We start from the raw sequence: 56,686 nt of genomic DNA, 5'->3' as shown, positions 1-56,686 counted from the left end.
GTTTGAGAAGTTATAAAAGTGACGCTCAATCACCGAGGAGAGGCGAAGATGTTTTTGATGTCTATTCCTTGTCTGAACGAACAGGTCTGAATGGCATACCTTATCGGGAATGGTGATGTCTTATTTTTCATCGAAAAAAATCAAAAATCAGGGTTTTACTTTGATTGAGTTAATGGTTGTTTTTGCAATCGTTGCCTTGTTGTCCAGCATCGCTGTTCCGAAGTATTTCACGAGTCTTCAAAAATCACGTGAATCGGTGCTCCGATATGACTTATCGGTCATGCGTGAATCGATTGACAAGTATTTCAGTGACAACGGTTCATATCCGGAATCTCTTCAGCAACTTGTGGAAAAAAAATATTTGAAAAATATTCCGAAAGATCCCATTGCCCAGGCCAATGATTTGTGGATCATTCTCCCCCCGGTGGATGGTTTGCCGGGATCGGTTTACGACATCAAAAGCGGTGCTCAGGGGCAAGCGACCGATGGGTCCAATTTTGCCGATTGGTGAAGCTTTGGCTGCGAAAAAAGCTAATACAACTCAAGAAGGTGGGTTCACTTATCTTGGCATGCTTGCGTTGCTCATGGTCCTGTTGCTTTGGTCCGGGGCGGCCATGGAGGTGTCACAGACCATGCTGCGCCGCGACAAGGAAGCGGAATTGTTGTTCATCGGCAACCAATATCGCTTGGCCATCACCAGTTTTTATCTGTCGATGGGACGATTTCCGACCACATTGGAAGAACTGCTGAACAGCACCCCCAAGGCGGATCAACCTCGGCGCTTTTTACGCCGCATCTACAGAGATCCAATGACAGGTAAAGCCGATTGGGGCTTTGTGCGAAATCCTTCCGGTGGCATTCAAGGTATTTACAGTTTGTCGACCTTGACACCCATCAAACAATCTAAATTTGAAACCATTGATTCCGCTTTTACTGGATCTTTGAAATATTCGGACTGGAAATTCGTGATTTCTGGTGCGCCTGTCATAACACGTTGATTCAAGGAAAAATGGTATGTTGAAATTTCGTTCACCTGCCCATGTGGTGACCGTGGTCGCCCTCATTGCAGGCTTGGGCTTAGGCGTCGGTGGTGCCCAGTTATGGGGTAAAAACTCGACCGATCATGCTGCTGGATTGGGATCGAAGAATAATAAAAAGATCATGTATTACAGAAACCCCATGGGCTTGGCCGATACATCGCCAAAACCCATGAAAGATGCCATGGGTATGGATTACATACCGGTTTATGAGGGTGAGGATGTCAACGGCCTGATCATTGACGCGGCAAAAGCTCAAAAAGCGGGTGTGCGCATTGAGCCCATCATCCGGCGGCATGTTGAAAAGAGTGTTCAGTTGCAAGGGCGGGTCGAAGCGGATGAACGCCGACAGTATGTGGTTTCGCCCAAATTTGATGGATGGGTAGAAAAAGTCCATGTGGCGACAACAGGCCAATATGTCAAACGTGGCACCCCTTTGTTCGAGGTGTTCAGCCCGGACTTGATTTCTGCGCAAAAAGAATATCTGGTGGCTTCTAACTATGCCAGCAAGAAAGGCGATGATCTTGAGCTGGGTCTGTTCAGCTTGCTGCCCCAGTCCGACATTGCGCTGCAGGGTGCCATCAAGAGTTATGAAACCGGCAAGTCAGAATTTTCGGGTGTGATCGAGGCTCAGTGGCAAATCCGCAAAGCCCTGGAGGAGTATGCCAAACGCATTCGATTGCCCAAAGGCAGTCAATCGATTGCAGACAACGCCTTGGAGGCGCAAGCCAATATGCGTCGCATTGCCGATGCTGCGTTGATGCGTTTGCATAATTTTGATATGCCTGAGTCACGCATCAAAGCGCTGCAGCAGCATCAAGAGCCTTTTCGCTTGATGAATTATCTTTCGCCAGTTTCGGGCATCGTGACCGAGAAAAAAGCTGTTCAGGGCATTCGTTTTCGAGCGGGTGATGTGCTGTATCAGGTGACAGATATTTCTTCGGTCTGGGTATTGGCGGAAGTATTTGAAAATGATGTGGGGAGTGTTCGCATGGGGCAGGATGTGAATGTTTCCATCAATGCTTATCCGGCAAAAGTCCTGAAAGGCAAGATCAATTATGTTTATCCGACTTTGAATCCACAAACCCGGTCGGTTCAAGTTCGAATCGAAATGCCCAATGCCGATGGTTTGCTCAAGCCCGGCATGTTTGCCAAAGTCGAGTTGAAAACAAGCTCCTCCACATCGGGGGCCAAAGTGCTCGCCATTCCCAACTCGGCCGTGTTGGACAGTGGCCAGCGGCAACATGTTTTTGTTCGGGATGCGCAAGGTCGCTTGGTCGCGCGTGAGGTCCGACTGGGCATGCGCGGCAATGATTTTGTCGAGGTCCTCGGTGGCCTGCAGGAAGGGGAGGCGATCGTTGTCTCGGGCAATTTCCTGATCGACTCAGAGAGCAATTTGAAGTCAGCCTTGAAGGGCTATGGTGCGGCGGCCCAGAAAGTGGTGAGTCACCACGCCGATGGCGTCCTGGACTCCCGAGATGCGGAATCAGGCAGTGTGGTGGTGACCCATGACCCGGTTGCCAGTTTGAATTGGCCAAAAATGACCATGGAATTCATCCCCGCGCACTCCGGCATGTTTGCCAACATCAAGCCTGGAACGCCCATGACCTTTGAGTTCGTAGAGCGCAGTCCGGGCGAGTGGGTCATCACCAAAATTGATTTGAAAGGCAAGTCCGATGCTGACCGCACTCATTGATGGGTCTGTAAGGCACCGCGCGGTCATTTTGTTGTCCGCGTTTTTCATCAGCGTGGCTGGCGTTTGGGCATTGCTGAAGACGCCGATTGACGCGCTGCCCGATTTGTCCGACGTGCAAGTGGTGGTGGTCACCGACTACGCGGGGCAAGCCCCCCATGTGGTCGAGAACCAAGTCACATACCCCCTGACGACGGCGCTCTTGAGCGTTCCCAAGTCCAGGGTGGTGCGAGGTTTTTCATATTTTGGCGTTTCCTTTGTGTATGTGATTTTTGAGGAAGGCACGGACATTTACTGGGCGCGTTCGCGAGTACTTGAATCTTTGAAAGCCCTCAACGATGGTTTGCCATCCAGTGTCAGCCCCAAGCTGGGGCCCGACGCCAGTGGTGCGGGCTGGGTTTACCAATACGCTGTCGTGGGCTTGAATCAGAGTTTGGCCGAGCTTCGATCGCTGCAAGACTGGTTGTTGCGCCCGCAGTTGACCCGTGCCCAAGGCATTGCCGAGATCGCCAGCGTTGGCGGCTTTGTGCAGCAATACCAGGTGGTGGCGGACCCGATCAAATTGCGTGCCTACAACCTGTCGTTGACCAGCATCACGAACGCCATCCGCAACTCGAACACCGATGTGGGTGGCCGTGCCATCGAACTGTCGGAAACCGAATACATGGTTCGGGGGCGTGGATACCTGCGTGGCGCTGAAGACCTTGAAAACATCGTGATCAAGACCAACGCAGGGACCGCCGTGGTGCTTCGTGACGTTGCTCAAATTGCGTTGGGGCCTGATGAACGCCGTGGCATTGCGGAACTCAATGGTGAAGGTGAAGTTGTCTCGGGGATTGCGGTGGCACGCCATGGACAAAATGCCTTGACAGTGATTGACAACGTCAAACAGAAATTGGCTGAAGTCCAGACGGCACTGCCTTCGGGGGTCAGCATTCAGGCTGTTTACGATCGCTCGGACCTGATCCATCGCGCCATCAGCACGCTCAGATCCACCTTGATTGAAGAGGCCTTGATCGTCGCTGCAGTCTGTGCGGTGTTCCTGCTGCATGTGCGCTCTGCGCTGGTGGTCATTGTGATGTTGCCTGTCAGCGTGCTGATGGCCTTCATCGGCATGCACTTGCTGGGCATGAACTCCAACATCATGAGCTTGGGTGGGCTGGCCATTGCGGTGGGCACCATGGTGGATGCGGCGATGGTCATGATCGAAAACGCGCACAAGCACCTGGAAGGCTTGCCCGCTCAGCACGATGCAAAGGACAGGTTCAAGGCCATCGTCAAGGCCTGCAAAGAGGTGGGGCCTGCGCTCTTTGTGTCCCTGCTGATCATTGTGATTTCATTTCTACCGGTCTTTGCATTGGAAGACCAAGAGGGCCGCTTGTTCTCTCCATTGGCTTGGACCAAGACATTGGCCATGGCCAGCAGCGCTTTGCTGTCGGTCACCTTGGTGCCGGTCTTGATGTTGGCGTTTATCCGGGGACGCATTCGCCCGGAAGGGGCCAACCCCACTCAAAAGTTTTTGGTGCGCCTCTACCAGCCCATGATTGCACGGGTTTTGCAGCACCGGGGCACAACGGTAGGCTTGGCCGTCTTGGTGACCCTGGCTTCCATTTGGCCTGCAAGCCACATCGGCAGCGAGTTCATGCCCACCCTCAATGAGGGCACCTTGTTCTATATGCCCACAGGGCAACCGGCCATGTCGGTGACGACGGCCGCCGAACTCCTGCAGGTACAAAACAAGATCATCAAGAGTTTCCCGGAAGTGGCCTCGGTTTTCGGCAAATCCGGACGCGCGCAAACGGCCACAGACCCTGCGCCCATCGAAATGTTTGAGACGGTGATCAACCTCAAACCTGAACGCGAGTGGCGCTCGGGTGTCAGTCTGGACAGCCTGGTGGCCGAGTTGGACAAGGCCTTGCAGTTTCCGGGGGTTGCCAATTCCTGGACCATGCCCATCAAGGCGCGCATTGACATGTTGTCCACCGGCATCCGTTCGCCTGTGGGCATCAAAGTGTTTGGCAAGGACCTCGATCAAATCGAAGAAGTGGCCAAAGCCATTGAGGGAGACCTGAAAAAGATACCCGGAACCTCATCGGCCTACGCAGAACGGGTCACGGGTGGCTGGTACCTCGACATCGAGCCCGACAGGTCGAAGATGGCCCGCTACGGTGTGCTCATGAACGATCTCAAGGAGGTCATCGCTTCGGCGCTTGGCGGCGAAGTGTTGACCACCATGGTTGATGGACGCCAGCGCATCGGTGTGGCTGTGCGCTACCCGCGCGACATGCGCGACGATCCTCAGAAAATCATGGCCAATGTGCTGGTGCCCACCGCAGCCGATGGCGCTGGAAACGCCAGCATGGTCCCGATTGGAGAGATGGCCACGCTCCACATCAAAAAGGGCGCATCCAGCATCCGCACCGAGAACTCTTTGCTGGTGGCCTATGTGTATGTGGACGTGCAGGGACGTGACATCGGCTCCTATGTTGCAGAGGCTCAAAAGGCCGTGGCAGCCCACGTTCAGATGCCAGAAGGCGTCTTTCTGGCCTGGAGTGGTCAATACGAATACATGGAGCGGGCCAACGAGCGACTGCGCGTGGTCATCCCCGTCACCTTGCTCATCATTGGCATGCTGCTGTACCTGTATTTCAGAAACTGGCGACAGACGCTCATCGTGCTGCTCTCGCTGCCCTTCGCCTTGGTGGGGGGCTTCTGGTTCATGTGGGCCATGGGCTATCACATGAGTGTGGCGGCGGCCATCGGCTTCGTTGCATTGGCTGGCGTGGCAGCAGAAACCGGCATCGTCATGCTGATCTATCTGGACCAAGCTTGGCAAAACAAACTGACAGCGCTGAACGGACAAGCACCGCGGATGACCGACCTGGCCTCGGCCATTGTGGACGGAGCTGTTGGGCGCGTGCGGCCCAAGATGATGACCGTTGTGGCCGTGATCGCAGGCCTGATGCCCATCCTCTGGAGCACGGGCGCCGGGTCGGACGTGATGCGCCGCATCGCCGCGCCCATGGTTGGCGGCATGCTGTCCTCGGCCATCCTGACTTTGCTGGTGATCCCGGCGGTCTATGCGCTGGTCATGGCGCGCAAAGACTGCACGTCTGACAAATAAGCCCTGCGGCAAGCCCTTCGGGGGCTTGCGGGCGGGGCCACTTTATTCGCAGATGTCGCGCTGGATTTTGGTGACCACGGATTTCCCGTTTTCCTCGACCGCCAGGAACTGGATGCGTTCGCCGATCATCAGGTCTTTCAAAATCTTGGGTGATTTGACCGTGTAGACCATCGTCATGCGGGGCATGAAGCCACGTATCTCATCATGGCGAATGGAAATCTTATCCTGGGCCAAATCAATCTTGCGAACCTCGCCGCCCACCAGTTTGGTGGCATCGTAGCTGCCGCTTTTGATGTGGTCGGCATGTGATGAGGACCGCGCAACGGGCGCTGCTTGCCCCGCGCGCGCAGGCACCGGCTGGTTCTTGTCCTTAGGAGCCACATCCGGCGCGGTCTTTTGGGACCACGATGGATGAGCCATGAACAGCAGCAAAAGCGCGGTGAAAATCCGGTTTTTCATCAGTAAGTGCATCGGCATCGGCATCGACAGCGTCTGGCCCATGGCACCAACCGGTTTTGCTGGCTTCGATGGGGGATGGTCTAGAGAGAATGCTTTATTTAAGAATCACTGGGCGTTAAATATTGAAAAGCGCCGATTCGGAATATTACTAACTTTGAATTCTTCAAGCACAATCAACTGATTGAGTCCTGTAAATGCAAGCCCGTAGGATGAGCCGGGACTTAATTTTGTGGGATTTCCCATTGGCGCTTCGCAAGACAAGGCTGGAAAGGAAACCGTGCATGAGGGGGCAGTATCCCAAATGCGCACACGGTCGGTAAGGCTGGGTGTGGCAGGCGTATCGAGCACGGCCACCCTAGTGCCTGATGCGTAGGTGTACGTAGCGAGTGCCCATGGAAAATGCAATTCGTGCGATGTTGTCGCGGTGGGGCTGGCTTGGCCTAGCACAATATCCGCTTGTGGGCTGTTGCTCAGCGATAGGAGGTCTTTTGTGGTCCACATTAACAGGCGATCGTTGTAAGTGTCAGCCACTACCAAGTGTTCGCCATCGTAAGCTACATCCATTGGATGGTTCAATGTTGCGGCAGTGAGATCAGCATCCGGCACAGGCACTTGACCATAGTCAATGGCTAATGGGCATGGACTTCTGTCACCCAACACTACTGAAGGTGTATCAGAATTGCTGGTGGGGATACCGTCGTAGATCAAAATCCGATTATTGCCAGAGTCGGCGATAACCAAGTTGCCACCAATAACTTTGATGCTTTCGGGTTGATAGATGTATGAATATGAGCAACTTTCATTCGTATAAAGCGCTGAAGTTTTATCCAAAATCACACTGGGCGTGGTGTCTTGTGTTGACGGCGTTGTGTTCCAAATCAGCACGCGATTGTTGGTGAAGTCAGACACAATCATTTTTTCCCCGGCGAAAGCAACACTCTGAATCCCGCCCCCGCCAAAAGGATTTGTAATTCCAATATTTTTGATGTCTGCATCGCTGAGTGTTTTCTTAGACGAGGGTACGCTATTGAAAACATTAATGCTGTTGTATGTTGGCAAATACAACTTGCCTCCAGGGCCTATGGCAGGGTTGCCGGCCATGCTACTAAGGCCAGTGATTTCTGCCGTGGGAACTTGGTCTTTAAAACTTTTGAGCGTCTCAGTCGCACCGATATTCGTACCTCCGCCACCCCCGCCGCCCCCGCAGCCCACCAACAAGCTCAGCGCCAGCGACAACAACACACCGCAGGGAAATTTGTACTTTGAATTCATGATCTTTAGCGCGACTATGGTTTTTGATGTTGATGACAATTTTATTGATTATGCAATTGTTTCTGTAGGCAGCAGGGGATTGTTCTTTTTTCCAAGAAGGTCTCTGGTCACGCTATTCTTCAGGGCTTCGCCGTCCACTTTCGCCTGAATGACCCCCACCCCGATCCCGCCCGGCTTCATTGCCTTGCACAGCCACCGCTCCGAGGTGCTGGCCGAGACCTTGTCGGCCTGGCTGGCGCGCCAGCCCTTGGCGCCGCTGGAGCCCGAGGTGGTGCTGGTGCAAAGCAACGGCATGGCCGAGTGGATCAAGATGGCGCTGGCCCAACAAGGCGGCGTCTGCGCAGCCACCCGGGTGGAGCTGCCCTCGCGCTTTTTGTGGCGCACCTACCGGCAGGTGCTGGGTGCGCAGAATGTGCCGCCCGATTCGCCGCTCGACAAGCTGCCCATGACTTGGCGCTTGATGGCCTTGTTGCCCGCGTGTGTGGCCGATGCCGTGTTTGCACCGGTGGCCGGATTTTTGCGGGGCGACGAGCCCGACCGCCTGCTGCAACTGGCCAGCCGCCTGGCCGACTTGTTTGACCAGTACCAAATTTACCGCCCGGATTGGCTTCAAGACTGGGCCGCCGGGCGGGATGTGCTGCGCAAGGCTTCAGGTCAAGACGATTTGCCCGCTGACCAGCTGTGGCAGGCCGAGCTGTGGCGCCGCGTGCTGGCCACCCTGACCGAATCTGAGCGGCATGCCACGCGGCCGGCTTTGCATGTGCGGGCCTTGGCCCGGCTGCAGTCTGGCGAGGCCTTGGACAGCCCGGTGGCGCGGCGCGTGTCGGTGTTTGGCATGAGCCACATGCCTGGCCAGCTGCTGGAGATGCTGGCCGCCTTGGCGGCGCACAGCCAAGTGCTGCTGGCCGTGCCCAACCCGTGCCAATACCACTGGGGCGACATCATCGATGGGCGCGATGCCCTGAAGGCCGAACGCAGGCGGCACGCCTACCGGGGCGGCCAGGTGCTGTCGGACACCCCTTATGAGCAGATGCACCTGCACGCCCCCGCCTTGCTCGCCGCTTGGGGGCGGCAGGGGCGCGACTTCATCCGCCAGCTCGACGCGTTTGACGATGTGCAGGCGGCATTGGCCCAGACGCAGTGGCCGCGCTTGGACTTCTTTGACGATGCGCCCGGCAGCGATGCCACGCGCTTGCTCACGCAATTGCAAAACCGCATCCGCGACCTGCAGTCCGCCCAAGACCCGGTGGCCTCGCCCGTGCAGGGCGAGGACGCCTCGGTGGTCTTCAAGGTGGCGCACAGCCCGGTGCGCGAACTCGAAGTGCTGCACGACCAGTTGCTGCAATGGTTCCACCAGATGCCCGAGGTCTCGCCGCGCGACGTGGTGGTGATGGTGCCCGACATCGAGGTGATGGCCCCGGCGATCCGCGCCGTGTTTGGCCAATACAAGCGCGGCGATGCGCGTTTCATCCCGTTTGACATTGCCGACCTGGGCGCACAGGCCAGCAGTCCGCTCATCCATGCGGTGGAGTGGTTGCTGGCCTTGCCCCAGCAGCGTGGCCGCATGAGCGAGCTGGTCGAGCTGCTGGAAGTGCCCGCGCTGGCGGCCCGCTTTGGCGTCAAGCCTGAACAATTGCCCACGCTGATCCGCTGGATGGCGGGCTCGGGCATCCGCTGGGGCTTGTCGGCCACGCACCGCACGGGCTTGGGCCTGGCCGCCTGCGGCGAAGACAACTCGGCCCTGTTTGGCGTGCAGCGCATGCTGATGGGCTATGCCTGCGGCGCAGACCCCATGCCGCCTGGCGCAGCGGGCATGGACCCGTACCCGGAAGTGGGTGGCCTGGACGCCGAGCTGGCCGGTGCCTTGGCGCACCTGCTGCAAGCGCTGATGGACTGGTGGCAAGCCTGCACCACACCCGCTAGCCCGGCACAGTGGGCCGAGCGCGCACGCGCCCTGCTGGCGGCCTTGTTCAAGCCGCAAGGCGATGCCGACCGCAACGCCTTGTCGGCGCTGGAACAGGCTTTGAATGATTGGGTTTTGGCGGCCGAACAAGCCGGTTTTGCCGAGGCGGTGCCTTTGGCCGTGGCCCGATCGGCCTGGCTGGAGGCCTTGAAAGTGCCCAAGCTGGAGCAGCGCTTTCGGGCCGGGGGCGTGACCTTTTGCACCCTCATGCCCATGCGGGCGATTCCCTTCCAGATGGTGTGCCTGCTGGGCATGAACGACGGCGACTACCCGCGCCGCAGCCCACGCACCGATTTCGATTTGCTGGGCCTGCCGGGCATGGCCCGCCCGGGTGACCGCTCGCGCCGCGACGACGACCGCCAGCTCATGCTCGAAGCGCTGCTGTCGGCCCGCCGTGTGTTGTATGTGAGCTGGAGCGGCCGAAGCGTGCGCGACAACAGCGAACAACCGCCCTCTGTGCTGGTGTCGCAGCTGCGCGACGAGATCGATGCGCTGTGGGGTGCGGGCACTGCAGAGCGCCTGACCACGGTGCACCCGCTGCAGCCCTTCAGCCGGGCTTATTTTGAAGAAGGCAGCGGCTTGCGGACCTATGCCAAAGAGTGGCGGGCGGCGCAGACTGGATCGCCACGCTTCGCTCGCGATGACGAAGCCGAAGCCGAAGCCGAAAGTCTGTCATCGCGAGGAGCGCAGCGACGTGGCGATCCAGTCTTGCTGCCCCCCCTGCAGTCCGCCACCGGCACGCCCGTCATCAGCTTGGCCCACTTGGCCCGCTTTCTGCGCAGACCAGTGGGCGCGTTTTTCCGTGAGCGACTGCAAGTGCATCTGGAAGATGAACGCAGTGAACTGCACGACGAAGAGCTGTTCGGGCTGGCCGGGCTCGACCTGTACCAGTTGCTCGACCACGAGCTGGCACATCTGCCCGCCGACCTGATACTTGATGAGCTGCCCGCGCACGCTCAGCGCGTGGTGCAGCGCCTGCGCCAAGCCGGGGCCTTGCCGCTGGCCGGTGTGGGCGTGCTCGAAGCCCAAAAGCTCAGCCACAACTTGCAAATCCTGTTGGGCACCGCCTTGCAAGAGCGCCAGGCCTACCCCGAAGTGGCCGAGCGCCTCTTGGTCGATCTGCCGCAGGCGCAGGCCACACCACACGTTCCACCACACGTCCATTTGCAAGACGCACTCAGCGGCCTCTTGTTGGGCGAGGGCGGGGCGCTGTCGCTCACCTTGCGCGCCAGCAAGCTGGCCAACTTGCTGCCCAAAACGCCACAGGCCTACCCCGACAAACTGATCGACATCTGGTTGCTCTCTTTGGCGGCTGCCGCCATGCACCAGCCCTTGCCCTGTGTGGTGGTGGGGCGCAACGCTGTGCTGCGCGTGCCCCCGCAAGACCCTGAGCAGGCCCGTGCCCAGCTGCAGGTTTTGCTGGACATCTGGGTCGAAGGCATGCGCTGGCCCTTGCCTTTGCCGCCCGGCTTGGCGCTGCAATGGCTCAAAGACAAGGACAACCGCAACGCGCTGGCCGATGCCTACGAGGGCAGCGACTTCAAACGCGGTGCCCTGGGCGAAGACCCGGCGCTGGCGCGCACCTACCCTACGCTGCAGTCCTTGCTGGACACGGGCGCGTTTGAGCGCCTGGCCGATGCGGTCTATGCCCCCTTGCAAGCCTGGGCCGCAGACATCACGATCGAGCCCTTGCCCGATGCCGACAGGGGCGATGATCCCGAGGAGCAGGCATGAGCAGCGCACACGCCTTGAATGCCAGCAACTTTCCGCTGCGCGGCAGCCACCTGATCGAAGCGAGCGCGGGCACCGGCAAGACCTGGACGATTGCCGCTTTGTATGTGCGCCTGGTGCTGGGCCACGGCACTCAGGCAACAGAGGGCGAAGACGGCTCAGAAGCTGGCACCGCCCCCGTGCGCCCCATGCTGCCGCAAGACGTGCTGGTGATGACCTTCACCCGCGCCGCCACGCGCGAGCTGTCCGACCGCATCCGCGCCCGCCTGACCGAGGCGGCGCAGGTGTTTCGCGGCATCGCACAGACGGACGATGCTTTTCTGACTGAACTGAAAAACGAATACCCCGAAGGCCCGCAGCGCGAGCAGGCGGCGTATCGGCTGGCGCTGGCCGCGCAGGCCATGGACGATGCGGCGGTCTACACCATCGACGCCTGGTGCCAGCGCATGCTGCGCGAGCATGCTTTTGACAGCGGCAACCTGTTTGAAGAAAACCTGGTGGGCGACGAAGCCGCCTTGCGCATGGACGCGGTGCAGGACTATTGGCGCCAGCAGCTGTACCCCATGCCCCCCAGCTTGGTGGCGCAGGTGCAGGGCATCTGGCGCGATGTGGACACGCTCGAAGCCGACATGCGCGCCCTGATGGGCGTGCCGCTGGCCGAGGCCGAGCCGGGCACGCTGGGCCAGGTGCTGTCGGCCGCGCTCAACGCCCGCCAAACGCAGCTGCAAGCGCTCAAAAAAGGCTGGGCCGATCGGGCCGACAACTTGCTGGGCTGGATCGAGGCGCAATTGGCGCACCACAAGTCCAGCTGGGACGGTCGCAAGCTCACGTACAAAAAATGCGCCGAATGGCTGGGCGTGCTCAAGGCCTGGTCGCAAGGCCCGGACGATGCGCAGGCCCTGCAAGCCGGCATGAAAACCGGCTGGGACCGCTTCACGCCCGAAGGGCTGATGGCTTGCCGCAAGCCCGGCGAAGCCCCTGTGGATTGGCCGCCCGAAAGCCAGGCCTATGCCGATTTGCAAGCCGCCTTGCTGGCCTTGCCCGACCCGGCGCAGGCCTCCCGCCTGCACGCCCGCACGCATGTGCAGCAGCGCATGGCTGAGCTCAAGCGCCGCAGCGGCTTGTTTGGTTTTGCCGACATGCTGCAGCGCCTGGATGTGGCGCTGGCCGACCCGCAAGCGGGCGAGCGCCTGGCCCAGCGCCTGCGCGAGCAGTTTCCGGTGGCCCTGATCGACGAGTTTCAGGACACCTCGCCGCTGCAGTTCCGCATCTTTGACCGCATCTACTGCACGGCGGACAACCGGCAAGACATTGCGCTGCTCTTGATCGGTGACCCCAAGCAGTCGATTTATGGCTTTCGCGGCGCCGACATCCAGAACTATCTGGCCGCACGCCGCGCCACCGCAGGTCGCCACCATGTGCTGGGCACCAATTTCCGGTCCACCGTGGCGGTGGTCGATGTGGTCAACCGCTGGTTCAACATCCCGCAAGACGCCTTCGGTTACCGCCATGGCGATGAAGACCCCTTGCCCTTCCAAAGCGTGGACGCCAAGGGCCGAGCCGAAGTGCTGACCGGCAGCACCGGCCCCATTCCGGCCATGACGGTGGTGCACGACGACACGCTGCGCAGCCAGCGCGATGCGCGTGCGCATTTGTCGGCCTTGTGCGCCGAGCAGATCGTGGCCTGGCTCAGTGACCCACAGGCGCGCTTTGCCGATCCGCAAAAAGGCGACACCGCGCTCAAGCCCAAAGACATTGCGGTGCTGGTGCGCACCGGTGTGGAAGCCGCCGCCGTGCGCGATGCGCTGCGCTGGCGCGGCGTGGCCTCGGTGTATTTGTCGGACCGCGACTCGGTGTTGGCCAGCGACGAAGCGCAAGACCTGTGCCTGTGGCTGCGCGGCGTGGCCGAGCCGCAAGACATGCGCCGCGTGCGCGCCGCCTTGGGCACGCGCACTGTGGGTTTGTCTTTGGTCGAGCTGCATGACCTGGCCACCCAAGACGAGCTGCTGGACCAGCGTGCCGAGCAGATGCGCGAACTGCGCCAGACCTGGCAAAACCAGGGCGTGCTGGCCATGCTGCGCCAGTCGCTGCATGTCTTGCAGCTGGCCGGGCGCTGGCGCGGGCAGGCCGATGGTGAACGCCGCCTGACCAATGTCTTGCACCTGGCCGAACTGCTGCAAACCGCCAGCCACCAGCTGGACGGCGAACAGGCCCTGATCCGCTGGCTGAGCCAGCAGATCGACGAAGCGCTGGACGGCAGCGCAGCTGAGAACGAAGAACAGACCGTGCGCCTGGAAAGCGATGAAGACCTGGTCAAAGTCATCACCATCCACAAGAGCAAGGGCCTGGAATACCCGCTGGTGTGCCTGCCCTTTGCGCACAGCCACCGCGTGGTCAGCGCCGACAAGGCCGCTGTGCTGCAAGTCAATGACGCGCAGGGCGAACGCCACTGGACGCTGGCGTTTGACAAGCAAGACGCGAAAGGCGCGGACCTGGACCGCCTGCGCGAAGACCTGCGGCTGTGGTACGTGGCCTTGACCCGTGCGCGGCACGCCCTGTGGGTGGGCTGGAGCGCGGTCAAGCGTGGCAACGGCAAGGCCTGCGTCAACCACGACAGCGCGCCTGGCCACTTGCTGGGCGGCGGCCAGCCACTGGAAGCCGCGCAATGGCTGCAACCACTGCAGGCGCTGCAGACCGCAGCGCTTGGCGAGGCGCTGCCTGTGCAGTTGACGCTGGCCCCAAGCGATGTGCCCTTGACCCGCTGGCAGCGGCCTGCCCAGCACGCGGCCTTGCAAGAGGCTTTGCACAGCACGGCCCGCATCGACAAGAGCTGGACGATCGCCAGCTTTTCGCGCTTGACGCGGGACCTGTCTTCGCAACCCGTGTTGCAGGCGGCTTTGCACATGGCCACCCCGCGCCCGGCCGATGACGAGCCGCTGGTGGACGAGGTGTCGCTGCCGACCGTACCCTCAGCCTCCGCATCAGCCGCCTTGGCACCTTGGCACAGCTTTGCCCGAGGCCCCAGCGCGGGCAACTTCTTGCACGACCAGTTGGAGTGGCTGGCGGCGGACCACTTCGCCTTGCAGCCCGGCACGCCGCAGGCCGAACGCCTGGCCAGGCGCTGCGAGCGGGCGGGCTACAAGGCGCAGGCCGCTGACGTGGTGCAGTGGCTCTCGCGTGTGGTGGCCCAGCCATTGCGCGGCCCCGATGCGCCTTTGAATGCCCTGGGCACCTTGCTGCCCGAGATGGAGTTTTGGTTGCCCGCTGCGCGCTTGCACGCCAAAGAGGTGGACGCTTTGTGCCGCCAGCATTTGCTGCCCGGCGTGAGTCGCCCGCAGCTGCCCGACGCACAGCTGCACGGCATGCTGATGGGTTTTGCCGATCTGGTGTTCGAACACGCGGGGCGCTATTGGGTGCTGGACTACAAGTCCAACCACCTGGGCGAGGGCGATGCCGCCTACACCGCGCCCGCGCTGGATGCGGCGATGGCGCACCACCGCTACGAGGTGCAAGCCGCGCTGTACATGCTGGCGCTGCACCGCTTGCTGCGGGCCCGTTTGGGCGAGGCCTACGACCCGGCAACGCAGTTGGGCGGCGCGGTGTATTTGTTTTTGCGCGGCATCGATGGACCGGCCGCAGGCTGCTGCACCTTGCCTGCGCCAGTGGCTTTGCTCGATGCGCTGGACGCCATGATGACCCCCGAGGAGGCCGCATGAGCGTGCGCAAAAATCCCCGCGCCCTGGTGGTGCCTGCGGCGCAGATGGACTGGCTGAACGAGCAGCCCGCCGCCATGCTGAGCGCCGCGCAAGCCTTGCAGTGGCTGCACGCGTGGGCCGATCAGGGCCTGCTGCGCCGCATCGACAGCGCGCTGCCTGAGCAATTGCACCGCCTCGACCCACAAGCGCCAGCGGCCTTGCTGGTGGCCGCCGCCGTGCTGGCGCAGATGGAAGGGCGGGGCCACACTTGCTTGTCGGTCGCCGCTTTGTGCGATGTGCCTGTGGCCTTGCTGGGTTGGCCTGCCGCCTGGGTGGACGGGCCCCTGGGCCTGAACGCCTTGTGGGCGAGCATGCCCCGAGATGTGCCTGGCTGGCGTGAGCAGCTGCAAGCCAGCTGCCTGCGTGACGCCGATGCCTCCGATGCGGGCCAGCCCCTGGTGCTCGGCGGCACAGCCGATGCGCCGCTTTTGTACCTGCGCCGTTATGCGGGCTACGAGCAGCGGGTGGGGCAGGGCTTGCTGCAGCGTGCCGGTGAACCGCTGCCGGTGCCGCAACAGGCAGCGCGTGTGTGGCTGGACCGGTTTTTCGCGCCCAGGCCAGATGTGGACTGGCAGAAGATGGCTTGCGCTGTGGCCCTGCGGGCCCGTTTGTCGGTCATCACCGGCGGGCCGGGCACGGGCAAGACCTACACCGCTGCGCGCTTGTTGGCCTTGTTGCTGGCGCTGCACGACACGGGCAGCCCCTTGCGCGTGGCCCTGGCCGCACCCACCGGCAAAGCCGCAGCGCGATTGAAACAATCCATCGACAAAGCCTTGCAGGACTTGCCTGTGCCCGCCGACGCCGGGCTGGACCTCAAAGCGTTGGTCGAGCGCATGGGGCCAGCGCGCACCTTGCATTCGCTCTTGGGTGCGCGGCCCGATTCGAGGCAGTTCCGCCACCATGCGGCACACCCGCTCGATGTGGATGTGCTCATCGTGGACGAAGCCTCGATGGTGCATTTGGAAATGATGGACGCCTTGCTGCAAGCCTTGCCGCCGCATGCGCGGCTGGTGCTGCTGGGCGACAAGGACCAGCTGGCCTCGGTGGAGGCCGGTGCCGTGCTGGGCGATCTGTGCCGCGACGCGGCGCAAGGCCACTACAGCGCCGAAACGGTGCAGTTTGTTCAGGCCGTAGCCGGGCAGACGCTGGAGGCGGCGTATCTGGCCGCTGGCACTTCAGCGCCGCCTTTGGCCCAGCAAACCGTCATGCTGCGCGAGAGCCGCCGCTTTGGCGGACCCATCGGGCAACTGGCTTGGGCCGTGAATGGCGGCGATGCCACGGCGGCATCTGCCGCCTTGCAGTCGGCCGATGCCGGGCCGCTTGCGCAGCCGCTGTGGGCGCAGCAGGCCAGCAGCCCGCAGGCGGTTTGTGATTTGGCGCGTGGTGCATCGGGCAAGCCCTCGTATGCCGAATACTTGGCCTGCATCGCCGCCGGGCCGGTGGCCGGTGCGCACGACGCCTGGGTCCAATCGGTCTTGCTGGCCTTTGACCGCTTTCGCATTTTGTGCGCGGTGCGCCAAGGCGAGTGGGGCACCGAAGGCCTGAATGCATCTGTGCAAAAAGCGCTGGCCGACCAAGGCTGGCTTAAAGCCCAGGGCGAGTGGTTTGCCGGGCGGCCGGTCATGGTCACGCGCAACGACGCGCAGCTGGGGGTGTTCAACGGCGACGTGGGCGTGGCCTTGCCCAACGCGCAAGGCGCGCTCAAGGTCTGGTTCCTCGATGGCGATCAGCTGCGATCGGTCAGCGTGACACGCTTGGCCCATGTGGAAACCGCTTTTGCCATGACGGTGCACAAAAGCCAGGGCTCGGAGTTTTGGCACACGGCGCTGGTGTTGCCACCGGGCGGTGCCGACGTGTTGTCACGCGAGTTGGTCTACACCGGCATCACCCGGGCACGCGAACAGTTCAGCCTGATCGAGGCCCAAGCGGGCTTGCTGGAAGCGGCCATTGCCCGGCCCAGCGTGCGCGCCAGTGGCTTGCGGCAGTGGTTCATGTAGGAGCCGCACCCTGTGCGCGATTTTCAATGCGACATCCCAGCGCGCACAGGGCGCTGCTCCCACAACAATCCTTCGCGCACAGGGTGCGCTCCTGCAGGTGATTCAGTAGCCGTAACCTTCGCAGGCACCCGCATTGGGGCGGCCTTTGCATTCGCGCGCCAGGCGCTTGTCGCGTTCGGCCCGGGTTTCGGCGGGGCCTCGGTCGATGGCTTGCCTGGGGGCTTTTTTGCGGGACACGCCGGTGGATGCAGCGGACGCCGTGGACGGGGCCAGGCTGCAGGCGAGGAGGGCGGACAGCAATCCGATGAGCAGCGCTGCGCGGTGGTGTTTCATGGGGTCTCCCTGACGTGTTGTTGTGCTGCCCATGATAGGCAGCTGATCAAATTTCGCAAGCCATGCGCGGCGGTGGCGCTGGCAGAAGTTAGGATGAAGGCATGAACAACATTGCCCCACCTTTCATGCGCCAGACCGTGCTCGATCTGGAAGAGTCCCGCATCCGGGAAGTGGCCAACGCGGGCATGGGCCGCCCCGATGTGTTGGCTTTTTGGTTTGGCGAGTCCGACGAGGTCACGCCCGACATCGTGCGTCAGGCCGCCATCGATTCCATGCAAGGCGGCGAGACTTTCTATTCGCACAACCTGGGCCTGCCCGAGTTGCGCCAAGCGGTGGCCGACTACATGACGGCCCTGCACGGCCACATTGGCGTGGACCGCATCGCCATCACCTCGGGTGGCGTCAACGCGCTGATGTTGACCGCGCAAGCCCTGATCGACGCGGGCGACGAGGTGGTCGCCGTCACGCCGGTGTGGCCCAACCTCACGGCACAAGCGCTGGTCATGGGGGCGCATTTGAAGTGCGTCTCGCTGCGCCCCGTGGCTGGCCAGTGGCAGCTGGACATGGCCGCGCTCAAAGCGGCCATCACGCCCGCCACCCGAATGCTGATTGTCAACTCGCCCAACAACCCCACGGGCTGGACATTGAGCCGCGCCGAACAAGCCGAGATCCTGGCGCATTGCCGCAGCACCGGTACCTGGGTGCTGGCCGACGAGGTGTACGAGCGCCTGTATTACGACACCGACACGGCCAACGGCTGCGCGCCGTCGTTTCTGGACGTGGCCGAGCCAGATGACCGCCTGGTGGTGGTCCACAGCTTTTCCAAGAGCTTCTTGATGACCGGCTGGCGCCTGGGCTGGCTGGTGATGCCGCCCGCCATGACCCCCCACATGGGCAAGCTGATCGAGTTCAACACCTCGTGTGCCTCGGTCTTCACCCAGCGTGCGGGTGTGGTGGCTTTGCAAAATACCGCTGCCATCACGCCCCGCGTGGTGGCGCACCTCAAAGCCTGCCGCGACACCTTGGTCCCCTTGCTGCAAGCCGTGCCAGGCGTGCAAGTGGCCCCAGCCAAAGGCGGCATGTACGCGTTTTTCAGACTCGAAGGCCACCCCGACTCGGTGGCCACCGCCAAGCGCTTGGTGGCCGAAGCCGGTTTGGGCCTGGCCCCCGGCGAAGCCTTTGCCTCTGAGGCCGCAGGCTGGCTGCGCTGGTGCTTTGCCTCGAAAGATTTGGTGCGTCTTGCGCAAGGCGTGGAACGCTTGCGGGCTTGGTCGCTCCAGAATGGACGGGGCTCTGAGCCCGTCGATTCAACCATTTGAAAAGCAGCTATGCCCATTGCCAAAGCAGATTACATCGAAGGCCTGGCCAAAGGTTTGTCCGTTTTGGAAGCCTTTGATACCGAGCGGCAGCGCTTGAACGCCACGCTGGCCGCCCAGCGCACCGGCATCACCCGTGCTTCGGCGCGGCGGCATTTGCTCACGCTGGCAGAACTGGGTTATCTGGAGACCGACGGCAGCCATTACTGGTTGTCTGCCCGGGTGTTGCGCTTTGCGGGCAGCTACATGGCCACCTCGCGCTTGCCACGTGCCTTGCAGCCCACGCTCAACCGGCTGGCGGTGCAAACGCAGGCCTCATTTTCGGCGGTGGTGCTGGACGGGGATGAGTGCGTGATCGTGGCACGCAGCGCTGGCGTGGCCGAGCCTGTGCGTCATCTGGCCTATGGTTTGCACTTGGGCGCACGTTTGCCGGCGCATGCCACGTCCACTGGGCAGGTGTTGTTGGCCAATTTGCCCGAGTCGGACTTCAACGACTGGCTCAAGGATCGTGTTCTGGCGCGCATCACGCCGCAGACCGCTGTGGGCATGGCGGCCTTTCAATCCATCATCGCTCAGGTGCGCGCACAAGATCACGCGCTGTCACGCGATGCCCATGAGCTGGGCATCCATGCCCTGGCCGTTCCCTTGCGCAACATGCAGGGGCGCACATTGGCGGCGCTCAATGTGGTGAGCACGCCAGAGCAGTTGACCGAAGCCGCTGTGCAGCGCAAGTGGTTGCCTTTGCTGCTGGAGGCAGCGCGAGAACTGAGGCCATTGCTTTGATCTTTAAATGATTGATTCATCATTCATAATGAGTACTTTTAAATCAACTTTTGATTTGAGGTGTTCATGCGCGCTTATGGGACTGTTTGCTGCTGGGTGGTGCTGGCGCTGGCTGGATGTGGTGGTGGAGGCGGAGGCGGCACAGCCGAGGTGAAGCCAGAGAAAACTTCCACCGAGTTGGCTCAAATCTGTTCAGTGGACAATATTTTGTCGGGTGATGCGTCCACAGCGACCCAAAAAGGCACATTGGCCGACGAGCGAAACTGGGTCAAAGCTTACCTGCAAGAGCGTTATTTTTGGTACAAAGACATCCCGGCGGTGAATGCCAGCGATGCCCAGTTCAACCTGAGTAATGGGTCAGCTTGGCAGAATTTTGCAAATTCGCTGAGCAATTATTTCTATGCCCAGTTGACCCCCAAGCGCACAGCTTCCGGGGCGGCCGTCGATAAATTCAGCTTCGTCCAGGGTACGTATTCTTGGAATCAGTTTTCACAAGGAGCGGAGTTAGGGTACGGGTGGTTGCTCAGTGAGCAAGGCAGCGGGTCTGCACGCCGCATTTGGATCTCTCATGTTTTCCCCATCAACCAAGCCGGATTTGCAGCGCAAACAGGCCTCAAACGGGGAGATGAAATCGTGGGTGTTGATGGTTATGCGGTGAATGTGACTGCCAACGCAACATCGGTTGATCGTGTGCTGACCCCTGCTGTTGCAGGCACACACAGTTTTCTGGTCAAGCGCCAGGGCCAAACAAACACAGAAACAGTTTTCTTGACGGCCAGCACCACTGTTTTGCCACAGGCAGAGCACAAGGTGGTGACCGATTCGCAGGGGGTGAAGTGGGGCTACCTGCTTTTTAATGCGCATGTGGAATCAGCCCAAGCCCCATTGCTGGCCGCCTTGAGCGATTTCAAGACGCAGAAAGTCGATCAACTGGTGGTGGACTTGCGCTACAACGGTGGGGGCTACTTGGCTTTGGCCAGTGCTGTGGCTTATGGCGTGGCGGGACCTGTTCGCACGCAAGGCAAAACCTTTGAAACGGTGCGTCACAGTGACAAGCGGACTTCGGAAGATGAAAGTTTGCCTTTTTACAGCGCGGACATGGATGGCAAAGCCATCGAGTCTTTGAGCTTGTCCCGTATCTATGTTCTCACCACGGATCAAACCTGTTCAGCCAGCGAGTCCATCATCAATGGCTTGCGTGGCGTGGATGTGGAGGTTGTGCAAATTGGTGGCACCACTTGTGGCAAGCCTTATGGGTTTGTGCCTCAGGACAATTGCGGCATCACCTATGCTGCCATGGAGTTTGAGGGCGTGAACAACAAAGGTCAGGGCGGGTATGCCGATGGCTTTGTGCCTCAGTGCGCTGCGTCAGATGACTTGTTGCATGCACTTGGGGACCCCGGTGAAGCCATGTTTGCTACGGCCATTTCACGCCATCGCGGTTTGGCTTGTCCATCGGTCGCTGCATCGCTGGCGCTGGGCAGCACGGGTTTAAGCGGACTGGGGACCGGCGCGCGAAAACTGATCCGCCCTGAATGGCAAAGAGGCAAAATTGTGACGCCATACCGCCCTGGCGCTTGAGCCCGATTCCTGTCAGTTGAACGCTTGATGTGGCCAGTTCAGCCAGGGTGCTTGTTTTTCACTCTGGCAAATGCGTCAAATGCTTGTGCACTGGTCTTGGCGGGCGTGTAGCCAAAGCGGGTCTTGAGCGCTGTGTTCAGCAGCACCGGCCGGTAGCGCAAAAAGTCGAGTTGTTCGGGGCCGTAGCGGCTAAGCCCCAAGCGGCTGCCCAGCCACAAAGCGGTTTTCAGGAGCCACGCGGGCAAGACGCGGGTGCGCTTGTTCAGGCGCTTGGCAATCGCGAAGATCGTCAGGGCACCGTCACCAGCCAGGTTGAAGCAGCCGTTTGCGGCTTGGCCGCTGAGCGCATGCACGATGGCGCCGGTGACGTCTTCGTCCCAGATGAACACAAAGGGGCTGTCACTGCCTGCAATGGCCAAGAGGCGGGGTTTTTCAAACAAGGCGGTGATTTGGTTGTCGACCCGCTCGCCCAAGATGGTGCCAATGCGCAGCACGGTTTGCTGCAGCTCGGGGTGGCTTTGGCGGTATTGCGCCAGCATCTCTTCGACCAGCCTTTTGTGGTGCGCGTAGGCAAAGCTTTCGTTGCCGCGCAGGGGCATGTCTTCGGTGAGCCAGTCGGGGTTGTCAGCGTGGTAGCCATAGGCTGCGCCGCTGGAAGACACCACGATGTGCGCTACGCCTTGCTGCACGCAGGCTTGCAGCACATTGCGTGTGCCGCCCACATCGACCGAATATTCAAATGCGCGGTTCGAGTCTTTGCCGGGTGTGACGATGGAGGCCAGGTGCACCACGGTGTCGATGCGGTGCGTGGCGAGGGTGCCAGCCAGCGCCGGGTCGCGCACGTCTTGGGTGACGTAGTTGATGTTGGGCAGGCGCTGGGCTTGTGGCACTTCGCGCACGTCGACGGCGATGAGGACTTCGCCCTGGCCGCGTTCAGCCAAAGCGCGCACCAAGCCTTGGCCCAAAAAGCCCGAGGCGCCGGTGATCAGGATCCGGCGGGCCTGTGGGGCGTTCAAACTTGCTTGGCGGCCGGGCCGCCGCTTGTCAGGGGTTGACGGGCCCACCAACCGGCCAGCAGCAAGCCCGCAATGATGTCCCAAAAGCCCCACACGCCGGCCACCACGGCCATGCCACCCAAGCCGTCAAAGAAGCTGAAGATCAACACCAGCCCCAGGCCTGCGTTGCGGATGCCCACTTCGATGGAGACGGCGCGGCAGTCGTAGTCACTCAGGCGGGCCATGCGCGCAATCGACCAACCGGTGCCAAAGGCCAGCGCATCGTGCAGCACCACGGCCAGCAGCACCAGGCCGACATAGTCCAGAAAGTAGCGCCAGTTGCCCGCGATGGCGCCGACGATGAAGCCGATCAGGGCGACAAAGCTGAGGATGCGCAGCGGTTTTTTGAAGCGCTCTGTAAAAACCGGAAAGCGGTGCACACAGGCCAGACCCAGCACAAAGGGCAAGCCGATGATCAAGAGGATGTGCCCAAACATCTGCAGCGGGTCGAGTGCGATGCTGGTCAAGAGCTTGGAGGCCGTGGGGTGGATGCCGCCCCAGAATGCAAAGTTCAGCGGCATGGCCACCACGGAGATGGCGTTGGACACGGCGGTCATGGACACGCTCAGCGCCACGTTGCCGCCAGCGCGGTGGGTGAGGATGTTGCTCACGTTACCGGGTGGGCAGCAAGCCACCAGGATCATGCCCAGCGCGATGCTGGGAGCGGGCTGCAGCACCAGCGTCAGGGCAAAGGTGATGGCCGGTAAGACCAAGAACTGCGCCGCAATGCCTGCAGCAAACGCCACCGGCATGCGCAGCAGGCGGCGGAAATCTTCTACGCGGGTGTCCAGCGCGATGCCGAACATCAAAAAGCCGAGCACGGCATTGAGCACGGCCAGCGAGGCGGGGTTGAAATTCAGGCGTATCTCGTCAACAGGCAGCATGGCGGGCTTTCGTTGAGGGCATCAGCCCAGGGTGGCAGCGGTCTCGCGCATGGTGCGGCGGTAGACCTCTTTGTTCACATAGCAGGACATGCGTTCGAGCTTGAGGTAGTGGTAGCCCCCCGACAGGTCCGGTGAAGGGCCTTGGCGGGCCTGGTTGAATGCTGCCGCTTGGGCCGCACCTTGGTCCAGACCTTTGAAGTAGCGGGCCACCACCTCGGCTTGCTCGGCGCGGCCTTCCCAGCCCAGGCCTGCGGCTTCGACCATGCCCAGCACGGCCAGGCGTTCAAAGCGCGGCGCGAAGATGTTCAGGTACAGCTGCGGCGCCATGCCTTGCCAGTTGAGCAGGCTGTCGTCGATGAAAGGGTAGTGCAGTTTGTAGCCGGTGGCGGCCATGACCAGGTCGTAATCAGCTTGGCTGCCATCCTTGAAGTGCACGGTGTGGCCGTCCATGCGCGCGATGTCGGGGCGCACCTTCACGTCACCATGACCGATGTGGTGCAGGATGAGCGAGTTCACGATGGGGTGGGACTCGTACATCTTGTAGTCGGGCTTGGGAAAGCCAAAGCGCGTCGGATCGCCGGTGAACCATTGGAGCAAAGTGGTGTCGACTTTTTGCTTGAGCCAGCGTGGTAATTTGATCTTGCCCCCCACGCTGTCGGCAGGTTTTCCGAACACGTATTTGGGCACGAAGTAATAGCCCCGGCGTACCGAGATGTCCACGCTTTGGGCGTGGTGCACCGCGTCCACCGCGATGTCGCAGCCGGAGTTGCCTGCGCCCACGATCAGCACCCGCTGGCCTTTGAATTGCTCGGCTTTTTTGTAGGCCGAGGTGTGCATCAGCTGGCCACTGAATTGGCCCGGCCACTGCGGCATGTTGGGCTCGGCCAGGATGCCGTTGGCGATGACCACGCCTTTGTATTCGGCAGTTTCCAGCACGCCCTTGCCCGCATCGATGGTCACGCGCCAAAGGCTGTCGGCTGTTTGGCTGAGCGGCTCGACGCGCACCACCCGCACCCCGAAACGGAAATGGCGTTTCAAGTCGAAGTGTGTGGCGTAGTCCTGAAAGTAGTCCAGCAGTTCGCGGTGGCTGGGGTAGTCGGCCGTGCCTTCGGGCATGGGGAATTCCTTGAACTCCGTCATGTGCTTGCTCGAGATCAGGTGCGCCGATTCATACACCGTGGAGCGGCTGTTGCCGATGTTCCACAGGCCACCCACATCGGTGTGCATCTCCAAGCCCTGAAAGGCCACGCCGTGTTTGCTGAGGGCCCGTGCGGCCGACAGGCCCGATGGGCCCGCACCAATCAGGGCGATTTGTTCGTGTGTCGGGGTCATGCCATGGCTCATGGTGAGGGGGTGTCGAGTCCCGGAATGGGTGTGGCGCCCGCTTGGCCCGCACGCGGCTTGCGCGGCTGGCCCAGCAGGATGCGGTCATGCCATGGGGCGGGCAGCAGTGACAAGGCTTGTGACAGCCAGCCGATGCGCCGAGGCAAAACGATGTGTTCGCGGCCCTGTGCCACGCCTTGCAGCAGTGCGCGTGCAGCGGCATCGGGCTCCAGCAGGCCGGGCATGGCAAAAGTGTTGCCCGCCGTGAGGGGCGTGCGCAGGTAGCCGGGGCTGATGGTGTGCACCGTCAGCGGCGTGGGGCGCAGCTCGGCGCGCAGGCTTTGCAAATACGCGATGAGCCCAGCCTTGCTGGCGCAATACGCGCCGTTGCCCGGCATGCCGCGCCAGCCGGCCACGCTGGCCACGCCGACCAGGGCACCGCGCTGGCCGCGCTCTTGCATCGCACGCAAAAAGGGATGAAGGGTGGTGGCCACGCCCAGCAGGTTGATCTCGAGCATGCGGCGCATGACGGCCAGGTCAGACGCTTCGGCGGTGTCAAAGCCACCGGCCACACCCGCATTGGCGATCACCAGATCGGGCGTGCCCACTTGCAGCCAGTCGCTGGCCACGGCCTGCATGGCGGCAGCGTCAGACACGTCGGGGGTGTAGGTCCGGCAGCGCTCGGGGGCCACAGCCGCCAGCGTTTGCAAGGTGTCGGTGTTCATGCCGACCAGCGCCACGTGGGCACCTTGCTTGATCAGTTGACGGGCCAGGGCCTGGCCCAGACCGCCACATGCGCCGGTGATGACTGCGTTGCGAAACATGCTGTGCTGAATTTGAAAAGCAAAGCGTCCATTTTGGCATCAGACAGCATGTTTGCACGCTGGTGAAGACCCTTGCAGTTTGGGTGGTGAGCGTGTTCCACGCCTATCGCGCACGGGGTGCGCTCCTACAAGGGAAATGTGTTCCACGCCCATCGCGCACGGGGTGCGCTCCTACAAGGGAAATGTGTTCCACGTCCATCGCGCACGGGGTGCGCTCCTACAGGGGAAATGTGTTTCACGCCCATTGCGCATGGGGTGCGCTCCTACATGGGAAATGTAGGAGCCCACCCTGTGGGCGATGCGGTGCTTATCAAACGCCCAGGTGCTGCTCCAGCACGCTGGGGTCGTCATGCAGGGCTTGTGAGGAGCCTTCAAACACCACCTGGCCTTTGACCAGAATCACATTGCGGTCGGTGATTTGGGTGACGTGTTTCCAGTTCTTGTCCACGATGATGGCGCTGATGCCGCTTTCTTTGATGAGGCTGCAGATGCGCCAGATCTCGCGTGCGATCAGCGGAGCCAGGCCCTCGGTCGCTTCGTCCAGGATCAGCACATCGGGGTTGGTCATGAGCGCCCGGCCAATGGTGAGCATTTGCTGCTCGCCGCCAGACAATTGCTGGCCGCCGTGGCCCAAGCGCTCTTGCAATCGGGGGAAGGTCTCCAGCACGCGCTCGTAGGTCCAGTCGCGGGAGCCCGCGCCGCTGGCGGCGCCTGCTCTCGCTTTGCCTGGACGGGCGGCCATCACCAGGTTCTCTTTCACGCTCAGGTTGCCAAAGATGCCCCGGCCTTCGGGCACGTAGGCGATGCCCAGTTGCGCCACTTCAAAGGTGGGGCGGCCATGCATGGCCTGGCCTTTGATGTGCACGGTGCCGCTTTGCGGCGGCACGATGCCCATGATGGATTTGAGCAAGGTGCTTTTGCCCATGCCGTTGCGGCCCATGAGGCCAATGGTCTCGCCCCGGCCCACAGAGAAGTCGATGCCGCGCAGGATGTGGCTGGCGCCGTAATAGGTGTTGAGGCCTTGGGCGTTGATCAAGAGTTCGTTCATCTCAATGTTCCTCACCCATTTTTTCACCCACTTCTTCACCCACTTCTTCACCCAGGTAGGCCGCTTGCACGCTGGGGTCGGCACGCACCACGGCGGGCTTGTCGCTCGCGATCACCTGGCCGTTGACCATCACCGTCAGGTGGTCGGCCAAGGTGAAGATCGCGTCGATGTCGTGCTCGACCAGCATCATGGCGTGGTCTTTTTTCAGGCGCAGCAAGAGCTGCACCATGCTTTCGGCCTCCATCACGCCCATGCCAGCCAGGGGTTCGTCCAGCAACAGCACGACCGGCTCGGTGGCCAGCGTCATGGCAATCTCCAGTTGGCGCTGCTCGCCGTGGCTGGCCGCACCCGCGATGGTGTGGCGGCGGTCTTGCAAACCGGCCAGTTCAATGGCCCGCTCGGCCTGTGCATTGACCGCCGACATGCCCGTTGTGCTGCTCAGCCAACCCAGCGGGTTGAACGGCGAGGGCTGCACCCGCGACTGCGCGGCCAAGCGCACGTTGTCCCAGACGCTGAAGGTGCGGAAGATGTTGGTCTTTTGGTAGCTGCGGCCCAAGCGGTGGCGCGAGATTTTCTCGGGCGTCCAGCCGGTGATGTCGTGGCCGTCGAGCGTGATGGTGCCGCTGGTGGGCGGCAAGTCGCCCGAGAGCAAATTGGTCAGCGTGGATTTGCCCGCGCCGTTGGGGCCGATCACGGCGTGGATGTGGCCCAGCCACAAATCGACGTTGACATCGTTGACGGCGGCCAGGCCACCAAAGCGCTTGGTCAGCTGGCGGGCCGACATCAGGGTTTGGCGTTCACTCATGGCGCGCCTCCTGGCGGGCGAAGATGCTGGAGATCAGGCGGGTGATCAGGCCCAAGATCCCTTTGGGCGCAAAGACGATCAGCGCCACGATGAACAGGCCCATCCACATCTGCCAGTGTTTGCCGGTTTCAAAGTTGCCCACGGCAGGCAGGTCCTTGAAGACGTGCAGGAGCATTTCAAAACTGAAGGCACCGATGATGGCCCCGGCGAAGTTGCCCATGCCGCCCAGGATGACCATCATGATGGCGTGTGCGCTCATGTGAAAGCCCATGAGTTCAGGGTTCACAAAGCCGCTTTGCGCAGCCCACAGGTAACCGGCCAAACCGGCCAGGGCCCCGGCCAAGGTGAAGGCGGCCAGCTTGTGGCTGAACGTGCCAAAGCCCAAAGCGCGCATGCGGTGCTCGTTCACGCGGATGCCCGACAGCGCTCGGCCAAAAGGGCTCCACAGCAGGCGGCGCAAGAAGGCGTACACGCCCACCAGGCAGGCCAGGGTGAAGAAGTAAAACACCTGTTTGTTCTCCAGGTTGATCAGCACGGCATCGGGCTTGAAGTTGAGGAACAAACCATCCGAGCCGCCCAGCGCTTTGTTGTCAAAGAAGAGGAAGAACACCATTTGCGCAAAGGCCATGGTGACCATGATGAAGTAGATGCCCTGTGTGCGCACCACCAGAAAACCGATGATGAGCGCGGCCAGCGCCGAGCCCCCCACGGCCAGCGGCAAGCTGGTGTACAGGCTCACGGGTGCGCCTTCAGGCGTCAAGAAGGCCAGGGCATAACCGGCGATACCGAAGTAGGCCGCATGGCCCAGCGAGACCAGGCCGGTCACGCCTTGCAAGAGGTCCAGGCTCATCGCGAAGATGGCCAAGATCATCATGCGGTTGACCATGTCGACGTAGAAGATGGTGCCTACAAAGGGGAAGGCGATCAGGGCGGCCAGGCCCAGCACGAGCAGCAATTGCACGCTGCGCGGCAGGATTTCCAGATGGGTTTGGGGTGCGCTCATGACGGCCTCACTGTTTGAAAAGGCCTTCGGGCTTGTACAAAAGCACCGCGGCCATGAGCACATACACCAGCATGCCCGACACCTGGGGCAGCAGGACTTTGCCAAAGGTGTCCACCAAGCCCACCAACAGCGCCGCAATCAGTGCACCGCGCACCGAGCCGATGCCACCGATGACCACGACCACAAAGCACATGATCAGTACCTGCGAGCCCATATTGGGGTAGACGCTGGAAATGGGGGCGGCGATCATGCCTGCGATCGAGGCCAAACCCACACCCAGCGCAAACACCACCGCGTGGATCAGGCCGATGTTCACGCCCAGGGCTTCGGTCATTTCGTGGTTGAAGGCACCGGCGCGGATCTTCATGCCCAAGCGGGTTTTGGAGATTAAGAGGTACAGGCCCAAAGCCAACAACAGGCACACCCCCGACATGAACAGGCGGTACACAGGATAAGACAGGGTGTCGGTCAGTGCAATCGAGGCCGACAAGGCTTCAGGGATTTGCACGCCGTGCACATCGTCGCCCCAGAGCATGGAGCGCAGCTCTTCAAACACGTAAATCAGGCCAAAGGTCAGCAGCACCTGGTCCAAGTGGTCGCGGTGGTAGAAGTGTTTGAACAGCAGTTTTTCGAGCAAGAGCCCAAAGACCACCGACAGCACCGTGCCCACGATGATGGCCAGCGTGAAGCTGCCCAGCATGCCCGAGAGGGACCAGGCCAGAAAAGCGCCCAGCATGTAGAAGCTGCCATGCGCGAGGTTGACCACGCCCATGATGCCGAAGATCAGCGTGAGGCCAGCGGCCAGCATGAACAGCAGCAGGCCGTACTGGACGCTGTTGAGCAGCTGGATTGAGAAATTGACGAGGTCCATCGGAGAGGTCTTTGCGAAGCAGGTGTGAAAACGGCGGAACCAGTCCGCCGTTCAGGGGGCAGTGGCCAGTGCTTCACACTGGCCTGCTGTGGCTTACAGGCGGCAGCCAGCGCCTGAGTCAGCCAAGGCTTTGGCAGCGATGCCCAGCACCTTGTTTTCGCCTTTGACCACTTCGCGCAGGTACATGTCCTGCACCGGGTTGTGGGCTTTGCTCATGGTCCACTTGCCGCGCGGGCTGTCGATCACGGCGCCTTCCATGGCTTTGTACAGGGCGGGTTTCTGGCTCAAATCGCCTTTGACGGCGTTGGCACCCTGGATCAGCAGCAAGCCGGTGTCGTAGCCTTGCACCGCATAGACATCCGGTTGCATCTTGAAGGTCTTGGCATAAGCCAAGCGGAAGTCCTTGTTGCGCTTGGTGTCCAGGCCATCGGCATAGTGCAGGGTGGTCATCACGCCTTCGGCGGCGGGGCCTGCGGCTTCGATCACGCCTTCGGTCAGGAAGCCTGAGCCGTACAAGGCGATCTTGCCTTTGAGGCCCGCAGCAGCAAAGTCCTTCATGAATTTGGCGGCAGCGCCACCGGCAAAGAAGCAGGCCACCGCGTCGGGCTTGAGCGCAGCGATTTCGGTCAGCAGGGCCTGAAACTCGACGTTGGGGAAGGGCAGACCCAGCTCCTTGACGATGGTGCCACCGGCTTTGGTGTAGCTGTCGCGGAAACCTTCAAAGGCTTCGTCGCCAGCGGCGTATTTGTGGGTGATCCAGACGGCCTTTTTGTGGCCACGCTTGACCATGGCCTCGCCCAGCGCCATGGTGGGCTGGCTGTTGGAGAAACTGGTGCGGAACACGTTGGGTGCGCACAGGGCGCGGGTGGCTGCGTGCACACCGGCGTTGGGGATCAGGCTGAGCACACCGCTGTCACGGGCCACTTTGTGGATGCCCATTTGCACGCCCGAGTGCACGGTGCCGATGATGACGTCAACCTTGTCGCGTTGCACCAGCTTGTTGGCGTTTTCGATGCCTTTGGAGGGTTCGGATTCGTCGTCGACTTTGAACCATTCGATCTCGCGGCCGCCGAGCTTGCCGCCTTGTTCGTTGATGGCCATGCGCACACCGTTTTCAATGGCCACGCCCAGCTGGGCGTAGGTGCCGGTGTAGGGCAGCATGAAGCCCACGCGGATCTTGCCCGATTGCGCCAAGACGCTTTGGGGCAAGAGCAAACCTGTCGAGGCTGCGCCCACAAGGGCTGCGCCTTGGCTGAGCATTTGGCGGCGGGATGTTGAATGGGTCATGTCAAAGGTCTCCAGTTCCTGTTTTCAATTGGGCGTTGGGGTTTTCCGTCACGCTGATTCAAAGAATAGCGGAAGAAAACAATGAGCTTAATGCGTTATGTTGCATAAGCTGTGGGCGTATCACTAGGTGAATTCCCGAGTGAAATCCTTAAAAATGAAATAAAGCGCATGGGGTCACTCAGGCCGAGGTGTCGGGTACTACTGCGGTGACTTCGATCTCAACTTGGGCGCGGTCTTCCACCAGATCAGCCACTTGCACCAGCGTCATGGCCGGGTAGTTTTTGCCGATGACTTCCTGATAGACCTTGCCCAGCTCCCTGCCACGGGCCAGGTATTCCTTCTTGTCCTTGACGTACCAGGTCATGCGGGCCATGTGCTGCGGGCCTGCGCCTGCGCAGGCGAGCGTGTCGACGATGTTTTGCAGGGCCTGGCGGCACTGGGCCACAAAGTCGTCGGTCTCGAACTGGGCTTGGCCGTTCCAGCCGATCATGCCCGCGACGAACACCATGCGGCCACGCGCTTCGATGCCGTTGGCATAGCCTTTGGCGGGTGCCCAGCCTTCGGGTTGCAAAACGTTGAACATGCTTTTCCTTTGATCAGTTGGGGACAGAGCTAAAGATCTGTCCCGCAAAGTTATTTGTTGACTGAAATTTGACGCAGCTTGAAGCGCTGCAGTTTGCCGGTTTCGGTGCGGGGCAAGGCGGCCAAAAAGACCACTTTGCGCGGGTACTTGAACGGGGCGATGGTTTGCTTGACGTGCTCTTGCAGGGCTTTTTCCATGGTCTCGTCGCCCGTGTGGCCGGACTTGAGCACCACATAGGCCTGCACGATGTGGCCACGGTCTTCGTCGGGCATGCCGACCACGCCGCATTCGGCCACGGCCGGGTGTTGCAGCAAAGCGCCTTCCACCTCGGGGCCTGCGATGTTGTAGCCCGCCGAGATGATCATGTCATCGTTGCGGGCCTGGTAGCTGAAGTAGCCGTCGGCGTCCATGACAAAGGTGTCGCCAGGCAGGTTCCAGCCGTCTTTCGCATAGTCTTGCTGGCGCGGGTCGGCCAGGTATTTGCAGCCTGTGGGGCCGCGCACCGCGAGCCGCCCCACGGTGCCGGGCGGCACAGGCTGCATGTCGTCACCCACGATCTGCGCCACATAGCCGGGCACCACTTGGCCAATGCTGCCGGGGCGCACTTGCGAGCCCGCGCTCGAGATGTAGATGTGGATCACTTCGGTGCCGCCAATGCCGTCGGTCATTTCGATGCCCGTGGCATGCTTCCACAGCTGGCGGGTGGTGTCGGGCAAGGCCTCACCTGCCGAGACGGGGTGCTTAAGGCTCGACAGGTCAATGCCTTTGGCCAGCGTTGCCATCTGGCGGTACATGGTGGGCGCGGTGTAGCACTGCGTGGCGCGGTACTTGGCAATGGTCTGCATCAAGGTCTCGGGCGTGTGCTTTTCCAGCAGCACAGTGCTCGCGCCATAGCGCAGCGGAAACGCCAGCAGACCGCCCAAGCCGAAGGTGAAGGCGATGGGCGGCGTGCCGCACACCACATCGTTTTCATCCATGCGCAAGATATGGCGCGGGAATAAGTCGCACATGGCCAGCACATCGCGGTGGAAGTGCATGGTGCCCTTGGGCTTGCCTGTGGTGCCGCTGGTGAAAGCGATCAGACACACGTCGTCGCGACTGGTGGCGTGAGGCGTGTACGCGCCACTTTGCTGTGCCATGCGCTGCTCCAGGCTATCGGGGGCATCGCTGCGGAACTGCACCAACTGCTGCAAGCTGGCCATGTGGCTGGCGTGGCCAGGCGTCATGCAGTGCTGCAGTTCGTCGGCCAGCAGGCTGTCGCACAGCGCGGCGCTGACCTGCGCTTTGTCGATGATCTGTGCCAACTCGCCCGCACGCAGCAGCGGCATGGTGGGCACCGCCACCAGCCCTGCCTTGAGCGCGCCCAGCAAGCAAGCGGCCATCATGGGGCTGTTGCCGCCGCGCAGCAAAATCCGGTTGCCGGGCACGAGGCCCATGTCTTGTGTCAACACCTGGGCGATGCGGTTGCTTTTGTCTTGCAACTGCGCATACGTCCAACTGAAGTCGCCACCACCTTTGTTGAAGTCGCTCACGCCATGCAGCGCGATGCGATCGCCTCTGCCGGCCTGCACATGCCGGTCCACCAGTTCTACCGCGCAGTTCAGTGTGTCGGGATAGTCCAGCTCGGGCCGGTTGGCGATGAACACGGGCCACTGCTCGGGCGGTGGCAAGCGGTCGCGTGTGAAAGTATCCACATGCGTGCTCGGTATAAGTGTGTTCCAGTCGTTCATGTCTTCTCCGTTTTTCTCGATCCGGTCACGGACAGTGAGTCCCTTGGTTGTTTTGTAGGAGCCCACCCCGTGGGCGATGATTTTTTTCAAGGCGTGTGCCACGTCCATCGCCCACGGGGTGGGCTCCTACAGAAGCATGGGCACCTGCATTCAACCTTTCAGCAAGTCTTTGCCGATGATCAGCTGCTGCACTTCGGTGGCGCCTTCGTAAATGCGCAGCGCTCGGATCTCGCGGTACAACGACTCGACCATCACGCCTTTTTTGACGCCCATGCCGCCGTGCATCTGCACCGCCATGTCGATGATCTGCTGGGCGTTTTCGGTGGCGGTCATCTTTGCCATGGCCGCTTCGCGGGTGATGCGACCGCCTTGGTCGCGCAGCCACGCAGCGCGATATGTCAAGAGCGTGGCCGCGTCCAGCATTGTGGCCATCTGGGCGATCTTGGTCTGGGTGATTTGAAAGTCGCCCAAGCTTTGCCCAAACATCTTGCGTGAACGCGCCCAGCTGATGGACTCGTGCAGCGCACGCCGCCCAAAACCCAAAGCGGCCGCCGCCACCGAGGTTCGGAACACATCGAGTGTGGCCATGGCGACCTTGAAGCCTTGTCCCGCTTCGCCAATGCGCTGGTTGGCAGCGACTTTGCAGTTGTCAAACTTGAGCGTGGCCAACGGGTGAGGGGCCACCACATCGATGCGTTCTTCAATCGACAGACCTGGCGTATCCGCATCGGCAATGAAAGCCGTGATGCCGCGTGCGCCAGGCGCTTCGCCTGTGCGGGCGAACACCACATAAAAGTCGGCGATGCCGCCGTTGCTGATCCAGGTCTTGCGGCCGTTGAGCACATAGCCGTCTGCCGTGGCCGTGGCGCTGCACTGCATGGCGGCCACGTCCGAGCCTGCATCGGGTTCGCTCAAGGCAAAGGCGCTCAAGGCCTGACCTGAGGCCACACGCGCCAGGTAGCGCTGCTTTTGATCGGCTGTGCCCATGAGGCTGATGGCGCCTGTGCCCAAGCCCTGCATGGCAAACGCGAAGTCAGACAAGCCGTTATGGAAAGCCAGCGTCTCGCGCAGCAGACAGAGCTGACGGGTGTCGATCACGTCTGACGCTGCGCCATAGGCCGTGCCTGACACTGCATGCTTGAGCCAGCCGCCTGCGCCCAGCAGGCGCACCAGGCGGATGCATTCGGCATCCACCGCATCGCGGCTTTCGTCGTGGTGTGCGTGGGCCAGGTGCTCTTGGCACCAAGTGTCCAAGCGCACTTTGAAGTCGCGGTGGCTGTCGTCAAAGAAGGGCCAGTCGAGTTCTGGCGGGTGATTGGCTGTGTGATTTGACATGACTCAGTCCCCTTCAAAAACAGGTGTTTGCTTGGCCACAAAGGCGTGGTACGCCCGGTGGAAGTCGTTGGTGGCCATGCAGATGGCTTGGGCCTGGGCTTCGGCTTCGATGGCTTCGTCCACGCCCATGTTCCATTCTTGTTGCAGCATTTTTTTGGTGATGCCGTTGGCAAAAGTGGGGCCTGCCACCAGCTGGGCGGCGATGGCTTGCGCATCGGCCAACACGGTGCCTGCCTCGCACACGCGGTTGTAAAAACCCCAGCGCTCGGCCTCCAGCGCGCCCAGGCCACGCCCGGTGAACAGCAGTTCGCTCGCACGCCCTTGGCCGATGATGCGCGGCAAGAGCGCGCACGCGCCCATGTCGCAACCAGCCAAGCCGACCTTGTTGAACAGAAAAAAAGTCTTGCTGCGCTCGGTGCCGTAGCGCAGGTCTGAGGCCATGGCCAGGATTGCGCCTGCGCCCGCGCACACACCGTCGATCGCTGCGATGATGGGTTGTGGGCAAGCGCGCATGGCCTTGACCAAGTCGCCCGTCATGCGGGTGAAGGCCAAGAGGCCGGGCATGTCGAGTTGGGTGAGCGGGCCGATGATTTCGTGCACATCGCCACCCGAGCAGAAGTTGCCGCCCTCGCCCGTGATGACCACGGCGTGGATGTCAGGTGCATAGGGCAAGGCGCGGAAAAAGTCACGCAGCTCGGCATACGAATCGAACGACAGCGGGTTCTTGCGCTCAGGGCGGTTCAGGCTCACCGTGGCCACACCGTCTTTGACGGACAGCAAAAAATGCTCGGGCTGGTAACTCGCCATGGGCTGGTTGTGGCGGGGCAGCTGGTGCGGCTGGCCGGGCAGGTAGCGTTGGCTCATTTTGTCTCCTTCGATTGTGTGGGGGTGCCGGTCTTCAAGGTGCCCAGCAATTGATGCAGTTGTGATTGTTCGCTTTCGGCCAAAGGGCCTAACAACTCGACCACCCAGCCCTCGTGCGCCAGGGCCATGGCCGCAAATGCGCTGCGCCCGGCCTCGGTCAGGCTGACGGTGTAGGAGCGGCGATCGCTGGCCTGCATTTGCCGCTGCACCAGTTGTTCTTTTTCGAGCTGGTCGACGATGCTGGTAACGTTGCCACCCGTGACCATCATGCGGCGCGACAGCTCGCTCATTGACAAACCTTGCGGCTCGCGCTCGAGCTGCGCCATCAGGTCAAAGCGTGGCAGCGTGATGTCGAACTGCTCGCGCAGCCGCTGGCGGATCGTGTCTTCGATGCGGGTGGTGGCCGAGAGCAGGCGCAACCACAGGCGCAGTGAAGCGTGATGGTCAGCGTGCGCGCGCACTTCCATGTCAGTGTCTTGTCGTGCGCTCATGACACCAACTCCCCACCATCGATGGCAATCGATTGACCGTTGATCGCGTCGCTGCCCGCAGCGCACAGCCACAGCACGCTTTGCGCCACTTCGAGCGGCTGCACCAGGCGCTGCTGCGGGTTGCTGGCGGCCAGCGCTTGGCGCGCTTCGGCCTGGCTCTTGCCGGTTTTGGCCACGATGTTTTGCACCGCTTCGCGCACGATGTCGGTCTCGGTGTAACCGGGGCAAATCGCGTTCACCGTCACGCCCTTGCGGGCCAATTCGAGGGCCAACGCTTTGGTCAGGCCCACCACGCCGTGCTTGGCGGCCACATAGGCGCTCACATAGGCATAACCTTTGAGGCCTGCTGTGCTGGCGATGTTGATGATTCGCCCGGGCGTGCCTGCTTTGGCCGCTTCGAGCATGCCGGGCAGCACGGCCTGGATGCAGTGGTAGGTTCCTGTGAGGTTGACGTTCAGCATCTGCTGCCACAGCTCGGCATCGGTCTTGGCAAAGGGCGCACTGTGCGCCTGGCCCGCGTTATTGACCAGAATGTTCACCGGGCCAAAGCGGGCCTGCGCTTGCTGCACCGCCGCTTGCACGGCGTGTTCGTCAGTCACGTCCATGGGCGCAATCAGCACCGCCACGTCGGGCACTTGCGCACGCAGCGCCTCGGCTTGCGCCTGCAGCTTGTCTTGCGAGCGGCCACACAGGGTCAAGCGGCAACCCGCTTGCGCGAGCTGCAACGCGATGGCCGCACCAATGCCTGCACCCGCGCCTGTGATGAGGGCGTGGCGGTTGCTCAGCATGCTTTGCCCCCTGTAGGAGCGGCGCCCTCGCCGCGATGGACGCCCATTCGCGACGAGGGCGTCGCTCCCACAAATTCAAATTGCAAGGAAGTTGAAGCCCCCCCACGTGAATTCAACATCTCAATCCCCCTTTGTCGCAGCCTGCTGGGCACGTTCGCGGGCAAATCCTGCTTCGAGCTGGGGCTTGCCCGAAACGTAAGCACGCGGCCAAGCGATGTCTTTGAAGCCGATACGTGCGGCTTCGGTCAAGGTCCAAGCCGGGTTGGCCAAGTGCGGGCGGGCCACGGCGCACAGGTCAGCGCGGCCAGCGGCCAAGATGCTGTTGACGTGGTCAGCTTCACTGATGGCACCGACCGCGATGGTGGCGATGCCCGCTTCTTGGCGGATGCGGTCGGCAAAGGGGGTTTGGTACATGCGGCCGTAAGTGGGCCTTTGCTGCGCACTGACCTGACCCGATGAGCAGTCGATCATGTCGGCCCCTGCGGCCTTGAAGGCACGGGCGATCTCGACCGCGTCGGTGGGTGTGATGCCGCCTTCGACCCAGTCGTGCGCCGAGATGCGCACCGACATGGGCAGGTCCTTGGGCCACGCAGCGCGTACGGCGGCGAACACTTCGAGCGGGTAACGCAGGCGGTTTTCGAGCGAGCCGCCGTATTCGTCTGTGCGTTGGTTGGTGAGCGGGCTGATGAAGCTCGACAGCAAGTAGCCGTGGGCGCAGTGCAACTCCAGCCAGTCAAAACCTGCTTGGGCTGCGCGCTGCGTGCTGGCCACAAAGTCGGCCGTGACGCGGTCCATGTCGGCGCGCGTCATGGCACGGGGCACATCGCCATGGAGCAAATAGGGTTGCGCCGAGGCTGCCAGCAATGGCCAGTTGCCTTCCGCATCGTCAGCGGGCACAGGCTGGTCCATGCCCGCGCCTTGCCAAGGGCGGCAGGTCGAGCCTTTGGGTCCGGCGTGACCGATCTGCAGGCCAATCTTCGCGTCAGACTTGGCATGCACCCAGTCCACTATTCTTGCAAAGTCGGCGGTCTGCTGCTCATTCCACAATCCCGGGCAGCCGTGCGTGATGCGGCCATCCATGCTGGGCGCGGTCATCTCGACCATCACCAGCCCGGCGCCGCCCATGGCGCGTGCGCCCAGGTGCACCAGGTGGTCGTCGCCCACGCTGCCGTCCACGGCCATGTATTGAGCCATGGGCGAGACCACCACGCGGTTCTTGAGCGTGACCGAGCGCTGGGTATATGGGGTGAACATGGGCGGGCGAATGCCCGGCTTGGCTGTGCGGCCCGCAAACCAGGCCTCGTAGCCTTCCAGCCAGGCTTTGTCGCGCAAACGCAAATTCTCGTGGCTGATGCGCTGGCTGCGGGTGAGCATGGAGTACATGAACTGCTCAGGTTCGAGCTGGTCACAGTAGCGCTCGCCGCACACCTCGAACCATTCCATCGCATTCCAGGCGGCGTTTTGCAAACGGATCACGTCGATCTCGCGCACGGCTTGGTAATGTTTCAACACTTCCGGAATGCGGTCGGCGGTGTCGCCCAGCGCCTTGAACTGGCGCACCAACTCAATGGCGTCTTCCAGCGCGAGCTTGGTGCCCGAGCCAATGGCAAAGTGCGCGGTGTGCACCGCGTCGCCCATCAGCACGACATGGCTGTTGCCGTTGAAGCTTGACCAGTTGGCGCACTTGACGCGCTGGAAGTTGAGCCACGCCGAGCCACGCAGGTGGCGGGCATTGGTCATCAACTTCTCGCCTTGCAGGTTCTTGGCAAAGAGCTTTTCGCAGAAAGCGATGGACGCGTCGGGGTCGGCTTTGTCCAGGCCGTGCGCCAGCCAAACGTGTTCGGGGCACTCGACGATGAAGGTGGAAGTCTGGTTGTCGAATTTATAGACGTGCGCCTGAAACCAACCGTGCTCGGTCTTTTCAAACAAAAAGGTGAAAGCGTCGTACTGGCGGTTGGTGCCCAGCCAGATGTAGCGGTTGGGGCGCGTGACGATGTCGGGTTGGAAGACCTCGGGCAAACGGCTGCGCACACGCGAGTTGATGCCGTCGCTGGCGATGATCAGGTCGGCGTCGGGGAAGTCGAGATCGGACTGCACGTCTTGCTCGAACAGCAGCTTCACGCCCAGCTCTTCACAACGCACTTGCAGGATGTTGAGCAGCTTCTTGCGGCCAATGCCCACGAAGCCGTGGCCACCCGAGCGGATCACTTCGTCCTTGAAATGCAGCTCGATGTCGTCCCAGTGGTTGAAGGCCTGCTCCACCTCGGCAGCGGTATGGCTGTCCCACTGGCGCATGTTTTCCAGCGTTTGGTCAGAAAACACCACGCCCCAGCCAAAGGTGTCGTAGGGCTTGTTGCGCTCTACCACCGTGATGTCGTGGTGGGGGCCGAGCTTTTTCATCAGCAACGCAAAGTACAAACCTGAGGGACCGCCGCCGATGCACACGATTTTCATGCCGATTCCTTATCAATCAAGCTTAAATATTTTAGGCTTGAAGTAATTCTGCGGATTGAATGTCAGAAAGGCATCGGGATAAACCCGTGACAAGTGTTGCTGACTTGAAAATCGAAGCGAAAAGCGGTGTCGCCACGCACGCCGAGAAAGGGAAAAGGGGAGTTTGGCCTGTCCGACAGGAATCGAACCTGTGACCCACAGCTTAGAAGGCTGTTGCTCTATCCAACTGAGCTACGGACAGTTGCAAAAACAAAAAAGGCCCTGACGGGCCTTTGATGCTAAGTGCCCTCGCGGGTCTTAAGGAATGGTCGGAGCGGCGGGATTCGAACTCGCGACCCTCTGCTCCCAAAGCAGATGCGCTACCAGGCTGCGCTACGCTCCGACTGCCGTTATTCTAACCAGCAAATGGCCCATTGTTGGGCTGGCATCAAAAATCTTCAGCGTTTTTTGTACTGCGCGGCACCAAACAGGGCCTGTTTGGCCTTGTCGTCCAGCAAGGGCTTGCGTGCGTCGGCCAGAACCTGCACGGCTTTTTGAACCGCAGGGCGTTCGGCGATGCGGTCAAACCAAGCTTTGAGGTGCGGGTAATCGGCCCAGTCGATGCCTTGGTTTTGCCAGCTGCGCAGCCACGGAAAGATCGCCATGTCGGCAATGGAATAGGTTTTGCCTGCGATCCAAGGCTGGCTTTGCAGCTGCTTGTCCATCACGCCATACAGGCGCTTGGCCTCGTTGGTGTAGCGGTTGATGCCGTACTCGATTTTTTCGGGCGCATAGATGCGAAAGTGGTGCGCCTGGCCCAGCATGGGACCCACGCCGCCCATCTGGAACATCAGCCACTGCAGCACCTCGTATTTGGCGCGGTCGCTCTTGGGCATGAACTTGCCAGTTTTGGCCGCCAGGTAAATCAGCATCGCACCCGACTCGAAGATCGAGATCGGCTTGCCGTCCGGGCCGTCCGAGTCCACCAAGGCGGGGATCTTGTTGTTGGGGCTGATTTTGAGGAATTCGGGTTGGAACTGGTCGCCCGTGCCGATGTTGACGGCATGCACGCGGTAGGGCAGTTTGCACTCCTCCAGCATGATGTGGATTTTGTGGCCGTTGGGTGTGGGCCAAGTGTAAAGATCAATCATCGGCAAATCCTTCAAGACAAGAAGTACACATCATCGCAAAAAAAGGCCTGCCACACCGGGGTGGAGCAGGCCGTCTTGCAGGGGGCTGGTGTGATCAGCTGCCGCGTGTGATGGGCATGTCCACTTCACCCGGCATGGCCAATTGCTTGGCCAGCTCCAGCTTGGCCAGCGAGTTGCGGTGCACCTCATCTGGGCCGTCGGCCAAGCGCAGCGTGCGCTGGTGGGCGTAGGCATAGGCCAGCGGGAAGTCTTGCGACACACCGCCACCGCCGTGGGCCTGGATGGCCCAGTCGATGATTTGGCAAGCCATTTGCGGGGCCACGATTTTGATCATGGCGATCTCGGCCTTGGCGACCTTGTTGCCCACGGTGTCCATCATCGAGGCCGCTTTGAGTGTGAGCAAGCGGGCTTGCTCGATCATGCAGCGCGACTCGGCAATGCGCTCTTGCCACACCGTCTGGCGGGCCACTTCGCGGCCAAAGGCCACACGGCTGTTGAGGCGTTTGCACATGAGTTCAAGTGCACGTTCAGCGCAGCCAATGGTGCGCATGCAGTGGTGAATGCGGCCAGGGCCAAGGCGACCTTGGGCGATTTCAAAACCACGGCCCTCGCCCAACAGCAAGTTGCTGGCGGGCACGCGCACGTTTTTCAGCAGCACCTCCATGTGGCCGTGTGGGGCGTCGTCGTAGCCGAACACCGACAGGGCGCGTACCACGGTGACGCCGGGGCTGTTCGCAGGCACCACGATCATGGACTGCTGCTCGTGGCGACCCGCATCGGGGTTGGTCTTGCCCATGACGATGTACACCGCGCAGCGTGGGTCACCCGCACCGGACGACCACCACTTGCGACCGTTGATGACGTACTCGTCGCCATCGCGGCGGATTTCGCATTCGATGTTGGTCGCGTCGGATGACGCCACATCGGGCTCGGTCATCAGGAAGGCCGAGCGGATCTCGCCGCGCAGCAAAGGCTCCAGCCATTCGTCTTTGAGTTCTTCGCTGGCGTAGCGCTCCAGCGTTTCCATGTTGCCCGTGTCGGGTGCCGAGCAGTTGAAGATTTCGGCAGCAAAAGGCACACGGCCCATGATTTCGCACAGGGGGGCGTATTCGAGGTTCGACAGGCCTTGGGGTGCGCGTGGCGACTTGGGCAGGAACAGGTTCCACAGGCCGGCCTTGCGGGCCAAGGGCTTGAGTTCTTCAACGATCTTGGTTGGAATCCAGGCGTTGCCTTTGGCTCGGTTTTCGGCAATTTCGTCGAAAAAGCGCTGCTCGTTCGGGTAGATGTGCTCGTCCATGAAGGCCAGCAAGCGCGCTTGCATCTCCTTGACCTTGGGGGTGTATTCAAAATCCATGGGGTGTCTCCTTGTGGGTCAGGGGTAAAAATCAGAATTTGCAGGCGAATTGCCAGGCCAGCTCGGCCATGGGTTTGGCACCTGCGCCGGAAGTCTTGGCCTGGTCGCTGGAGGCAGTGCCGTCTTCGACGCGTTTGGCAATGCCTTGCAAGATGGCCGCGATGCGGAACATGTTGTAGGCCAGGTAGAAGTTCCAATCCTTGGCCAGCGCTTCGGGGGTGGTGAACCCTGTGCGCTCGCAATAGCGGCGGATGTACTCGGCCTCGGACGGGATGCCCAAGGCGGCGAAGTCCAGGCCGCCAATGCCACGGAATGTTCCTGGGGTGATGTGCCAGGCCATGCAGTGGTAGCTGAAGTCAGCCAGTGGGTGGCCCAGTGTGGACAATTCCCAGTCCAGCACCGCCAGCACGCGAGGCTCGGTGGCGTGGAACATCAGGTTGTCCAAGCGGTAGTCGCCGTGCACGATGCTGACCAGGGTTTCGCTTTTTGCGCTGTCGGGGATGTTCTTGGGCAGCCATGCCATCAGCTGGTCCATCTCGGGGATGGGCTGGGTGACGGAGGCCACGTACTGTTTGCTCCAGCGGCCAATCTGGCGTTCGATGTAGTTGCCGGGTTTGCCGTAACTGGCCAGGCCTTGCTTGGCGAAGTCGACCTTGTGCAGGGCGGCCATCACGCGGTTCATCTCGTCGTAAATGTCACCGCGCTGGGCAGGCGTCATGCCTGGCAAAGATTGATCCCAAATGACGCGGCCTTGCACGAACTCCATGACATAGAACGCGCGGCCGATGACCGACTCGTCGTCGCACAGCACGTGCATTTCGGCCACCGGCACGCCAGTGCCGTGAAGGCCTTTCATGACCGCAAATTCGCGCTCGATGGCGTGTGCCGAAGGCAGCAGCTTGGCCACGGGGCCGGGCTTGGCGCGCATCACGTACTGGCGCGTGGGCGTGATGAGTTTGTAGGTGGGGTTGGACTGGCCGCCCTTGAACATTTCCACGCTCAAAGGGCCAGCAAAGCCCTCGAGCTTGGCACTGAGCCAAGCTTCAAGGGCAGAGATGTCGAAGGCGTGGGAGCCCGTGACAGGCCGGGTCCCCACGAAATGATCAAAAGCACTCATGGGGCACCTGTGTCCGCTGATGTCAGCGGTGATTGATAAAAATGGCGGCTCAGTGATCCGCGTTCACGATGGCCAACAGACCCTCGCGGTCCAACACGACCAGACCACCCGGCTCGATGCGGATGATGTGCTCGCGTTCCATTTGCTTGAGTTCCTGGTTGACCCGCTGACGCGATGCGCCCAGCAGTTGTGCCAGCTCCTCCTGCGCCAGTTGCAAACTGATGCGAATCGCCTTGGCGTCCGACAAGCTGGGCGTGCCGTAGCTGCGCAGCAAGTGGTTGAGCTGTTTGGCCAAGCGCGCACGCAAGGGCAGTGTGTTGAGGTCTTCCACCAAACCGTACAACTGACGAATGCGACGCGATTGCAAGCGCAGCATGGCCTCGGAAAACTCGACGTGCTGCGACAGGATTTTCTTGAAGTCGGCCTTGGCCACATTCAAGGTGGTGGTCTCGCCGTGCGCGTAGCAGTCGTGCGTGCGGCGATCCCCGTCGAAGATCGACACATCGCCAAACCAGATGCCTGGCTCCACATAGGTCAAGGTGATCTGCTTGCCCGAGACCGAGGTCGAGCTCACGCGCACCGCACCCTTGGCGCAGGCGATCCACTGCTCGGGAGGATCCCCCCGTGCAGCGAGCATGTCGCCGTCCTTGAATCGTTTGACGTAAGCGCATCGAAGTATGTCGTGCCGAAGCGATGGTGAAAGGGTTGAAAACCAGCGACCGTTGTTGATCGCTTCTCTTTCTTCCATTGTCAGAATGGGTTCGTCCATGGGCTGTCTTTTCAGTGACTGGTAAATGGTTTTTTGTCGCCTGGGGGACCGGGCGGCTTATTCGTATTGCGGCGTTTGCTTGTTCAAGAACGCAGCAATGCCGATGCCGGCGTTGTTGTGGTGCAGGTTCTTGACGAAGTGGTCGCGTTCACGGCCCAGTTGGGCTGTGAGTGTGCTGCTGTCGGCATCGGCCAACAATTCCTTGATGCTGGTCAATGCATTGGGTGCTCGGGCATTGAGTTGGGCTGCCAGTTGCAGCGCGGTGTCCAGTGCCTGGCCTGCATCACTGAGCCGGTTGACCACGCCCATTTGTTGCAGGCGTTCGGCACCAATGCGCTCACCGCACATGAGCAGTTCGGTGGCCAGTTGGCGCGGCACCGCGCGTGACAGGCTCCAGCTGCCGCCGCCATCGGGCGACAAGGCAATGGAGCTGTAGGCCATGACGAACACGCTGTTGCGGGCGGCCACGATCATGTCGCAGGCCAATGCCAGTGAGAAACCGGCACCGGCCGCAGGACCTTCGACGGCCGCGATCACGGGCTTGGGGAAGGTACGGATCGCTTCGATCCAGTTGTGCAGGCCTTCGATGCTTTGCGCTTGGTGCTCGGGCGGCAGCTGGCGGTTGTTTTGCAAACGCTGCAAATTGCCGCCTGCGCTGAAGATGCCGTTCGCGCCGGTGATGACCACGCTGCGCACGTCCGGGTTGGACTCGGCGACGCTCAGGGCTTCCACACCTGCGGCGTACATCTCGGGCCCGAGTGCGTTGCGAAACTCCGGGTTGCTGAGGGTCAGGACCAGGGTCTGGCCTTCGCTGGTGCTGAGCAGTTGAGCGGTCATCGGATCAATCTTCCGTGTGCATCAGCGACAGTCCAATCGCACCCCGGCGGCGCAACCAGGGGCTGGGGCGATAACGTGGATCGCCATAGACCGTTTGCAGGTTGAACAGCACTTCAAGCAGGCTGTCCGGGCCCAGGCGGTTGCCCATGGCCAAGGGGCCCATGGGGTAAGCCAAGCCCAGCGTGACCGCTGTTTCCAGGTCTTGCGGGCTGCAGATGCGCTGCTGGCAAATGTCGGATGCGATGTTGACAATGGTGGCCACCACGCGTTGCGTGACAAAGCCACCGCTGTCGCGGATCACCGAGACGGCTTTGCCATCGCGTGCGAACAGGGCATGGGCGGCGTCACGCATGTCGGCGCGGGTCGCAGGGTTGGTGGCCAGCACGCGGCGCTTGGTCGAGCTGTCTTCAAACAGCATGTCGATGCCCACGGTGCGGGCTGGGTCAAGCCGCTCGACCACGGCCACGGTGGTGATGTCAAAGCCCAGTGGCGCCACGAGGGTCAGCGCCTCGGGTGAGGGCGATGCGCCGGTTTCGATTTTGGCGCCCAGGTCTTTGAGCAGTTGCAGCAGCTCCATGCGGCGGGCGGCGCGGGGCGAGACCCACACGGGCGGGATGCTCTCGACCACGGGCACGGGTGGTTCGGCGGGCACTTGCGCGGCGCCGTCCACATATTTGTAAAAGCCTTCGCCCACCTTTTTGCCAACCACGCCGCCAGCCAAGCGCTGGGCGGTGATGACATTGGGCCGGTAGCGCGGTTCTTCGTAATACTGGTGGTAAATCGATTCGATCACATGGTGCGAAACGTCCAGCGCTGTCAAATCAAACAGCTCGAAGGGGCCCAGTTTGAAGCCGACCTGGTCGCGCAAGATGCGGTCAATCGTCGCGAAATCGGCCACGCCCTCGCTCACGATGCGCAAGGCTTCGGTGCCATAACCGCGACCAGCGTGGTTGACGATGAAGCCGGGCGTGTCTTGTGCCTGCACCGGGGTGTGGCCCATCTGGCGTGCAAAGTCAGACAGGCGCTGGCAGACGGCGGGGTCGGTTTTGAGGCCGGCAATCACCTCGACCACTTTCATGAGTGGCACGGGGTTGAAAAAGTGATAGCCCGCAAACTGCGCCGGGCGTTGCAAGGCGGCGGCAATGGCAGTCACCGATAAGGAAGAGGTGTTGGTCACCAGCACGGCCGTGGGGGCCAGCACTTTTTCCAGTTCGGTGAACAGGCTTTTCTTGATGTCGAGCTTTTCAACGATGGCTTCGACCACCAGTTCGCATTCGGCCAGGTCTTGCAGGCTGGTGGCACCCAGCAGGCGGCTTTTGTGGCCAGCCACAGCCTCTGCGCTCAGGCGGCCTTTTTCCTGCAACTTGTCCCATTGCTGGAACACCGCATCACGGGCTTTTTGAATGGCTTCGGCTTGTGTGTCGTACAGCCAGACTTGGCTGCCCGCTTGTGCGGCGATTTGGGCAATGCCCCGGCCCATGGCGCCGGCGCCAATGATGGCGACTTTGGAAAATGCGAGAGTCATAGTGGATGCTTGCAAATAACAGGGGGTCTCAAACAGTCAAAGGACAGTCCGTGCTGTAACGGCGAGGTAACAAGCCTTTGAAGAGGCCATTATGGCCTCAGATTCAGGCCTTTTCAGGCGAACGCAATGGGTGAAGCCGGGCGTAGCGGGTGGCCAGCAGGCTCAGGCCAATGGCCAGCAGCAAACCGATGAGCCCGCGTTGGGGCAGCGCGCTCATGCCCTGATGGACAATCGTCCAGCCACCCACCGTGGCTCCGATCGCCTGTCCGGCGTACATGGCCGAAGTGTTCAGGGAAATGGAGGCCGACGCCAGCCAAGGGGCTTGCGAGGCCAGTCGCGCCTGTTGTGCTGAGTTGGATGAAAAACCACCCAGCCCCCAAAAACCCAAGGCCAGCGCCATGCCTGTCGCGTGGGTGACCTCGCCGGCGATCAGCACGCTCAGGCACATGGATGACAGTGAAATCAGAATGCACCGGGACGGTCCGATGCGGTCAATAAATCGGGACAAGAGGGCATTACCGACAAAACCCATGCTGCCATAGGCCAGCAACATCAGGCTAAATTGTGCGGGACTGACACCAAATCGGTATTTCACGTAGGGGGCGAGGTAGCTGAACAACACAAATTGACCTGCGGCCAGCATCATGGTCACACTCAAGGTGACCCAGATGGTGCGAGAGGTCAAGGTCTGCTGCCAAGCCGCGGCAGACAGTGCAGGAGGCAAGACCTTGCTTGGCATTTGGCGCCAGAGCCAATGGGCACCGATCAGCGACAAAAGGGCAATCAAGCCCATGGACCAACGCCAACCGAAGTGGCCACCAATCCATGAGCCCAGCGGCATGCCCAACACAGAAGCCACAGACCAGCCTAAAAACACAAAGGTCATGGCTTGCCCGCGCTGATGTTCCTTGACCAGCAAGCCGATGCACGATGCGGCTTGCGGTGTGAAGATGGCTGCAGCCACCATGGCCATGGCGCGAAAGCCCAGCAGGCTGTAAAAACCTGGTGCGAAAGCGGCCAAAAAATGCCAAAGGCTGTACCACAGCAGGCTGGCCACCAAGAGCTTGCGGCGGTCCCAGCCTGCGACAAGCGCAGCCAGCAAGGGCGCACCAAAACAAACCAGCAAGGCACTGCTGGAGATCAATTGACCCGCCGTGGCCACCGAGACCGACAAGGATGCGACGATGTCGTTGAGCGTGCCCGCAGCCATCATGACGCCGGTGCCGATCACGACGTTGCCAAACATCATGGGCCAAAGGACTTGTGGCAGTCTCTGGCGCAGGGTTGTTGCCGAGTTCAAGATTCAGCGCCGCACTTGCAGGGCACCGGGGTTGACGATGTTGGTCGGTGTGCCTCTGATGAAGTTCACCACATTGTCAAAGGCCGCGCCGAAATACAACTCGTAGCTGTCTTTTTCAACGTAACCGATGTGGGGTGTGCAAATGCAGTTTTCCAGGCGCAACAAGGCGGAGCCTTGCAAGATGGGCTCGGACTCGAACACATCCACAGCCGCCAAGCCCGGCCGCCCACGGTTCAAGGCGCTGATCAATGCATTGGTCTCGATCAACTCTGCCCGTGAGGTGTTCACAAACAGGGCGGTGGGTTTCATGCGTCCCAAATCGTCTGAGGTGACGATGCCTGTGGTGGTGTCGTTCAAGCGCAGATGGACCGTCAGCACGTCCGACTCTTCAAAAAAGGCTTCGCGACTGGTGGCGGTTTCATAACCGTCACGCGCAGCGCGCACACGCGACTCATCGCTGCCCCAGATCTTGACCGTCATCCCAAAGGCTTTGCCATAGCCTGCAACCAGCTGACCGATCTTGCCGTAACCCCAGATGCCCAGGGTTTTGCCCCTGAGCACGGTGCCCAAGCCGAAGTTGGCAGGCATGGCGCTGGATTTGAGCCCTGATTGCTGCCAGGCACCATGCTTGAGGTTGCTGATGTATTGGGGCAAACGGCGAGAGGCCGCCATGATCAAGGCCCATGTCAACTCTGCCGGTGCGACGGGCGAACCCACGCCTTCGGCCACGGCCACACCGCGTTCTGTGCAAGCCGCTAGATCGATGTGGTTGCCCACCTTGCCTGTTTGGGCGATCAGTTTGAGCTTGGGCAGCTTCTCGACCAAGGCCCGGTTGATTTCAGTGCGATCGCGGTTGAGCACGATCACATCAGCGTCTTTCAGACGTATCGAGAGTTGGCCAATGCCTTTGACCGTGTTGGTGTAAACCTTGGCGGGGAATTGTTCGAGTTTCGCTGCACAGCCCAGTTTTCGGACTGCATCCTGGTAGTCGTCGAGGATCACAATGTTCATCCCTCCATTGTGCCTTGAGCCAAAGCCATGGTGGACTTCAGAAATGAGCATATCGCGCGATCTTTAGCGCAGGCGCAGTCCTTTCGGCCGTGACTGCGCCGCGATGCAAGGCCAGTCAGAGGTGCATCAGTGACGGGCTTGGGCGGCTTCGAGGGCGACCAGACGGTCCAGCTCGGCGCAAACATCCGCCATGCGGCCAGAAATCACCATGCGGCCAGCGCAATCCGATCGTGGGCCACTTTCGGCCACGCGCAACACACGCAGTGCCGGGGTCATCTTGGTGGTTTTCTTGGCCATGAGCGAAGACGCCATGGTGTGGCAACTGGGGCGGCGCACCGTCCAGACTGGATGGACACGCCCAGCGGGACGAGGGCGGGGTGCGGGGGCTGCACGGTTGAACGAGGTCAGTCCTTGAAACAGACTTGAAAGAGCAAGAAGAGCGATTCCCATGTGAAACCTTTCAAAAGCATGGAGGTTGGACACAGGCAGGATTGCTGAAAAAGCCGATTGCATCAGGGCTGTTGGTTCAAACCTTCAGCGCCCGCCACCTGATGCAATGGGCATGAAAAAAGTGGTCCTTACATCAGCAAGGTGTTGCGGATCAAACCCACGGCCAGGCCTTCGATGTCGAAAGGCTCCTCGGGGTTGACCACGATGGTTTTGTAGTCGGGGTTTTCGGGCAGCAGCTCGATGCCTTGTGCTGTTTTGCGCAAGCGCTTGACGGTGACTTCATCACCCAGGCGGGCGACCACGATCTGGCCGTTGCGCACGTCTTTGGTGGATTTGACCGCCAGCAAGTCGCCGTCCATGATGCCCGCATCGCGCATGGACATGCCGCGCACACGCAGCAGGTAGTCGGGTTGTTCGCTGAACAAGGTGCTCTCGACCTGGTAGGTCCGGTCCACATGCTCTTGGGCGAGAATGGGCGAGCCCGCTGCCACGCGACCCACCAGTGGCAAACTCAGCTGGCCCAGACCGGGCAGGGTGAGGCTGAACAGATCGGAAGGTGAACGCAGACTGCTGCGTGAGCCGCCTTTGAGGCGAATGCCGCGTGAGGTACCGCTGACCAATTCGATGGCACCTTTGCGGGCCAGGGCCTTGAGGTGCTCTTCTGCTGCATTGGCCGACTTGAAGCCCAGCACATTGGCAATTTCTGCACGCGTGGGTGGCGCGCCGGTGTTGGCGATGGTGTTCTGGATGAGTTCCAGAATTTCCTGCTGCCGGGCGGTGAGTTTGGGGCTGTCGGTCATGTCGTCTTCCTTGAGAAGTCAGATGAAACTGTTTTTTCATCCAGTGACTGTATTTTTAACCAGTTTTTGAGGCTGTGCAAGTGGTTTTTGTCAAAAAAATTCAGAAAGTGGTGGTTTTGGGCACAGGCGGCACCATTGCTGGCACCGCAGCCAACGCTTCAGAACAGGTGGCCTACACCGCAGCGCAAGTGGGGGTGGCGCAACTGACGGCGGCATTGCCCGGGCTGGATGCGGCACTTGCTGGCCGCCAGTTGGTGGTGGAGCAAGTGGCACAGCTCGACAGCAAGGACATGGACCACGCCACTTGGCAGTTGTTGGCCCGCCGTTGCGCGCATTGGTTGGCGCAGGCGGATGTGGATGCCTTGGTGATCACCCACGGGACCGACACCATCGAGGAGACCGCCTGGTTTTTGCAAGCGGTCTTGCAGCCGAGCAAACCGGTGGTGATGGTGTGCGCCATGAGACCGGCCAGCTCGAACGAGGCCGATGGCCCGCAGAACTTGCATGATGCTTTGGTGGTCAGTGCCCAGCCTTTGGCCGCAGGCGTGTCCGTGGTGTGTGCGGGGGTGATTCACAATGCCCGTCATGTGCAAAAGGTTCACCCCTACCGGCTCGACGCCTTCAGTTCGGGCGATGCCGGGCCGCTGGGGTGGATTCAAGCGGATCAGGTGCGATGGTTGTCAGCGCCTCAAGCGGCCCCGGTGAGCACGGGTACCCTGGCCGAGCAGGTCACCCGCACGGCGGTGAACCAGTGGCCTGTGGTCGAGGTGGTCTTGAGCCATGCTGGCGCAAGTCGCCGCCCGGTCGATGCTTTGGTGCAGGCGGGTGTGGCGGGTTTGGTGGTGGCCGCTTCAGGCAATGGCACGGTGCACCATGAAGTCCAAGCGGCTTTGCTGGATGCGCAGCGGCGTGGCGTTCACGTGCGGCGCAGCACGCGCTGCCAAGAAGGGCCAATGGTGGGCAACAGCAGCCCATGGCCCGATATGGATGGCTTGAGCCCTTTGAAAGCCCGCATCAGTTTGATGCTGGAGCTGCTCGCAGAGTCCGAGGTCTGAAGTCTGCTGGCCCCATTGAAAAAGCCCGGTAGAACCGGGCTTTTTTGACTCAGCGCAGTGCTGAAAATCAGCCTGCCAGCGCTGTGAAAGCACGTGCGGTGATGTCTTCCACGCTGCCGGTGCCGCTGATGGCGCGGTATTTGGGGGCTGCTGCTGCATCGGTCTTGGCCCAGCCTGAGTAGTAGTCCACCAGCGGGCGGGTCTGGGCGCTGTACACATCCAGACGCTTCTTGACGGTTTCTTCCTGGTCGTCGGCGCGTTGCACCAAGGGCTCGCCAGTCACGTCGTCCACGCCTTCGACTTTGGGTGGGTTGAATTTGACGTGGTAGGTGCGGCCCGATGCAGGGTGCGAGCGGCGGCCGCTCATGCGTTCGATGATGGCGTCAAAAGGCACATCGATTTCGAGCACGTAGTCGAGCTTGACGCCCGCCGCCTTCATGGCGTCGGCCTGGGGGATGGTGCGGGGGAAGCCATCAAACAGGAAGCCGTTGGCGCAGTCGGCCTGGGCGATGCGTTCCTTGACCAGGTTGATGATCAGGTCGTCGCTGACCAGTCCGCCGGACTCCATGACGGCCTTGGCTTGCAGGCCCAGAGGGGTGCCCGCCTTGACGGCTGCGCGCAGCATGTCGCCGGTGGAGATTTGAGGGATGTTGTATTTCTGGCAAATGAAGGTGGCTTGCGTGCCTTTGCCGGCGCCGGGTGCGCCCAACAGAATCAGTCTCATGGGAAGTCCTTATAGCTTGGAATCGTTGCGGTCAGGTGGACCTGACGGTTGTTCTTGAGAATATCACGCGAGTCTCAAAGCTGGCTTACGCCGTCAGCAGAGCTCGAACGCGGGCCAGATCTTCGGGGGTGTCCACACCCGGGCCTGGGGCTTCGGGGGTGATGTGCACCGCGATCGGGTGCCCGTGCCACATGGCGCGCAGCTGCTCCAGTGACTCCATCTTCTCGATGGGCGCAGGCGGCAGCTGGGGGAACAAGCGCAAAAAGCCAGCCCGGTAGCCGTAAATGCCGACATGGCGCAGCGGCGCAGGGCTGGGCAGGCTTTTGAAGCCGCCGTCTGCTTGCCCATCACGCCACCAGGGGATGGGCGCGCGGCTGAAATACAGGGCCATTTGCCGGGCGTCGAGCACCACCTTGACCACATTGGGGTTGGTGAACTCCTCCAGATGGGCAATCGCATGGGCGGCTGTGCTCATGCTGGCTTCGGGGCGTTGGGCCAGCAAAGCGGCCACGTCGTTGATGAGGCCCGGATGGATCAAAGGTTCGTCGCCTTGAACGTTCACCACCACCGCGTCATCGGGCAGGCCCAGCAATTGGCAGGCTTCGGCCAGGCGGTCGCTGCCGCTGACATGGTCCTGGCGGGTCAGCAAGGCGCGGATGCCGTGGGCCTGGCAGGCCTGCACGATGCGTTCGTCATCGGCTGCCACCACCACTTGGCTGGCATGGGACAGCAGTGCGCGTTGGGCCACGCGCACCACCATGGGCAGGCCGGCGATGTCGGCCAGCGGTTTGTTGGGCAGGCGGCTCGAAGCCATGCGTGCCGGAATCACCACGGTGAACCCCGTTGGTGCAGAGGCTGTTGTCATGGTGTGGGCTTAAAGAGGAGGACGTTCTGCAGCCAGCTTGGCGATTTCTTCATCGCTCAGGGTGCGGGCTTCGTTTTCCAGCAGGATCGGAATGCCGTTGCGCACGGGGTAGGCCAAGCGGGCGCTGCGAGACAGCAGTTCCTGACGCTCACGGTCAAAGTTCAAGGGGCCCTTGGTGACCGGGCAGACCAGCAGTTCAAGCAGTTTGGTATCCATGGTTCCGATGATAACGGCCCCCGGTTGAGACGAAGCGCCGGGCTCAGGTGCGCAGGCGTTTTTGCACCAGTGCGTCCAGCGCCGGCCAGAAAGCGGCTTCAGGCGTCATCTGCAATGGCACCGCCAGTGCCATGGGTTCGTGGACCCACAGCTTGGCCGCGTCTTTTTCGGTGCACAGCAAAGGGTGACCCGAGCCGATGGCATGCCACTGGCGGTAGTCGTGGTGGTCGGGCAGGGCCAAGGTTTTGTCCAGTTGCAGCCCCTTTTGCCTGATCATCTCGAAAAAGGCTTCGGGCCTGGCCAGACCGGCCACCGCGTCGATGGGCTGGCTTTTGAGGGTCGACAGTGGAACCTGCTGGCCTTCGCGGGTCAGGGCATGGTCGGCCAGTTGGCGCGGCGCCTGAAAGCCGCCTGTTACAGGCGATCGCCCGGTGTGCACCAGCAGATCGACCTGGCGCGGCCAGGCCTCACGCAAGGGGCCGGCAGGCAAGAGCCAACCATTGCCCACGCCGCGTTCGTCCATGACGCAAATTTCGACGTCGCGCGCCAATGCCAGGTGTTGCAGGCCGTCGTCACAAACAATCACCTGCACCTCGGGGTGAGCCTGCAACAATTGACGGCCTGCTTCAGCCCGCACTGCGCCCACCCAAACGGGAGCGCCTGTGCTTTGCCGGATCAGCAAGGGCTCGTCTCCCACATCTTGGGGGGCGCTGTCGGTATGAACAGCGCGGGTGTCGGTCGTCTGGCGGCCGTGTCCGCGCGAGACCACGCCCACGCGCAGGCCCTGGGCCATCAGGTGTTTGACCAAGGCCATCGTCATGGGTGTTTTGCCAGCCCCCCCGGCCACCACATTGCCCACCACGATGACCAATGCGGGCAGGCGTTCTGTTCGGGATGCGCCCAAGCGGTAGCTCAGCCGCCGCATGGCCAACACAGCACCGTAAAGGCTGGCGACTGGCCGCAAGGCCCAAGCCGCTGGCCCACGGCCCATCCAGACCTCAGGCAGGCGCTGGTGAAGCCAGTGGGACAAGGTCACAGTGTGTCAGGAGCCCGAAGACTCCGAGGATTGGGTGGCAAAGGTGATCTGCGACAGACCGCTTCGGCGTGCCGCTTCCATGGCATTGACCACCGATTGGTGGCTGGCCATGGCGTCAGCGCTGATCACCAAGGTGATGTCTTTGGCGGCCATCGGGGTCAACAACGCCGTCAAGGCCGCCACCGAGCTGCCGCCCACGGGCGACTTGTTGATGGCGTATTGTCCCTGGGCCGTCACGCTCAGGACGATTTGTTTCGGCCGTTCAGTGAGCTTTTGGGCGTCTGCTGCGGGCAAGGTCAGGTTGATCTCGGTCAGGCGCGACCAGCTGGTGGTCAACATCAGGAAGATCACCACCACCAACAGCACGTCGATGAAGGGGATCAGGTTGATTTCGGGCTCCGGGGTGGTCCGGTTTTTCTTGAAATTCACAGGCGACTCACTCAGCTGCGAAGTTGGGCCACATGGCGCGCAAAGCGCTCGGCCGAGACCTCCAGCGCCAACAGATGCCGGTCGGCAATGCCGCGGAAATAGCGCCAGAACATCAAGCTGGGAATGGCCACGATCAAGCCAAAGGCGGTGTTGTACAGCGCCACAGAGATGCCGTGCGCCAACTGTGCAGGGTTGCTGGCCGAGGGATTGCTGGCATTGAAAATCTCGATCATGCCCATCACGGTGCCCAACAGGCCCAGTAAAGGTGCTACCGATGCAATGGTGGCCAAAGCGGGCAAATAACGCTCTAGGTGGTGGGCGGCAATTCGGCCTGACATTTCCATGCTGGATTTCACATCTTCGTCACTGGCTTGTGGATTTTTTTGCAGACAGCGCAGACCGCTGGCAAAGATCGGTCCTGAAAGTCCCATGTTTTCCAATTTGACCAAGGTCTCTTCGTTTGCAAAACCGTGTTTGATCGCATCCATGGCTTGTTCGGCAACTTTCGGCGGCATGATTTTGTTGGATTTCAACTGAAACAGGCGCTCTAAGATCAGTGTGACGGCCAGGATGGAGCACAGAATCAGTGGCCAAATGGGCCAACCTGCGGCTTGTATGATGGACAACAAAACAATTCCTTCCAGGTGAATAACGGTCGCAAACGTTTGAGATTATGGACGAAGGCGGCTCCCGTACGCGGTGTTTTGTGTGCATGCATGGAAAGGGACGTTTTTCTGTGGATAACTTTGTGAAGAACTTTCGGTAACGGGCCCGCTTGAGTACTTGAGTTTTCTTGAGGACCTTCAGATTTTTTCTGTTGCATGAGAAAAAATTCAATTAAATCAATAATTTGCATGTTCATTAGTATTTCTGGGAAAATTGAAAATGACTTTGGACATCGAGTCCTCTCCTTGTGGAGTACTTCATTCAGGGTTCATGAGATTTGGCGTGCAAAATGGTCTTGAAAGCGTGATGGAATCCATGGTGGTTGATGTTTTTGACGATTTGAAGCCGCGTGCGTGGACAGTGTCCGCGCTGTGCCGCGCCGTTGCTGACAGTCTGGATGCGCAGTTCAATCCTGTCGCGGTCCGCGGCGAGATTTCGGGCTTCTCGCGCGCAGCCAGCGGGCATTGTTATTTCTCGATCAAGGACGACACAGGTCAGATCCGCTGTGCCATGTTCCGCCGTGCGGCCAGCTTGATGAATTTTTCGCCACGCGATGGCGAGCTGGTCGAAGTGCGTGGGCGTCTGGGCGTGTACGAAGCCCGGGGCGACTTGCAATTGGTGGTCGAATCCATGGAACGCGCCGGGCAGGGCGCTTTGTTCGAGCAGTTCTTGCGCCTCAAAGCCAAGCTGGAAGCTGAAGGCCTGTTCGATGCGATCCACAAACGGGCCTTGCCCGATCAACCGCGGGCCATTGGTGTGGTCACGTCCCTGGGTGCTGCCGCTTGGCACGACGTGATGACCGCCTTGCAGCGCCGGGTGCCGCACATCCCGGTCCTGATGGCGCCAGCCCTGGTGCAAGGTGCCGGGGCTGCCGCCACTTTGGTGCAGGCCTTGCAGAACATGTACGCCCTGACCGCCGAAGACAACCCCTTGGCACCGCCGGTGGATGTGATCTTGCTTGTGCGCGGCGGCGGCTCGATGGAGGACCTGTGGTCATTCAATGACGAAAACCTGGCCCGCGTGATCGCCCAAAGCCCGGTCCCTGTGGTCTGCGGTGTCGGCCATGAAACCGACTTCACCATGGCCGACTTTGTGGCCGATGTGCGCGCCCCCACCCCCACCGCCGCCGCCGAAATGGCCGCGACCGATCGGGGCGTGGCGCTGCAAGTCCTCTCTGACCTCGAAAACCGGCTCACCCGGGGCTTGCTGCGCCAGCAAGACCGGCACGCCCAGCGCCTGGACAGTGTGGCCACTCGCCTGGGGCTTGGCTTGGCTCGCCAGCAAGACCGGCAAAGCCAGCGTCTGGCAGCAGTTGCCGCCCGGCTGAGCCGCCCGCAAGCGCTGCTGGGCCAGCACAGCCAGCGGCTTGACCGTTTGTCGAGCCGCCTGCAATCGGGTGCGCAAAACCAGTTGACCGAGGGTGCGCACAGGTTGGATCGGCTTCATGACCGCGTGGGTTTCAACCGGCTCCAGCAGCTTCAGCAACGCGCACAACGCTTGGAGCGCGCCGCTTGGCGCCTATCGTCTGTGGACCCGCACCGCGTGCTTGACCGTGGCTACGCTTGGCTCAGCGATGAAAACGGCCAGGCCCTGACCCAGACCAAGCAATTCCAGCCGAGGCAAACAGTTCAGGCCACCTTGTCCGACGGCGTTGTGCCTTTGATGGTGAAAGATTGAGTCACCGCAGCGTTTGGGCTGGGCGGGGCCGGGGTGACGATTTCTGGTACCCCAGTATGAGGAGCCCCGGCCCCGCCCAGCCCAAACGCATAACTTGCACATCGGTGACCCCTCGAACGGTGAGGGGCATTGCACTCCCCTAAAATGCACAGACCCACTTTTTCCAACCGCAACAACAAGAGGACCCCATCATGGAACACACCTTGCCCGCACTGCCTTACGCGATCGACGCTTTGGCCCCTCACTACAGCCAGGAAACCTTGGAGTTCCACCACGGCAAGCACCACAACGCTTACGTCGTGAACCTGAACAACCTGCAAAAAGGCACCGAATTCGAGAGCATGAGCCTCGAAGAGATCGTCAAGAAGTCCAGCGGCGGCATCTACAACAACTCTGCCCAGATCTGGAACCACACCTTCTTCTGGAGCTGCATGAAGCCCCAGGGCGGTGGTGAGCCCACAGGCGCATTGGCCACAGCCATCAACGCCAAATTCGGCAGCTACGCCGCATTCAAGGAAGCCTTCGTCAAGAGCGCCGTGGGCAACTTCGGCTCCGGCTGGACATGGCTGGTCAAGAAAGCCGACGGCTCGGTCGACATCGTCAACATGGGTGCCGCTGGCACCCCTCTGACTACGGGCGACAAAGCGCTGCTGACCGTGGACGTGTGGGAACACGCTTACTACATCGACTACCGCAACATGCGTCCTAAGTTCGTGGAAACTTTCCTGAACAACCTGGTGAACTGGTCGTTCGCTGAAGCCAACTTCGCCTGATCGAAGAAGCCTTCAAGCCAAAAATCTGCTGATCAAATCGAACCCCAAAAGATGGATTTCAGTTCAACTTTTGGGGTATTTTCATTGCGAGATATCAAGCAACCTTTAACTGGCTAGCAGGTCGTCTAAGAGTACCTGAGACTCGATAGATTCCAGGTCAGTTCTGTTTTGAGGCAAGTTTCGGTGCCAAAATGAGCCAACCAATCCTGCCTGGAAAAGCTATCGTCCCATCTTTACGGATGGCAACAGATTCCTTTGTGTTGCCGCCAGAGTATCCAAAACTGACGACGCATCCATTGAATTTTTCGTCATACAAAGATATCTCTTGATGCGAACCATCCATCTTGACCATCACATCGGTGCATTGAACGCGAGATGTATATTTATTTACAAAGCCATTATTGGAGTGTTCTTTGCTTTTGATTGAGCCTTTATAGTCGTCCCTGCAAAACCTCTACAACCCGCATGAATGCTGATGATCTGGGGTGAATCCGGATGGGCAGAACTCTCAAATAGATATCCAATGGAGCCTGTTTTCTGGGAGTTTTTGAAAGCAGCGCCAT

The 56,686-nt window shown here is 61.0% G+C and carries 50 protein-coding genes and 2 tRNA genes (1 of these 52 cut by a window edge); 15 read left to right on the top strand and 37 right to left on the bottom strand.

Translation table 11 applies throughout. The features are described 5' to 3' along the window. The 5 genes in view from B9Z52_RS16455 to B9Z52_RS16435 are tightly spaced (at most 16 nt apart) and all read left to right on the top strand, a layout consistent with a single transcriptional unit that may run on beyond the window. Positions 1 to 116, top strand: partial view of a type II secretion system protein gene (locus tag B9Z52_RS16455; RefSeq protein ID WP_369907948.1) — the 3' portion only. The gene continues 412 nt to the left of window position 1, outside the view; the window shows 116 of its 528 coding nt (coding positions 413-528); its start codon lies off the left edge, out of view; it ends in the stop codon at positions 114 to 116. Continuing rightward, entirely contained in the window at positions 116 to 511 is a 396-nt protein-coding gene (locus B9Z52_RS16450) for a type II secretion system protein (protein WP_108414941.1), read from the top strand. Before B9Z52_RS16455 ends, B9Z52_RS16450 begins: the two co-directional genes overlap by 1 nt. Beyond that, positions 486 to 998, top strand: coding sequence for a type II secretion system protein (locus B9Z52_RS16445; protein ID WP_146182878.1), 513 nt, complete (start codon positions 486 to 488; stop codon positions 996 to 998). The genes B9Z52_RS16450 and B9Z52_RS16445 overlap by 26 nt, the downstream gene beginning before the upstream one ends. Before the next feature lie 16 nt (positions 999 to 1,014). Next, positions 1,015 to 2,733: an efflux RND transporter periplasmic adaptor subunit gene (locus B9Z52_RS16440; protein ID WP_108414931.1), complete on the top strand. Its 1,719-nt coding sequence runs from the start codon at positions 1,015 to 1,017 to the stop codon at positions 2,731 to 2,733. Beyond that, positions 2,714 to 5,854 (top strand): efflux RND transporter permease subunit, encoded by a 3,141-nt coding sequence (locus B9Z52_RS16435; protein ID WP_108414930.1) that lies wholly within the window; start codon positions 2,714 to 2,716, stop codon positions 5,852 to 5,854. Before B9Z52_RS16440 ends, B9Z52_RS16435 begins: the two co-directional genes overlap by 20 nt. Positions 5,855 to 5,896: 42 nt before the next feature. Here B9Z52_RS16435 and B9Z52_RS16430 read toward each other — a convergent pair whose 3' ends face one another. Both B9Z52_RS16430 and B9Z52_RS16425 read right to left on the bottom strand, forming a co-directional pair. After that, positions 5,897 to 6,355, bottom strand: coding sequence for a copper-binding protein (locus tag B9Z52_RS16430; RefSeq protein ID WP_108414929.1), 459 nt, complete (start codon positions 6,353 to 6,355; stop codon positions 5,897 to 5,899). A gap of 63 nt (positions 6,356 to 6,418) precedes the next feature. Beyond that, a complete protein-coding gene (locus tag B9Z52_RS16425; RefSeq protein WP_146182877.1) occupies positions 6,419 to 7,585 on the bottom strand; it encodes a hypothetical protein in 1,167 nt (388 codons plus the stop codon). Positions 7,586 to 7,733: 148 nt separating this feature from the next. On the opposite strand from B9Z52_RS16425, the gene recC reads away from it, so the two are divergent. The 3 genes from recC to recD are packed head-to-tail and all read left to right on the top strand — an operon-like array spanning position 7,734 to position 17,031. Continuing rightward, a complete protein-coding gene (recC, locus tag B9Z52_RS16420; RefSeq protein ID WP_108414927.1) occupies positions 7,734 to 11,282 on the top strand; it encodes an exodeoxyribonuclease V subunit gamma in 3,549 nt (1,182 codons plus the stop codon). Further along, positions 11,279 to 14,995: an exodeoxyribonuclease V subunit beta gene (gene recB / locus B9Z52_RS16415; RefSeq protein WP_108414926.1), complete on the top strand. Its 3,717-nt coding sequence runs from the start codon at positions 11,279 to 11,281 to the stop codon at positions 14,993 to 14,995. Before recC ends, recB begins: the two co-directional genes overlap by 4 nt. After that, a complete protein-coding gene (recD, locus tag B9Z52_RS16410; RefSeq protein WP_108414925.1) occupies positions 14,992 to 17,031 on the top strand; it encodes an exodeoxyribonuclease V subunit alpha in 2,040 nt (679 codons plus the stop codon). The genes recB and recD overlap by 4 nt, the downstream gene beginning before the upstream one ends. Before the next feature lie 102 nt (positions 17,032 to 17,133). On the opposite strand, the gene B9Z52_RS16405 is transcribed toward recD, so the two are convergent. Beyond that, positions 17,134 to 17,364: a hypothetical protein gene (locus B9Z52_RS16405; RefSeq protein WP_108414940.1), complete on the bottom strand. Its 231-nt coding sequence runs from the start codon at positions 17,362 to 17,364 to the stop codon at positions 17,134 to 17,136. 101 nt (positions 17,365 to 17,465) lie between these two features. On the opposite strand from B9Z52_RS16405, the gene B9Z52_RS16400 reads away from it, so the two are divergent. From B9Z52_RS16400 to B9Z52_RS16390, 3 genes are all read left to right on the top strand, one after another. Continuing rightward, on the top strand, positions 17,466 to 18,683 hold the full coding sequence (locus B9Z52_RS16400; protein ID WP_369907947.1) for a pyridoxal phosphate-dependent aminotransferase: 1,218 nt from the start codon (positions 17,466 to 17,468) through the stop codon (positions 18,681 to 18,683). A gap of 9 nt (positions 18,684 to 18,692) precedes the next feature. Then, positions 18,693 to 19,463 (top strand): IclR family transcriptional regulator C-terminal domain-containing protein, encoded by a 771-nt coding sequence (locus B9Z52_RS16395; RefSeq protein ID WP_108414924.1) that lies wholly within the window; start codon positions 18,693 to 18,695, stop codon positions 19,461 to 19,463. A gap of 66 nt (positions 19,464 to 19,529) precedes the next feature. Further along, a complete protein-coding gene (locus B9Z52_RS16390; protein WP_108414923.1) occupies positions 19,530 to 21,044 on the top strand; it encodes a S41 family peptidase in 1,515 nt (504 codons plus the stop codon). A gap of 38 nt (positions 21,045 to 21,082) precedes the next feature. Here B9Z52_RS16390 and B9Z52_RS16385 read toward each other — a convergent pair whose 3' ends face one another. From B9Z52_RS16385 to B9Z52_RS18170, 27 genes are all read right to left on the bottom strand, one after another. Further along, complete coding sequence (locus B9Z52_RS16385) at positions 21,083 to 22,060, bottom strand: SDR family oxidoreductase (protein WP_108414922.1); 978 nt, start codon at positions 22,058 to 22,060, stop codon at positions 21,083 to 21,085. Next, complete coding sequence (locus tag B9Z52_RS16380; RefSeq protein ID WP_108414921.1) at positions 22,057 to 22,983, bottom strand: bile acid:sodium symporter family protein; 927 nt, start codon at positions 22,981 to 22,983, stop codon at positions 22,057 to 22,059. Before B9Z52_RS16380 ends, B9Z52_RS16385 begins: the two co-directional genes overlap by 4 nt. Before the next feature lie 21 nt (positions 22,984 to 23,004). Beyond that, positions 23,005 to 24,315: an NAD(P)/FAD-dependent oxidoreductase gene (locus B9Z52_RS16375; RefSeq protein ID WP_108414938.1), complete on the bottom strand. Its 1,311-nt coding sequence runs from the start codon at positions 24,313 to 24,315 to the stop codon at positions 23,005 to 23,007. 8 nt (positions 24,316 to 24,323) lie between these two features. Beyond that, a complete protein-coding gene (locus B9Z52_RS16370; RefSeq protein ID WP_108414920.1) occupies positions 24,324 to 25,130 on the bottom strand; it encodes an SDR family oxidoreductase in 807 nt (268 codons plus the stop codon). Between the two features lie 310 nt (positions 25,131 to 25,440). Beyond that, the gene (locus B9Z52_RS16365; RefSeq protein ID WP_108414919.1) at positions 25,441 to 26,178 is read right to left on the bottom strand and encodes an ABC transporter ATP-binding protein; all 738 of its coding nucleotides are present in this window, start codon (positions 26,176 to 26,178) and stop codon (positions 25,441 to 25,443) included. Between the two features lies 1 nt (position 26,179). Continuing rightward, the gene (locus B9Z52_RS16360) at positions 26,180 to 26,983 is read right to left on the bottom strand and encodes an ABC transporter ATP-binding protein (RefSeq protein WP_108414918.1); all 804 of its coding nucleotides are present in this window, start codon (positions 26,981 to 26,983) and stop codon (positions 26,180 to 26,182) included. Then, on the bottom strand, positions 26,976 to 27,986 hold the full coding sequence (locus tag B9Z52_RS16355) for a branched-chain amino acid ABC transporter permease (RefSeq protein ID WP_108414917.1): 1,011 nt from the start codon (positions 27,984 to 27,986) through the stop codon (positions 26,976 to 26,978). Before B9Z52_RS16355 ends, B9Z52_RS16360 begins: the two co-directional genes overlap by 8 nt. A gap of 7 nt (positions 27,987 to 27,993) precedes the next feature. Beyond that, entirely contained in the window at positions 27,994 to 28,857 is an 864-nt protein-coding gene (locus B9Z52_RS16350; protein ID WP_108414916.1) for a branched-chain amino acid ABC transporter permease, read from the bottom strand. Positions 28,858 to 28,950: 93 nt separating this feature from the next. After that, complete coding sequence (locus tag B9Z52_RS16345) at positions 28,951 to 30,144, bottom strand: ABC transporter substrate-binding protein (RefSeq protein ID WP_108414915.1); 1,194 nt, start codon at positions 30,142 to 30,144, stop codon at positions 28,951 to 28,953. Between the two features lie 178 nt (positions 30,145 to 30,322). Then, positions 30,323 to 30,727 carry a RidA family protein gene (locus tag B9Z52_RS16340; protein WP_108414914.1) on the bottom strand — a complete coding sequence of 135 codons (405 nt, stop codon included), beginning with the start codon at positions 30,725 to 30,727 and terminating at the stop codon, positions 30,323 to 30,325. 50 nt (positions 30,728 to 30,777) lie between these two features. Then, entirely contained in the window at positions 30,778 to 32,457 is a 1,680-nt protein-coding gene (locus B9Z52_RS16335; protein ID WP_108414937.1) for an AMP-binding protein, read from the bottom strand. A 150-nt stretch (positions 32,458 to 32,607) separates the two neighbouring features. Then, the gene (locus B9Z52_RS16330) at positions 32,608 to 33,792 is read right to left on the bottom strand and encodes an acyl-CoA dehydrogenase family protein (protein WP_108414913.1); all 1,185 of its coding nucleotides are present in this window, start codon (positions 33,790 to 33,792) and stop codon (positions 32,608 to 32,610) included. 3 nt (positions 33,793 to 33,795) lie between these two features. After that, entirely contained in the window at positions 33,796 to 34,656 is an 861-nt protein-coding gene (locus B9Z52_RS16325; RefSeq protein ID WP_108414912.1) for an enoyl-CoA hydratase family protein, read from the bottom strand. Next, a complete protein-coding gene (locus tag B9Z52_RS16320) occupies positions 34,653 to 35,147 on the bottom strand; it encodes a MarR family winged helix-turn-helix transcriptional regulator (RefSeq protein ID WP_108414911.1) in 495 nt (164 codons plus the stop codon). Before B9Z52_RS16320 ends, B9Z52_RS16325 begins: the two co-directional genes overlap by 4 nt. Further along, the gene (locus tag B9Z52_RS16315) at positions 35,144 to 35,935 is read right to left on the bottom strand and encodes an SDR family NAD(P)-dependent oxidoreductase (protein WP_108414910.1); all 792 of its coding nucleotides are present in this window, start codon (positions 35,933 to 35,935) and stop codon (positions 35,144 to 35,146) included. The genes B9Z52_RS16320 and B9Z52_RS16315 overlap by 4 nt, the downstream gene beginning before the upstream one ends. Positions 35,936 to 36,055: 120 nt before the next feature. Then, a complete protein-coding gene (locus B9Z52_RS16310) occupies positions 36,056 to 38,389 on the bottom strand; it encodes a bifunctional salicylyl-CoA 5-hydroxylase/oxidoreductase (protein ID WP_108414909.1) in 2,334 nt (777 codons plus the stop codon). 164 nt (positions 38,390 to 38,553) lie between these two features. Next, positions 38,554 to 38,630, bottom strand: a tRNA-Arg gene (locus B9Z52_RS16305). 64 nt (positions 38,631 to 38,694) lie between these two features. Further along, a tRNA-Pro gene (locus B9Z52_RS16300) sits at positions 38,695 to 38,771 on the bottom strand. Between the two features lie 55 nt (positions 38,772 to 38,826). Next, positions 38,827 to 39,519: a glutathione binding-like protein gene (locus B9Z52_RS16295; protein ID WP_108414908.1), complete on the bottom strand. Its 693-nt coding sequence runs from the start codon at positions 39,517 to 39,519 to the stop codon at positions 38,827 to 38,829. Positions 39,520 to 39,613: 94 nt separating this feature from the next. Then, positions 39,614 to 40,873, bottom strand: coding sequence for an acyl-CoA dehydrogenase family protein (locus B9Z52_RS16290; RefSeq protein ID WP_108414907.1), 1,260 nt, complete (start codon positions 40,871 to 40,873; stop codon positions 39,614 to 39,616). A gap of 31 nt (positions 40,874 to 40,904) precedes the next feature. Then, entirely contained in the window at positions 40,905 to 41,990 is a 1,086-nt protein-coding gene (locus B9Z52_RS16285; RefSeq protein WP_108414906.1) for a phosphotransferase, read from the bottom strand. Between the two features lie 49 nt (positions 41,991 to 42,039). Further along, positions 42,040 to 42,759, bottom strand: a complete 720-nt coding sequence (locus tag B9Z52_RS16280; protein ID WP_108414905.1) for a Crp/Fnr family transcriptional regulator — start codon at positions 42,757 to 42,759, stop codon at positions 42,040 to 42,042. 57 nt (positions 42,760 to 42,816) lie between these two features. Further along, the gene (locus B9Z52_RS16275) at positions 42,817 to 43,596 is read right to left on the bottom strand and encodes an oxepin-CoA hydrolase, alternative type (RefSeq protein ID WP_108414904.1); all 780 of its coding nucleotides are present in this window, start codon (positions 43,594 to 43,596) and stop codon (positions 42,817 to 42,819) included. 4 nt (positions 43,597 to 43,600) lie between these two features. Next, on the bottom strand, positions 43,601 to 45,121 hold the full coding sequence (locus B9Z52_RS16270) for a 3-hydroxyacyl-CoA dehydrogenase (protein ID WP_108414903.1): 1,521 nt from the start codon (positions 45,119 to 45,121) through the stop codon (positions 43,601 to 43,603). 103 nt (positions 45,122 to 45,224) lie between these two features. Further along, the gene (locus B9Z52_RS16265; RefSeq protein ID WP_108414902.1) at positions 45,225 to 46,370 is read right to left on the bottom strand and encodes an MFS transporter; all 1,146 of its coding nucleotides are present in this window, start codon (positions 46,368 to 46,370) and stop codon (positions 45,225 to 45,227) included. 54 nt (positions 46,371 to 46,424) lie between these two features. Then, positions 46,425 to 47,432 (bottom strand): D-2-hydroxyacid dehydrogenase family protein, encoded by a 1,008-nt coding sequence (locus B9Z52_RS16260; RefSeq protein WP_108414901.1) that lies wholly within the window; start codon positions 47,430 to 47,432, stop codon positions 46,425 to 46,427. Between the two features lie 126 nt (positions 47,433 to 47,558). Beyond that, positions 47,559 to 47,744: a hypothetical protein gene (locus B9Z52_RS18170; RefSeq protein ID WP_233251999.1), complete on the bottom strand. Its 186-nt coding sequence runs from the start codon at positions 47,742 to 47,744 to the stop codon at positions 47,559 to 47,561. Positions 47,745 to 47,854: 110 nt separating this feature from the next. Between B9Z52_RS18170 and B9Z52_RS18025 the strand changes: the two genes are divergently transcribed. Beyond that, a complete protein-coding gene (locus B9Z52_RS18025) occupies positions 47,855 to 47,998 on the top strand; it encodes a hypothetical protein (RefSeq protein WP_199222125.1) in 144 nt (47 codons plus the stop codon). Between the two features lie 12 nt (positions 47,999 to 48,010). Here the strand turns inward: B9Z52_RS18025 and lexA are convergent, their stop codons facing one another. Then, positions 48,011 to 48,682 carry a transcriptional repressor LexA gene (gene lexA / locus B9Z52_RS16250; RefSeq protein ID WP_108414900.1) on the bottom strand — a complete coding sequence of 224 codons (672 nt, stop codon included), beginning with the start codon at positions 48,680 to 48,682 and terminating at the stop codon, positions 48,011 to 48,013. A gap of 74 nt (positions 48,683 to 48,756) precedes the next feature. On the opposite strand from lexA, the gene B9Z52_RS16245 reads away from it, so the two are divergent. After that, a complete protein-coding gene (locus B9Z52_RS16245) occupies positions 48,757 to 49,737 on the top strand; it encodes an asparaginase (RefSeq protein ID WP_108414899.1) in 981 nt (326 codons plus the stop codon). A gap of 67 nt (positions 49,738 to 49,804) precedes the next feature. Here B9Z52_RS16245 and adk read toward each other — a convergent pair whose 3' ends face one another. From adk to B9Z52_RS16215, 6 genes are all read right to left on the bottom strand, one after another. Beyond that, positions 49,805 to 50,461 (bottom strand): adenylate kinase, encoded by a 657-nt coding sequence (gene adk / locus B9Z52_RS16240; protein WP_108414898.1) that lies wholly within the window; start codon positions 50,459 to 50,461, stop codon positions 49,805 to 49,807. An 85-nt stretch (positions 50,462 to 50,546) separates the two neighbouring features. After that, positions 50,547 to 51,326, bottom strand: a complete 780-nt coding sequence (gene kdsB, locus B9Z52_RS16235; RefSeq protein ID WP_108414897.1) for a 3-deoxy-manno-octulosonate cytidylyltransferase — start codon at positions 51,324 to 51,326, stop codon at positions 50,547 to 50,549. Positions 51,327 to 51,335: 9 nt separating this feature from the next. Continuing rightward, positions 51,336 to 51,542: a Trm112 family protein gene (locus tag B9Z52_RS16230; RefSeq protein WP_108414896.1), complete on the bottom strand. Its 207-nt coding sequence runs from the start codon at positions 51,540 to 51,542 to the stop codon at positions 51,336 to 51,338. A gap of 43 nt (positions 51,543 to 51,585) precedes the next feature. Then, complete coding sequence (lpxK, locus tag B9Z52_RS16225; protein WP_369907949.1) at positions 51,586 to 52,533, bottom strand: tetraacyldisaccharide 4'-kinase; 948 nt, start codon at positions 52,531 to 52,533, stop codon at positions 51,586 to 51,588. Between the two features lie 51 nt (positions 52,534 to 52,584). Next, positions 52,585 to 53,007, bottom strand: a complete 423-nt coding sequence (locus B9Z52_RS16220) for a biopolymer transporter ExbD (RefSeq protein ID WP_108414894.1) — start codon at positions 53,005 to 53,007, stop codon at positions 52,585 to 52,587. Between the two features lie 11 nt (positions 53,008 to 53,018). Beyond that, entirely contained in the window at positions 53,019 to 53,636 is a 618-nt protein-coding gene (locus B9Z52_RS16215; protein ID WP_108414893.1) for a MotA/TolQ/ExbB proton channel family protein, read from the bottom strand. A gap of 343 nt (positions 53,637 to 53,979) precedes the next feature. Between B9Z52_RS16215 and xseA the strand changes: the two genes are divergently transcribed. After that, entirely contained in the window at positions 53,980 to 55,350 is a 1,371-nt protein-coding gene (gene xseA, locus B9Z52_RS16210) for an exodeoxyribonuclease VII large subunit (protein WP_199222124.1), read from the top strand. 191 nt (positions 55,351 to 55,541) lie between these two features. Next, positions 55,542 to 56,123, top strand: a complete 582-nt coding sequence (locus B9Z52_RS16205; protein ID WP_108414892.1) for a superoxide dismutase — start codon at positions 55,542 to 55,544, stop codon at positions 56,121 to 56,123. Positions 56,124 to 56,686: the final 563 nt, after the last annotated feature.

Source organism: Limnohabitans sp. Jir72 (genome assembly GCF_003063575.1).
Taxonomy (GTDB): domain Bacteria; phylum Pseudomonadota; class Gammaproteobacteria; order Burkholderiales; family Burkholderiaceae_C; genus Limnohabitans_A.
This window is presented reverse-complemented; position numbering and strand designations above follow the sequence as displayed.

Excerpts from the sequence above, each read along its gene's own strand:
- B9Z52_RS16450 (WP_108414941.1), top strand. The coding sequence starts at position 116 with ATGTCTTATTTTTCATCGAAAAAAATCAAAAATCAGGGTTTTACTTTG.
- B9Z52_RS16445 (WP_146182878.1), top strand. The coding sequence starts at position 486 with ATGGGTCCAATTTTGCCGATTGGTGAAGCTTTGGCTGCGAAAAAAGCT.
- B9Z52_RS16440 (WP_108414931.1), top strand. The coding sequence starts at position 1,015 with ATGTTGAAATTTCGTTCACCTGCCCATGTGGTGACCGTGGTCGCCCTC.
- B9Z52_RS16435 (WP_108414930.1), top strand. The coding sequence starts at position 2,714 with ATGCTGACCGCACTCATTGATGGGTCTGTAAGGCACCGCGCGGTCATT.
- B9Z52_RS16430 (WP_108414929.1), bottom strand. The coding sequence starts at position 6,355 with ATGGGCCAGACGCTGTCGATGCCGATGCCGATGCACTTACTGATGAAA.
- B9Z52_RS16425 (WP_146182877.1), bottom strand. The coding sequence starts at position 7,585 with ATGAATTCAAAGTACAAATTTCCCTGCGGTGTGTTGTTGTCGCTGGCG.
- recC (WP_108414927.1), top strand. The coding sequence starts at position 7,734 with ATGACCCCCACCCCGATCCCGCCCGGCTTCATTGCCTTGCACAGCCAC.
- recB (WP_108414926.1), top strand. The coding sequence starts at position 11,279 with ATGAGCAGCGCACACGCCTTGAATGCCAGCAACTTTCCGCTGCGCGGC.
- recD (WP_108414925.1), top strand. The coding sequence starts at position 14,992 with ATGAGCGTGCGCAAAAATCCCCGCGCCCTGGTGGTGCCTGCGGCGCAG.
- B9Z52_RS16405 (WP_108414940.1), bottom strand. The coding sequence starts at position 17,364 with ATGAAACACCACCGCGCAGCGCTGCTCATCGGATTGCTGTCCGCCCTC.
- B9Z52_RS16400 (WP_369907947.1), top strand. The coding sequence starts at position 17,466 with ATGAACAACATTGCCCCACCTTTCATGCGCCAGACCGTGCTCGATCTG.
- B9Z52_RS16395 (WP_108414924.1), top strand. The coding sequence starts at position 18,693 with ATGCCCATTGCCAAAGCAGATTACATCGAAGGCCTGGCCAAAGGTTTG.
- B9Z52_RS16390 (WP_108414923.1), top strand. The coding sequence starts at position 19,530 with ATGCGCGCTTATGGGACTGTTTGCTGCTGGGTGGTGCTGGCGCTGGCT.
- B9Z52_RS16380 (WP_108414921.1), bottom strand. The coding sequence starts at position 22,983 with ATGCTGCCTGTTGACGAGATACGCCTGAATTTCAACCCCGCCTCGCTG.
- B9Z52_RS16375 (WP_108414938.1), bottom strand. The coding sequence starts at position 24,315 with ATGACCCCGACACACGAACAAATCGCCCTGATTGGTGCGGGCCCATCG.
- B9Z52_RS16370 (WP_108414920.1), bottom strand. The coding sequence starts at position 25,130 with ATGTTTCGCAACGCAGTCATCACCGGCGCATGTGGCGGTCTGGGCCAG.
- B9Z52_RS16365 (WP_108414919.1), bottom strand. The coding sequence starts at position 26,178 with ATGAACGAACTCTTGATCAACGCCCAAGGCCTCAACACCTATTACGGC.
- B9Z52_RS16360 (WP_108414918.1), bottom strand. The coding sequence starts at position 26,983 with ATGAGTGAACGCCAAACCCTGATGTCGGCCCGCCAGCTGACCAAGCGC.
- B9Z52_RS16355 (WP_108414917.1), bottom strand. The coding sequence starts at position 27,986 with ATGAGCGCACCCCAAACCCATCTGGAAATCCTGCCGCGCAGCGTGCAA.
- B9Z52_RS16350 (WP_108414916.1), bottom strand. The coding sequence starts at position 28,857 with ATGGACCTCGTCAATTTCTCAATCCAGCTGCTCAACAGCGTCCAGTAC.
- B9Z52_RS16345 (WP_108414915.1), bottom strand. The coding sequence starts at position 30,144 with ATGACCCATTCAACATCCCGCCGCCAAATGCTCAGCCAAGGCGCAGCC.
- B9Z52_RS16340 (WP_108414914.1), bottom strand. The coding sequence starts at position 30,727 with ATGTTCAACGTTTTGCAACCCGAAGGCTGGGCACCCGCCAAAGGCTAT.
- B9Z52_RS16335 (WP_108414937.1), bottom strand. The coding sequence starts at position 32,457 with ATGAACGACTGGAACACACTTATACCGAGCACGCATGTGGATACTTTC.
- B9Z52_RS16330 (WP_108414913.1), bottom strand. The coding sequence starts at position 33,792 with ATGTCAAATCACACAGCCAATCACCCGCCAGAACTCGACTGGCCCTTC.
- B9Z52_RS16325 (WP_108414912.1), bottom strand. The coding sequence starts at position 34,656 with ATGAGCCAACGCTACCTGCCCGGCCAGCCGCACCAGCTGCCCCGCCAC.
- B9Z52_RS16320 (WP_108414911.1), bottom strand. The coding sequence starts at position 35,147 with ATGAGCGCACGACAAGACACTGACATGGAAGTGCGCGCGCACGCTGAC.
- B9Z52_RS16315 (WP_108414910.1), bottom strand. The coding sequence starts at position 35,935 with ATGCTGAGCAACCGCCACGCCCTCATCACAGGCGCGGGTGCAGGCATT.
- B9Z52_RS16310 (WP_108414909.1), bottom strand. The coding sequence starts at position 38,389 with ATGAAAATCGTGTGCATCGGCGGCGGTCCCTCAGGTTTGTACTTTGCG.
- B9Z52_RS16295 (WP_108414908.1), bottom strand. The coding sequence starts at position 39,519 with ATGATTGATCTTTACACTTGGCCCACACCCAACGGCCACAAAATCCAC.
- B9Z52_RS16290 (WP_108414907.1), bottom strand. The coding sequence starts at position 40,873 with ATGGATTTTGAATACACCCCCAAGGTCAAGGAGATGCAAGCGCGCTTG.
- B9Z52_RS16285 (WP_108414906.1), bottom strand. The coding sequence starts at position 41,990 with ATGAGTGCTTTTGATCATTTCGTGGGGACCCGGCCTGTCACGGGCTCC.
- B9Z52_RS16280 (WP_108414905.1), bottom strand. The coding sequence starts at position 42,759 with ATGGACGAACCCATTCTGACAATGGAAGAAAGAGAAGCGATCAACAAC.
- B9Z52_RS16275 (WP_108414904.1), bottom strand. The coding sequence starts at position 43,596 with ATGACCGCTCAACTGCTCAGCACCAGCGAAGGCCAGACCCTGGTCCTG.
- B9Z52_RS16270 (WP_108414903.1), bottom strand. The coding sequence starts at position 45,121 with ATGACTCTCGCATTTTCCAAAGTCGCCATCATTGGCGCCGGCGCCATG.
- B9Z52_RS16265 (WP_108414902.1), bottom strand. The coding sequence starts at position 46,370 with ATGATGTTTGGCAACGTCGTGATCGGCACCGGCGTCATGATGGCTGCG.
- B9Z52_RS16260 (WP_108414901.1), bottom strand. The coding sequence starts at position 47,432 with ATGAACATTGTGATCCTCGACGACTACCAGGATGCAGTCCGAAAACTG.
- B9Z52_RS18170 (WP_233251999.1), bottom strand. The coding sequence starts at position 47,744 with ATGGCGTCTTCGCTCATGGCCAAGAAAACCACCAAGATGACCCCGGCA.
- lexA (WP_108414900.1), bottom strand. The coding sequence starts at position 48,682 with ATGACCGACAGCCCCAAACTCACCGCCCGGCAGCAGGAAATTCTGGAA.
- adk (WP_108414898.1), bottom strand. The coding sequence starts at position 50,461 with ATGAGACTGATTCTGTTGGGCGCACCCGGCGCCGGCAAAGGCACGCAA.
- kdsB (WP_108414897.1), bottom strand. The coding sequence starts at position 51,326 with ATGACAACAGCCTCTGCACCAACGGGGTTCACCGTGGTGATTCCGGCA.
- B9Z52_RS16230 (WP_108414896.1), bottom strand. The coding sequence starts at position 51,542 with ATGGATACCAAACTGCTTGAACTGCTGGTCTGCCCGGTCACCAAGGGC.
- lpxK (WP_369907949.1), bottom strand. The coding sequence starts at position 52,533 with ATGGGCCGTGGGCCAGCGGCTTGGGCCTTGCGGCCAGTCGCCAGCCTT.
- xseA (WP_199222124.1), top strand. The coding sequence starts at position 53,980 with ATGGAATCCATGGTGGTTGATGTTTTTGACGATTTGAAGCCGCGTGCG.
- B9Z52_RS16205 (WP_108414892.1), top strand. The coding sequence starts at position 55,542 with ATGGAACACACCTTGCCCGCACTGCCTTACGCGATCGACGCTTTGGCC.